At 71.7% G+C, this 57,003-nt stretch carries 49 protein-coding genes (2 of these 49 cut by a window edge); 24 read left to right on the top strand and 25 right to left on the bottom strand.

Annotated features, from left to right (window positions below):
- Positions 1-244 carry the 5' portion of a hypothetical protein gene (locus tag ACGFIB_RS26975; RefSeq protein WP_393375893.1) on the bottom strand. It extends 149 nt beyond the left edge of the window, so only the first 244 of its 393 coding nucleotides appear in the window; its start codon is at positions 242-244; its stop codon lies beyond the left edge, outside the window.
- Positions 245-279: 35 nt separating this feature from the next.
- Between ACGFIB_RS26975 and ACGFIB_RS26980 the strand changes: the two genes are divergently transcribed.
- The 3 genes from ACGFIB_RS26980 (at position 280) to ACGFIB_RS26990 (ending at position 5,898) form a co-directional block, all read left to right on the top strand.
- The gene (locus tag ACGFIB_RS26980) at positions 280-1,218 is read left to right on the top strand and encodes an HpcH/HpaI aldolase/citrate lyase family protein (protein WP_142571343.1); all 939 of its coding nucleotides are present in this window, start codon (positions 280-282) and stop codon (positions 1,216-1,218) included.
- 28 nt (positions 1,219-1,246) lie between these two features.
- On the top strand, positions 1,247-2,362 hold the full coding sequence (locus ACGFIB_RS26985; RefSeq protein WP_393375896.1) for a CPBP family intramembrane glutamic endopeptidase: 1,116 nt from the start codon (positions 1,247-1,249) through the stop codon (positions 2,360-2,362).
- Between the two features lie 134 nt (positions 2,363-2,496).
- Positions 2,497-5,898, top strand: a complete 3,402-nt coding sequence (locus ACGFIB_RS26990) for a hypothetical protein (RefSeq protein ID WP_393375898.1) — start codon at positions 2,497-2,499, stop codon at positions 5,896-5,898.
- Here the strand turns inward: ACGFIB_RS26990 and ACGFIB_RS26995 are convergent.
- Positions 5,885-6,292 (bottom strand): NUDIX hydrolase, encoded by a 408-nt coding sequence (locus tag ACGFIB_RS26995; protein WP_393375901.1) that lies wholly within the window; start codon positions 6,290-6,292, stop codon positions 5,885-5,887. The genes ACGFIB_RS26990 and ACGFIB_RS26995 overlap by 14 nt on opposite strands.
- Positions 6,293-6,364: 72 nt before the next feature.
- Here ACGFIB_RS26995 and ACGFIB_RS27000 point away from each other — a divergent pair, with 72 nt between their 5' ends.
- Genes ACGFIB_RS27000 through ACGFIB_RS27010 form a run of 3 tightly spaced genes read left to right on the top strand, consistent with a single transcriptional unit; the run spans position 6,365 to position 8,747 of the window.
- Positions 6,365-7,009, top strand: a complete 645-nt coding sequence (locus tag ACGFIB_RS27000) for a DUF6758 family protein (protein WP_142571347.1) — start codon at positions 6,365-6,367, stop codon at positions 7,007-7,009.
- Positions 7,010-7,051: 42 nt separating this feature from the next.
- Positions 7,052-7,762, top strand: coding sequence for an MBL fold metallo-hydrolase (locus ACGFIB_RS27005; RefSeq protein WP_142571348.1), 711 nt, complete (start codon positions 7,052-7,054; stop codon positions 7,760-7,762).
- Positions 7,763-7,766: 4 nt separating this feature from the next.
- Positions 7,767-8,747 carry a RecB family exonuclease gene (locus ACGFIB_RS27010; protein WP_393375904.1) on the top strand — a complete coding sequence of 327 codons (981 nt, stop codon included), beginning with the start codon at positions 7,767-7,769 and terminating at the stop codon, positions 8,745-8,747.
- On the opposite strand, the gene ACGFIB_RS27015 is transcribed toward ACGFIB_RS27010, so the two are convergent.
- The 3 genes from ACGFIB_RS27015 to ACGFIB_RS27025 all read right to left on the bottom strand — a co-directional run bounded on the left by ACGFIB_RS27015 (position 8,698) and on the right by ACGFIB_RS27025 (position 12,797).
- Positions 8,698-9,609, bottom strand: coding sequence for an oxygenase MpaB family protein (locus ACGFIB_RS27015; RefSeq protein ID WP_393375907.1), 912 nt, complete (start codon positions 9,607-9,609; stop codon positions 8,698-8,700). The genes ACGFIB_RS27010 and ACGFIB_RS27015 overlap by 50 nt on opposite strands.
- Positions 9,610-9,619: 10 nt before the next feature.
- Positions 9,620-10,504 (bottom strand): alpha/beta fold hydrolase, encoded by an 885-nt coding sequence (locus tag ACGFIB_RS27020; protein WP_142571351.1) that lies wholly within the window; start codon positions 10,502-10,504, stop codon positions 9,620-9,622.
- 304 nt (positions 10,505-10,808) lie between these two features.
- Complete coding sequence (locus ACGFIB_RS27025; RefSeq protein WP_393375911.1) at positions 10,809-12,797, bottom strand: DEAD/DEAH box helicase; 1,989 nt, start codon at positions 12,795-12,797, stop codon at positions 10,809-10,811.
- A 441-nt stretch (positions 12,798-13,238) separates the two neighbouring features.
- On the opposite strand from ACGFIB_RS27025, the gene ACGFIB_RS27030 reads away from it, so the two are divergent.
- On the top strand, positions 13,239-13,898 hold the full coding sequence (locus ACGFIB_RS27030; protein WP_357250117.1) for a ferritin-like fold-containing protein: 660 nt from the start codon (positions 13,239-13,241) through the stop codon (positions 13,896-13,898).
- 434 nt (positions 13,899-14,332) lie between these two features.
- On the opposite strand, the gene ACGFIB_RS27035 is transcribed toward ACGFIB_RS27030, so the two are convergent.
- The 4 genes from ACGFIB_RS27035 to ligD form a co-directional block, all read right to left on the bottom strand.
- Positions 14,333-14,563, bottom strand: a complete 231-nt coding sequence (locus tag ACGFIB_RS27035) for a DUF3107 domain-containing protein (protein ID WP_142571354.1) — start codon at positions 14,561-14,563, stop codon at positions 14,333-14,335.
- 94 nt (positions 14,564-14,657) lie between these two features.
- The gene (locus ACGFIB_RS27040; protein WP_142571355.1) at positions 14,658-15,278 is read right to left on the bottom strand and encodes a TetR/AcrR family transcriptional regulator; all 621 of its coding nucleotides are present in this window, start codon (positions 15,276-15,278) and stop codon (positions 14,658-14,660) included.
- 72 nt (positions 15,279-15,350) lie between these two features.
- Positions 15,351-15,596, bottom strand: a complete 246-nt coding sequence (locus tag ACGFIB_RS27045; protein WP_229689748.1) for a hypothetical protein — start codon at positions 15,594-15,596, stop codon at positions 15,351-15,353.
- 35 nt (positions 15,597-15,631) lie between these two features.
- Entirely contained in the window at positions 15,632-16,513 is an 882-nt protein-coding gene (gene ligD, locus ACGFIB_RS27050) for a non-homologous end-joining DNA ligase (RefSeq protein WP_393375914.1), read from the bottom strand.
- A 373-nt stretch (positions 16,514-16,886) separates the two neighbouring features.
- On the opposite strand from ligD, the gene ku reads away from it, so the two are divergent.
- Entirely contained in the window at positions 16,887-17,804 is a 918-nt protein-coding gene (ku, locus tag ACGFIB_RS27055) for a non-homologous end joining protein Ku (protein WP_393375916.1), read from the top strand.
- A gap of 225 nt (positions 17,805-18,029) precedes the next feature.
- On the opposite strand, the gene ACGFIB_RS27060 is transcribed toward ku, so the two are convergent.
- The 6 genes from ACGFIB_RS27060 to ACGFIB_RS27085 all read right to left on the bottom strand — a co-directional run bounded on the left by ACGFIB_RS27060 (position 18,030) and on the right by ACGFIB_RS27085 (position 24,538).
- Positions 18,030-18,332: a hypothetical protein gene (locus ACGFIB_RS27060; protein WP_142571358.1), complete on the bottom strand. Its 303-nt coding sequence runs from the start codon at positions 18,330-18,332 to the stop codon at positions 18,030-18,032.
- Between the two features lie 599 nt (positions 18,333-18,931).
- Complete coding sequence (locus tag ACGFIB_RS27065; RefSeq protein WP_357023485.1) at positions 18,932-19,483, bottom strand: hypothetical protein; 552 nt, start codon at positions 19,481-19,483, stop codon at positions 18,932-18,934.
- Between the two features lie 746 nt (positions 19,484-20,229).
- On the bottom strand, positions 20,230-20,766 hold the full coding sequence (locus ACGFIB_RS27070) for a hypothetical protein (protein WP_393375919.1): 537 nt from the start codon (positions 20,764-20,766) through the stop codon (positions 20,230-20,232).
- A 776-nt stretch (positions 20,767-21,542) separates the two neighbouring features.
- Complete coding sequence (locus ACGFIB_RS27075; RefSeq protein WP_357250107.1) at positions 21,543-22,004, bottom strand: hypothetical protein; 462 nt, start codon at positions 22,002-22,004, stop codon at positions 21,543-21,545.
- Positions 22,005-22,899: 895 nt separating this feature from the next.
- Positions 22,900-23,511, bottom strand: a complete 612-nt coding sequence (locus ACGFIB_RS27080; protein WP_142571362.1) for a hypothetical protein — start codon at positions 23,509-23,511, stop codon at positions 22,900-22,902.
- A gap of 427 nt (positions 23,512-23,938) precedes the next feature.
- Positions 23,939-24,538, bottom strand: a complete 600-nt coding sequence (locus ACGFIB_RS27085) for a hypothetical protein (RefSeq protein ID WP_357250101.1) — start codon at positions 24,536-24,538, stop codon at positions 23,939-23,941.
- A 393-nt stretch (positions 24,539-24,931) separates the two neighbouring features.
- Here ACGFIB_RS27085 and ACGFIB_RS27090 point away from each other — a divergent pair, with 393 nt between their 5' ends.
- Together ACGFIB_RS27090 and moeZ are read left to right on the top strand one after the other, a co-directional pair.
- Entirely contained in the window at positions 24,932-25,846 is a 915-nt protein-coding gene (locus ACGFIB_RS27090; RefSeq protein ID WP_357250099.1) for an alpha/beta fold hydrolase, read from the top strand.
- A 129-nt stretch (positions 25,847-25,975) separates the two neighbouring features.
- Positions 25,976-27,154, top strand: a complete 1,179-nt coding sequence (gene moeZ / locus ACGFIB_RS27095) for an adenylyltransferase/sulfurtransferase MoeZ (protein ID WP_142571365.1) — start codon at positions 25,976-25,978, stop codon at positions 27,152-27,154.
- Here moeZ and ACGFIB_RS27100 read toward each other — a convergent pair.
- A complete protein-coding gene (locus ACGFIB_RS27100) occupies positions 27,148-27,561 on the bottom strand; it encodes a winged helix-turn-helix domain-containing protein (protein ID WP_393375924.1) in 414 nt (137 codons plus the stop codon). The genes moeZ and ACGFIB_RS27100 overlap by 7 nt on opposite strands.
- The gene (locus ACGFIB_RS27105; protein ID WP_393375927.1) at positions 27,561-28,028 is read right to left on the bottom strand and encodes a hypothetical protein; all 468 of its coding nucleotides are present in this window, start codon (positions 28,026-28,028) and stop codon (positions 27,561-27,563) included. Before ACGFIB_RS27105 ends, ACGFIB_RS27100 begins: the two co-directional genes overlap by 1 nt.
- 151 nt (positions 28,029-28,179) lie before the next feature.
- Here ACGFIB_RS27105 and ACGFIB_RS27110 point away from each other — a divergent pair, with 151 nt between their 5' ends.
- The 8 genes from ACGFIB_RS27110 (at position 28,180) to ACGFIB_RS27145 (ending at position 36,799) form a co-directional block, all read left to right on the top strand.
- A complete protein-coding gene (locus ACGFIB_RS27110) occupies positions 28,180-28,899 on the top strand; it encodes a hypothetical protein (protein ID WP_142571368.1) in 720 nt (239 codons plus the stop codon).
- Positions 28,893-30,158, top strand: a complete 1,266-nt coding sequence (locus ACGFIB_RS27115) for a S8 family peptidase (RefSeq protein WP_357264757.1) — start codon at positions 28,893-28,895, stop codon at positions 30,156-30,158. Before ACGFIB_RS27110 ends, ACGFIB_RS27115 begins: the two co-directional genes overlap by 7 nt.
- Before the next feature lie 9 nt (positions 30,159-30,167).
- Positions 30,168-31,073: a hypothetical protein gene (locus tag ACGFIB_RS27120; protein ID WP_223853175.1), complete on the top strand. Its 906-nt coding sequence runs from the start codon at positions 30,168-30,170 to the stop codon at positions 31,071-31,073.
- Entirely contained in the window at positions 31,067-32,266 is a 1,200-nt protein-coding gene (locus ACGFIB_RS27125; RefSeq protein WP_393375932.1) for a S8 family serine peptidase, read from the top strand. Before ACGFIB_RS27120 ends, ACGFIB_RS27125 begins: the two co-directional genes overlap by 7 nt.
- Positions 32,267-32,401: 135 nt before the next feature.
- The gene (locus tag ACGFIB_RS27130; protein ID WP_142571370.1) at positions 32,402-32,770 is read left to right on the top strand and encodes a hypothetical protein; all 369 of its coding nucleotides are present in this window, start codon (positions 32,402-32,404) and stop codon (positions 32,768-32,770) included.
- A complete protein-coding gene (locus tag ACGFIB_RS27135) occupies positions 32,767-33,090 on the top strand; it encodes an MGMT family protein (protein ID WP_223853176.1) in 324 nt (107 codons plus the stop codon). The genes ACGFIB_RS27130 and ACGFIB_RS27135 overlap by 4 nt, the downstream gene beginning before the upstream one ends.
- A 226-nt stretch (positions 33,091-33,316) precedes the next feature.
- Entirely contained in the window at positions 33,317-36,214 is a 2,898-nt protein-coding gene (locus tag ACGFIB_RS27140; protein WP_393375935.1) for a CDP-glycerol glycerophosphotransferase family protein, read from the top strand.
- Positions 36,215-36,256: 42 nt separating this feature from the next.
- On the top strand, positions 36,257-36,799 hold the full coding sequence (locus tag ACGFIB_RS27145; RefSeq protein WP_393375938.1) for an RDD family protein: 543 nt from the start codon (positions 36,257-36,259) through the stop codon (positions 36,797-36,799).
- A 19-nt stretch (positions 36,800-36,818) separates the two neighbouring features.
- On the opposite strand, the gene ACGFIB_RS27150 is transcribed toward ACGFIB_RS27145, so the two are convergent.
- Positions 36,819-37,580, bottom strand: coding sequence for an SDR family oxidoreductase (locus ACGFIB_RS27150; RefSeq protein ID WP_393375941.1), 762 nt, complete (start codon positions 37,578-37,580; stop codon positions 36,819-36,821).
- A gap of 109 nt (positions 37,581-37,689) precedes the next feature.
- On the opposite strand from ACGFIB_RS27150, the gene ACGFIB_RS27155 reads away from it, so the two are divergent.
- The 3 genes from ACGFIB_RS27155 to ACGFIB_RS27165 all read left to right on the top strand — a co-directional run bounded on the left by ACGFIB_RS27155 (position 37,690) and on the right by ACGFIB_RS27165 (position 45,146).
- The gene (locus ACGFIB_RS27155; protein WP_393375944.1) at positions 37,690-38,526 is read left to right on the top strand and encodes a helix-turn-helix transcriptional regulator; all 837 of its coding nucleotides are present in this window, start codon (positions 37,690-37,692) and stop codon (positions 38,524-38,526) included.
- Between the two features lie 93 nt (positions 38,527-38,619).
- Positions 38,620-41,895, top strand: coding sequence for an ATP-dependent helicase (locus ACGFIB_RS27160; RefSeq protein WP_357264773.1), 3,276 nt, complete (start codon positions 38,620-38,622; stop codon positions 41,893-41,895).
- Positions 41,889-45,146 (top strand): ATP-dependent helicase, encoded by a 3,258-nt coding sequence (locus ACGFIB_RS27165; RefSeq protein ID WP_393375948.1) that lies wholly within the window; start codon positions 41,889-41,891, stop codon positions 45,144-45,146. The genes ACGFIB_RS27160 and ACGFIB_RS27165 overlap by 7 nt, the downstream gene beginning before the upstream one ends.
- Here the strand turns inward: ACGFIB_RS27165 and ACGFIB_RS27170 are convergent.
- Positions 45,121-45,858 (bottom strand): Uma2 family endonuclease, encoded by a 738-nt coding sequence (locus ACGFIB_RS27170; RefSeq protein ID WP_393375951.1) that lies wholly within the window; start codon positions 45,856-45,858, stop codon positions 45,121-45,123. The genes ACGFIB_RS27165 and ACGFIB_RS27170 overlap by 26 nt on opposite strands.
- A gap of 268 nt (positions 45,859-46,126) precedes the next feature.
- Between ACGFIB_RS27170 and ACGFIB_RS27175 the strand changes: the two genes are divergently transcribed.
- The gene (locus ACGFIB_RS27175; RefSeq protein WP_393375954.1) at positions 46,127-47,041 is read left to right on the top strand and encodes a hypothetical protein; all 915 of its coding nucleotides are present in this window, start codon (positions 46,127-46,129) and stop codon (positions 47,039-47,041) included.
- A 4-nt stretch (positions 47,042-47,045) separates the two neighbouring features.
- Here ACGFIB_RS27175 and ACGFIB_RS27180 read toward each other — a convergent pair whose 3' ends face one another.
- Genes ACGFIB_RS27180 through ACGFIB_RS27195 form a run of 4 tightly spaced genes read right to left on the bottom strand, consistent with a single transcriptional unit; the run spans position 47,046 to position 52,557 of the window.
- A complete protein-coding gene (locus ACGFIB_RS27180; protein WP_393375957.1) occupies positions 47,046-48,140 on the bottom strand; it encodes a type III PLP-dependent enzyme domain-containing protein in 1,095 nt (364 codons plus the stop codon).
- Complete coding sequence (locus ACGFIB_RS27185) at positions 48,137-49,759, bottom strand: IucA/IucC family protein (RefSeq protein WP_393375959.1); 1,623 nt, start codon at positions 49,757-49,759, stop codon at positions 48,137-48,139. The genes ACGFIB_RS27180 and ACGFIB_RS27185 overlap by 4 nt, the downstream gene beginning before the upstream one ends.
- 3 nt (positions 49,760-49,762) lie before the next feature.
- Positions 49,763-51,394, bottom strand: a complete 1,632-nt coding sequence (locus tag ACGFIB_RS27190) for an IucA/IucC family protein (protein ID WP_357250051.1) — start codon at positions 51,392-51,394, stop codon at positions 49,763-49,765.
- Positions 51,379-52,557, bottom strand: coding sequence for an ATP-grasp domain-containing protein (locus tag ACGFIB_RS27195; protein ID WP_393375962.1), 1,179 nt, complete (start codon positions 52,555-52,557; stop codon positions 51,379-51,381). The genes ACGFIB_RS27190 and ACGFIB_RS27195 overlap by 16 nt, the downstream gene beginning before the upstream one ends.
- Positions 52,558-52,680: 123 nt before the next feature.
- Here ACGFIB_RS27195 and nudC point away from each other — a divergent pair, with 123 nt between their 5' ends.
- Positions 52,681-53,601: an NAD(+) diphosphatase gene (gene nudC / locus ACGFIB_RS27200; RefSeq protein ID WP_393375964.1), complete on the top strand. Its 921-nt coding sequence runs from the start codon at positions 52,681-52,683 to the stop codon at positions 53,599-53,601.
- A 1-nt stretch (position 53,602) separates the two neighbouring features.
- Here the strand turns inward: nudC and ACGFIB_RS27205 are convergent, their stop codons facing one another.
- Positions 53,603-53,842 carry a mycoredoxin gene (locus tag ACGFIB_RS27205; protein WP_142571384.1) on the bottom strand — a complete coding sequence of 80 codons (240 nt, stop codon included), beginning with the start codon at positions 53,840-53,842 and terminating at the stop codon, positions 53,603-53,605.
- 76 nt (positions 53,843-53,918) lie between these two features.
- Complete coding sequence (locus ACGFIB_RS27210) at positions 53,919-54,908, bottom strand: alpha/beta hydrolase (protein WP_393375967.1); 990 nt, start codon at positions 54,906-54,908, stop codon at positions 53,919-53,921.
- A gap of 105 nt (positions 54,909-55,013) precedes the next feature.
- Here ACGFIB_RS27210 and ACGFIB_RS27215 point away from each other — a divergent pair, with 105 nt between their 5' ends.
- Positions 55,014-57,003, top strand: the 5' portion of a protein-coding gene (locus ACGFIB_RS27215; protein WP_357023577.1) for an ATP-dependent DNA helicase UvrD2. 107 nt of this gene lie beyond the right edge of the window; the window shows 1,990 of its 2,097 coding nt (coding positions 1-1,990); its start codon is at positions 55,014-55,016; its stop codon lies off the right edge, out of view.

A 57,003-nucleotide genomic window follows, 5' to 3' on the forward strand; every position in this document is an offset into this window, starting at 1 on the left:
CCTCGGCGACGGCCGGGAAACGGACGAGTTCGGCGCCGTTGTCCTTGCTGCGGAGCACGACCTCGATCTCGCTCCGCCCGGCCGCGAGCTCGGCCAGCCCGGGCAGCGACTGCTCCCCTCCGCCGGCCACCAGGTAGAGCGCGCCGTCGTGCCACACGTGCCAGGCCAGCCGGACCCCGGAGGGCAGGCCGAGCCACAACACGCCGGACTTCTTCGCGCCCTCTTCGATCACCGGGAGGTTCATGCCTCCCAGCCTATTGACCACGCTACGGTGTGCCCATGCGCGCTCGACGTTCGTGCCTGGCGGTGCCGGGCAGCAACCCGCGTTTCCTGGAAAAGGCCCAGGGTCTCGCCGCCGACGAGGTCTTCCTGGACCTGGAGGACTCCGTCGCGCCCGGCGCGAAGGACGAGGCGCGCCGCAACGTCGTCGCCGCGCTCAGGGAGGGCGACTGGACGGGGAAGACGGTCGTCGTGCGGGTCAACGACCTCACCACCCGATGGACCTACCGGGACGTCATCGAGGTCGTCGAAGGCGCCGGCGACCGGCTCGACTGCCTCATGCTGCCGAAGGCCGCGGACGCCTCCCACGTCGCCTGGCTCGACACCCTTCTCGGCCAGATAGAGCGGGCCACCGGCCTGCCCGAGGGTGGCATCGGCATCGAGGCACAGATCGAGGACGCCCGGGGCCTCGTCAACGTGGACGACATCGCCGCCTCCTCGCCCCGGCTGGAGACGCTGGTCTTCGGCCCGGCCGACTTCATGGCCTCGATCGGCATGCGGACGCTCGTGGTGGGCGAGCAACCCCCCGGATACGGCGAGGGCGACGCCTACCACTACATCCTCATGCGCATCCTGATGGCCGCCCGTGCGCACGGACTCCAGGCGGTCGACGGGCCATACCTGCAGATCCGCGACCTGGAGGGCTTCCGCCGGGTCGCCATGCGGTCGGCCGCCCTTGGGTTCGACGGCAAGTGGGTGCTCCACCCGTCGCAGGTGGAGGCGGCCAACGAGGTGTTCTCGCCGTCGCAGGAGGACTACGACCACGCCGAGCTCATCCTCGACGCGTACGAGTACTACACGACGGTCGAGAAGCGGGGCGCGGTCATGCTGGGCAACGAGATGATCGACGAGGCGTCGCGGAAGATGGCACTGGTGGTGGCGGCCAAGGGCCGCGCCGCCGGCCTTACCCGGTCCGGCTCCTTCACCCCGCCCAGCTGATCACCCGCGGCACGCGAAGAATGGACATATGAACGAACCACAGCCGGGCCCGGAACAGGCCGCCGGCCCGAACCAGCTGCCCGGTCCCTACCTGGCACCCGGGCCGTACGCGGGCGGGACCGCCTGGCCGGCCGGTCCGCCGCAGCCGCCGCCACCCGCCGCGGCCCAGCCACAGTGGTCGTCTACAGGCCCGTACGGGGGCCCGTACGCGGGACCTTATCCGTGGGGGCCGCCCCCGCGGGCCCGCTGGGTCGTCCCGCCCCCGACCGGCACCCGTTACGACCGCCTGGCCCGTACGGCGTCGCACCGCTGGTGGCGGCCGATCCTCGGCACGGCGGCGATCATCGCGGTCTTCCTGGTGCTCTCGATCTTCGTCGGCCTGGTGGCCTTCGTGATCTCGCTCGTCACCGGAGTGCCCATGGTGCGGACGGGGACCCGGCTGTTCGCCGATCCCGTCCTCGACCTCGGGTTCCAGCTGGGGGTCATCGCTCTGCTGCTGCCGCTGGTGCTCGGCGCGGCGTGGCTGCTCCAGCGAAGACCGCCGGGGTCGCTGTCGTCGGTGGCCCTGCGGCTGCGGTGGCGGTGGCTGGGGGCCTGCCTGCTGGTCGCGCTGGTGGCGGTCGTGCTCGGCCAGGTGGTCGAGGCGATGACTCTGCTGTCCGCCGGGGTGGATCCCGGATTCCGCTGGGCGGGCTGGGGGGAGTTCCTCCCGGCCATCATCGTGGTCCTGCTGCTGGTGCCGTTCCAGTCGGCGGCCGAGGAGTATGCCTACCGCGGGTGGATCATCCAGGGGTTCGGGGCATACCTGCGCAATCCGTGGCCGGCGATCCTGGTGGGCGCGGCGGCCTTCGCCGCCTCGCACGGCTACACGGGCTGGGGAATCGTCTACGTCTTCGCGTTCGGCATGCTCATGGGGTGGCTGGCGGTCCGCACCGGCGGGCTGGAGGCGCCGATCGCCCTGCACGCGACCAACAACATTGTGGCGTTCGGAGTCGTCGCGGCTTCGGGGGACATGGGAAGCGCGATGGAACAGGGCGAGGTGCCCTGGGAGTCGCTGATCGGATCGGCCGTCCAGTTCGCGGTTTTCGGCATCGGCGTGCTGATAATCGCCCGAAAGTGGGCAATTCAGACGGTCTCCCGATAAATCTCACTAGAGAGGTATGGCCCGCACGCTCTTCCCGTGTTGCTCTGGATTCGTGATGGGGTATCACTGTGATCGCTTTGCCGTACGACAGGTGGAACGGTCCGGATTGACCTCTCCGGGAGGAGGTACTGAGCGTGGTCTCAGGCCCCCACGACCGTGACCGCCGGCGCGACGCCGGCGAACCCTCCTCCGTGCCCCCGCCGGAGCTGCACCACCGGCCGCCAGGCCCGTCCCCGTGGGCGATGCCTCCGTTCGCGGCCCCGATTCCCGAGGACGCGGCACCGGACGACACGGCACCGGACGACACGGGGCCGGACGACACAGCGCCGGGGGACGACGAGGACACCCGGCCGCACCGCACGATCGGCGACGCGGACTTATCCGGCCGGGACTTATCCGGCCGGGACTTACGCGGCGACATCTGGGCCCCGCGTCCCGGAACGGACGCGGGCGACGGGCCGGAATCGCAAGCACGGCGCGACCGCGGGCCCAGGATCGGCCGTAAGCCCTACGCGGCGCCGTACGCAGCGGGACCGTCCGGAACAGGGCCGTCCGGAACAGGGCCGTCCGGAACAGGGGAACCCCGTCACAGCCGCTCCGGCGGGCGAGATCCCGAGGATCCCGGCGAGCCCGGCGACGCCGGCGCGACCGGCCCGCCCGGCCCGCCCGGCCGGGCCGGCGCCCCCACGACCTGGCATGGCGAGGGTGCCAGGTCGTCGGGGGAGGCGGCGCAGGAGCCCACAGCCCCGGAGGAGGGCCGGCGCCGCCGGATCGTGAACCGGCCGGACAAGCTGGTCGCCTCGGGCCCGCCACGGCGGCGGCGTGCCCAGATCCCCCGTGAGAACCCGGACGGGCCCGGCGCCCCCGAGATCGTCACCCCCGCATCGGGACCGTTGCGTGAGCACAACCCCGATCAGCACGACCCCGGCGAGCGGGGGGAGAACGCGTGGGCGCACATGCCGCCCGAGCCCGCCTCCCGTCACGGGCTGGAAGAGCTCTCCGGCATCCGCATGAGCCCCGAGATCCCGGTCGAGCCCGAGCACGACGACCCGCCGGTCGAGCCGGTCGAGCCGGTCGAGCGCATCGGGCGTCCGCCGGGGGGCCGCCCGGCCCGTCCCGACGCGCTCGTGGCCGTCGGCCCGCCCCGGGGGAGCGGCGGACGCCGCCACAGGCGGGTGCTGCCGGTCCGCCGGTTCCATCCGCGCCTGCCCCGGATGGTCGCCCCGGCGGTGATCGCCGTGGTCCTCGTCGCGGCCGCCGTGCTGGGCGTGGCCGTCGTCAGGTGGGCCGGCGGCCCGTCGACGACCGGGCTGCGCCTCGCCGCCGGAGACGGCCAGTCGGGCGACGCGGCGTTCTCGGCGCCCGGGCTGCCGGGCAACGGCTCCAGCCAGGTGCTCACCGCGTTCGCCGCGGCGGGCGCGACGGTGGTGGCGGCGGGCAGCGACACGACGAGCCCGCTCGCCCGGCCGCTGTTCCTCGTGTCCGCCGACGGCGGTGCGCACTGGCAGACGGGCCGGGTCGCCGACGCCCCCGGGTACGAGTCCGCGCCCGGGGCGGTCGGCAGGGTCGCGGGCGGCGACGGCCGCTGGCTCGCCGTCGGCACCGACGCGCCTGGCTCCGCGGGCCCGGCCGCCCGTGGCATGTGGGTCTCCTCCGACGGCCGGTCCTGGACCGCGGTGGACCCCGCCCGGCTGACCGCGTTCTGGAGCCAGGACAGGATCACCGACGTGGCGCGGACCGCGACCGGCTTCCTCGCCGTGGGCGCCACGACCCTGCGGGACGGCACGGCGGGCCCGGTCGCCTGGGTGTCGCCCGACGGCGTCGGCTGGACGAGGGTGGACACCGACCAGATCGGCACCCCCGACAAGGTCAGGGCGATGCGGGCGGTGGCCGCCAGGGGCGACCGGGTGGTGGCGCTCGCCGATCCGGGGTCGGGCGAGTCCATCTCGGTCGTCCTGCGCTCCGACGACGGCGGCCGCACCTGGCTGCGCACGGCCGCGGCCCTGGCGGACGTGCGGGCGGAGCCCGGCGCGCTGGCCGTGACGAAGAAGGGCTTCGTGCTGGTGCCCACCCGGCAGAAGTCGGACGGCGGCGAGGTCCGGGTCTACTGCTCGCCGGAGGGCGCCGACTGGACGCAGTGCGGCACGATAGGGCCGCTCGGCGCGGAGGGGACGGGCGTGCGCGGCCTGGCCGCCTCTGCGGCGGGCGTCGCGGCGGTGGCCGAGTCGGAGTGGGAACGGTACGCCGTCTACACCAGCCAGGACGGGCGCGAGTGGACCAGGAGCGCCGACCTCGGCGCGATCCCGGGGACGCTGCGCGGGCTGGCCGTCACCGACGCCGGCGTCCTCGTGGCGGGCGGCGACAAGCGCGGGCCCGGCGACGTGGAGAACCTTCCTGTGCTGATCACGGCCGGGAAGGGCGAGGCGGCGCACACCGTGCCGCTCAAGGACATCGCCGGGCTCAACCGGCTGGCCAGGGACACCGCCGACGTCGCCGCCTCCGGTGGCACGTTCGTGGCCGTGGGCGCGGCCAACGGCGACGCCGCGATCTGGACGAGCGGCAACAACGGGGCCAACTGGGAGGACGCGGCGTTCCCCGACCTGCTGGGCGGACCGGGACGCCAGGCGCTCAGCGGCGTGGTGCACGGCCCCAGGGGATGGCTCGCCGTCGGCAGCACGACGACCGACCCGGCGGTGACCCGCCCGCTGCTGGTCACCTCGGCCGACGGGAAGAGCTGGCGGCCCGGTCCCGCGATCGAGGTGCCCGCGGGCCACTTCCTGCTCGCGCCCGCGGTGGTGGCCGCCGGGCCGAAGGGCTACGTCCTGGCGGGGGAGGACAGGTCCGCCACGGGGACGCTGCCCGCCCTGTGGTTCAGCCCCGGCCTCAAGCGGTTCACCCGTTCCGCCCCGGGCAGCATGCCGGCCGGAGGGGCGGGGGTGCGCATCCACGACGTCACGGCGACGTCCGAGGGGTTCGTGGCGGTCGGCGGGTCGGGCACCGCGGATCGGGAGACGGGGGTGGTCTGGGTCTCCACCGACGGGCTCAACTGGAACGCACGCGGCCGGGTCCTGCCGCCGGACACCACCTCGGCCGGGCTGCGCCACGTGGTCGCGACCGAGGCGGGCGTGGTGGTCGCCGGCACCGCGATGACCGAGGACGGTCCCCGCCCGTTCTCCGCGGTGTCCACCGACGACGGCGCGAGCTGGGAGTACGGCACGCTGCCCGCCGATGCCGCCGCCTCGGTCCTCGACCTGACCGCGACCGGGCGGGGACTGGTCGCCGTCGGGTCGCACCGGTCGCCCGCGGAGGGCGGCGAGGCCGACAGCGCCGCCTGGGTGTCCGAGGACGGGGTGGAGTGGTCGCGCCAGACGCTCACCCAGGACGGCCTCGGCGGCCAGGGGACGCAGTGGCTCGGGGCGGTGGCGGTCTCCGGCGACCGGGTCGTGGCCATCGGCAGGTCGACCGGCTCCGACGCCGGATACGCCGCCACTGACGATCATTTGACGATTTGGCGCAGCACCGTCACGGAGCGATGATCCCGGAGACGACCCCCCATTCGGCGAGGACGTCGGCGAGGCCGTCGGTCAGCGGGAGCCGCAGGAGGTCGGACGGCGCGCACCAGCGGGCGTCGGCCGCGTCGTCGCCGGCGACCGGTACGCCCGAGGCGGTCGCCACGTAGTCGTGGATCTCGAAGGTCGCGCCGCCGGGGGCGGGCCGCAGCACGGTCCCGGCGAGCCGCACGACGGTGACGTCGAGGCCGGTCTCCTCGCGCAGTTCGCGGCGCAGCGCCTGCTCGTCGGTCTCGCCGGGCTCGACTCTGCCGCCGGGCAGCGACCACAGCCCCTCGCCGGGAGGGCGGCCCCGCCGCACGAGCAGCAGACGCCCCTCGGCGTCGGTGATGATCGCGCCCACACATCGGATGCACCGCACATCACCAAGATTACGACTAGATAACGGGCAGGCTCTTGACGTACGGACGTCACGGAAGCACCGTGAATATTTGTGAGAACCGCGCCAACATGTCCGCGGTGCTTCGGGTCGCTACACGAACCGAACGTCTGGTCGAGTTCCTGGCGATGCGCCGCCCACGGGGATGTCCTGCCCTTCCAGCCTCCCCGGCGGCCCTCTCTGGCCGCTCTGGAGGCTCTGTGCGAGGCGGCCAGGGTGCCTGTCTGGCTCCCGTGGCCGCTGCCCTCCGGATGGCTGGTGACGGGCTTCGGCGAGGTGGGTGACGAGCGCAGCGGCACGAGGGCGAGCGTCGTCGCCCTCGCCGGCCCGTCGGTCACCCACGGTCCCGCCGACATGCTGCTCATCGCAGAGGAGCCCGGCATCGGTCTCGGCGCCGCGTACGCCGGGCTGCCGGGCCCGGACCCGGGGGCGGGCTTCGACGCCGGGCCGCCGCACGCCAAGATCGACGCACGCGGCCATCCGACGGCGCTGTGGTGCGCGGGGCGGGCGGTGCCGGGAGACCGGGCCGTCTACGTGGGCGAGGCTCTCGGCAACTGGTTGTGGACGGTCGCCTGGCCGGTCGAGGCCGGGTGCTTCATCGCGCTGGCCCACCTGTCGCTGCGTGACCTGCGCGACCAGGACCAGGCGCTCGACCTGCCCTTCGGGGCCTTCTCGCCGCGCCTCGACGGGGATGTCTAGTACGGCGGGTCCGAAGCGCGAGGGATAGTAAGGTTCTGAGCCGTGACAGCGCGCATCGAACGAGTGGTGAGCTCGGGCCTGGTGGACATCGAAGGCGACGAGCACAAGGTCGAGAACAACACCTGGATCGTGGGTGACGACGACGAGGTGATCGTCATCGACCCGGCGCGGGACGCCGACAAGATCCTGGAGAAGGTCGGCGAGCGCGAGGTCCTCGCCGTCATCTGCACCCACGGCCTGCCCGACCACGTGGGCGCCGCGATCGAGGTGGCGGCCAGGGACGAGGCCGCGATCGCGGTCCACGTCAAGGACAAGCGCCTGTGGCGGCAGACCTGGGAGGAGACCTGGCCCGACATCGACATGGAGGACGAGGGGCTGTTCTCCGTGGCCGACGTCGAGCTGGAGGTGCTCTCCACGCCGGGTGTCACGCCGGGCGGCGTCTCGCTCTACTGCGAGGGCCTCGGCGCGGTCTTCACCGGCAAGACCCTGCTCATGGACGGCCCCGGCAAGCTCGGCGGGGAGTATCCCGCGCTCGCCGACCAGCTCACCTCGATCGGCGAGAGGCTGTTCACGCTGCCGCACGAGACGAGGGTGCTGCCCGCGCACGGCGAGGAGGGCAGGATCGGCGACCTGGAGCCGGAGTTCGACCGCTGGCTGTCGGGGTCGCTGACCGGCGCCCAGGAGGCCGAGTCGGAGCCGCCCCTCGTGGACGGCACCGGGGCGTCCGGCATCAAGCTGAACCTCGACGAGTAGCGCCGTGGAGCAGCTCGGCCTCGACGGCATGCCGAGGCGGCTCTACACGTGCACTCCGTCGCGCCTGAACAGCTGGCTCGACTGCCGGCGTCGCTACCGCTTCACCTATCTCGACCGGCCCGCTCCGCAGAAGGGGCCCCCGTGGGCGCACAGCAGCGTGGGGGCCTCCGTCCACAACGCGCTGGCCGCGTGGTGGCGGGAGCCGTACGACCGGCGTACGCCGGTCATGGCGGCCGTGCTGCTCACCAACGGCTGGATCCGCGAGGGGTTCAAGGACGAGGAGCAGTCGGCCGCGTGGCGGGACCGGGCCCGCGAGATGGTCTCCGCCTACGTCGCCACGCTCGATCCCGGTGACGAGCCGGTGGGCGTCGAGCGCACGGTCGCCACGCGTACGTCGGTCATCGCCGTCTCGGGCCGGGTGGACCGGCTCGACCGGCGCGGTGACGAGCTGGTCGTGGTCGACTACAAGACCGGCCGCCGCCCGCCGGGCTCCGACGACGCCCGTTCGTCGATCGCGCTGGCCGTCTACGCGATCGCCTCGTCCCGCATGATGCGCAGGGCCTGCCACCGGGTGGAGCTGCACCACCTGCCCACCGGGACGGTCGCGGAGTGGGAGCACACCGACGAGTCGCTCGCCCGGCACCTGAGCCGGGCCGAGGACATCGCGACGGAGGCGGCCGGCGCCGACGACTCCTACCGCGAATGGGCCGGGACCGCGGGGGCGGGCCGTGCCAAGGGCGCCGTTCCGGCGCCGAGACGGGAAGCCGGCGCGGGGGCGCCCGAGGTGCCGCCCGAGATCGACCGGCTGTTCCCGCCGGAACCGGGCCCCATCTGCTCCTGGTGCGACTTCCGCCGCCACTGCCCCGAGGGACGGGCGGTCTCGCCCGACCGGCTCCCGTGGGACGGCCTGGCCGAGACGCCCGGCTCTTCCGGCCTCAGCCCGGCGCAGGGCCGGGACGGCGGCGAGGATCGACCAGCGCCCTGAGGCCCTTGCCGACGTCGTATCCAGCGGAGCCCAGGCGTTCGCGCGAGGCCTGCAGCATCGCTCTGGTGCCCTCGTCAAGCACCTGCTGGTGCATGAAGTCGGGAATCGTGTTCATGGTCAGGCGGAAGGCCCGCAGCGCCGCCGTAACCGCGATCTGGGGCACCTCGGGAAGCGTGCCGTACAGGCGGCGGGCCCAGTCCGGCAGCGTGTAGTAGCACAGCGCGCCGAACGGGAAGTAGACCGGCTTGGCCGGGGACAGCACGCGCATGGTCTCCGGCAGGCGCGGCCAGAGCAGGAACCGCACGGCGGCGGCCGACTCGGGGATGACCCGCAGGGCCGGCCGCATCCGGGCGAAGTAGTCGTTCATCTCGCCGACCGAGCCGGGCACGTCGTCGGGGTGGAGCCCGACGTACGTGGCGCTGCGCCGCTGCTCCGCGAGGTACTGGTCGGCCTGCCGGTCGCTGATCGGGACGCCCGCGCGGCGGACGACCTCCAGGTAGGACATCACCTCCGCGCAGTGGACCCACAGCAGCAGCTCGGGTTCGTCCACCCGGTGGGTCCGGCCCGTGTCGGGGTCGCGGATGCGCAGGGCCCGGTGGATCGCGCGCACCCGCCTGCCGATCTCCTCGGCCTCCGCGGGGCTGCCGTACGTCACCCGGCCCACGAAGTCCGCCGTGCGGCGGAGCCGGCCGAAGGGGTCCTCCCGGAAGTTGGAGTTCTGCCACACGCCCCGCATCGCCAGCGGATGCAGGGCCTGCAGCATCAGGCCGCGTACGCCGCCCACCCACATGGTCCGGTCGACGTGGACCAGCCACGTCATGGACTCCGGAGGCTGGGCGGTCAGGCCGCCTGTCGTGGGCATGGCGACCCGGTCACCCGTGCTGGTGCTGGAGCAGCCGGCTCTCCGCCGCGTTCCAGAACCGGGTCAGGGCCGCCGCGGTGGTCTCGGGGGCCTCGACGGCCGGCGAGTGGAGCGCCCCGGGCACCACGACGCACTCCGCGTCGAGCCTGCGGGCCATCTCGGCCTGCAGCAGCGGCGGCCAGCCGTCGTCGTGCTCGCCGTACAGGACCAGGAGGTCGAGCCCGCACCCGGCCAGCTCCGCGCAGCGGTCGGGAGCGCCCAGGACCTCGTGTGCCATCGACACGAGACCGGTGGGGTGGTTGGCGAGCAGCCGCTTGCGCAGGAACGCGACGATGTCGTCGGGGACGCCCGCCGCCAGCGCGTCGGGCTCCATCCGGTTCGACCACATGTAGTCGAGGCCGTATTCCGGAAGCTCGGCCAGCATGACCCGGCCCATCCGCTCCCGCGGCCCGACGATGCCCGCGGGCCCCGAGCTCATGAGCGTGAGCGAGGCGAGCTTGGAGGCGCCGTTCAGCGCCGTCTCCCGGGCGACCAGGCCGCCGAACGAGTGTCCCAGCAGGTGGACGGGCTCACCCTGGCCGACCGCCGCGGCGATCGCGCCGATGTCCGCGCCGAGGGCCGCGCACGAGTACGCCGACGGATCGTCCGGGCCCGGCGTCTCGAACTGCCCGCGCATGTCGACCGCGATCACCCTGCGGCCGGCCTGGGCGAGCGTCTGCAGCACGGCGATGAAGTCCTCCTTCGACCCCGTGAAACCGGGGACGAGAAGGGCGGGCCAGCGCTCGGGGACACCGCTGACCGGAAGCGCTTCGAGGGCCGCGAACGAGCCCAGCGGCGTCTCGATCTGCTCACTACTGACACCCGGAGGAAGGGTCAGGAACCGTGGCGTGCTCACGAGGCCTCCTCCACCTCACCCCGGATCCGGGGGACCGATGGGTCGGACCGGCCCCACGTCCTGGACCGTCTGCTGAAGGCTCGCTCACTCACGTGGCATCACGATACCCAGGAAAGATCCCGGCGACACTGCCGAAGGGACTACGAGGGTTGCGGATGGTCATTGCGCATGCCTCCTGTCCAGGTCATACCCACTGCGGGGCGAAGCGGCCCTCAAAGAACGGGGGCAGGGAGAGCGCCGGTTGCCCGGTGCCCCTCCCTGCCCCTGCGTGGTGCTCATCGCCGAGCGGGCCTGTGCCGGCCCGTCACCCCATACGGCGTGGACGCGGCCGGGTCGGACGGCGCCGCTGCTGGGCACGCTCGCTCGCGGCGGACGGCGCGAGATCGTCGTCGTCGGTCGCGAGGTCGGGAGACCTGAAGACGATCATGAACGGACTGGACGGGACGATCCGGTCCGGCTCCGGCTGCGGGGCCGGCCACTCGGTGGGCTCGTCGGCGACCTCGCTCACGGGCGCTTCCACGGCCTGCTCCTCCACCGGTAGTGCCTGGTCGACCGCGTCGACCGCGTCGGCGGCGCGGGTCCTGCGGCGCCGGGCCGGGCGCTCCTCCACCTGTGCCTCGACCGCGGGCGCCGGGTCGGCGGCACGGGTCCTGCGGCGGGTGGTCCTGCGGGTCGCCGCCGTCTCCGGCTCCGGCCCGTCACCCGCCTCGGCGTGCTTGTCCGCGTCGTCAGCCGGGCCGTGAACCGGGCCGTCCGTCGGGCCGTCCTTGCCGGGCCGTACGGGCCCTCCGGCATCGGCCAGCGCGCCGGTCAGGGCCGCCGCGTTCGCGCCCCTGCGCCCACGGCGCCCGGGTACGGTCTCCACGGCGGTCTCCACAGCGGTCTCCACGGTGACATCCACAGCGACCTCGGCAGGAGTCTCGACGGGAGCCTTCACAGGGGCCTCCACGGGAGCCTCCACGGAGGCCTCCGGCGGAGCCGGCGCCTCGGTCTGCTCCGAGGGCGCCTCGGCGTCCAAGCGGCCCCCACGGGTCCGCCGCCGCTCGCGGGTGCGGGCGGGGCGCTCACGGCGCTCCTCCCGGCGCTCCTCCCGATCGCCGCGACCGGACTTGCCGCGGGTGCGGGTGCGCCCGGTCTCCCCGAGGTCCTCGATCTCCTCGGCCTCCAGGCCCGCCCGGGAGCGCTGGGCGCGCGGCAGCACACCCTTGGTCCCCTCGGGGATGTCGAGGTCGGCGTACAGGTGCGGGGAGCTCGAATAGGTCTCGACGGGCTCGGAGAAGTCCAGCGAGAGGGCGTTGTTGATGACCTTCCAGCGGGCCAGCTCGGTCCACTCGACGAAGGTCACGGCGACGCCCGTACGGCCCGCCCGGCCCGTGCGGCCGATCCGGTGGACGTAGGTCTTCTCGTCCTGCGGGCAGTCGTAGTTGACGACGTGGGTGACGTCGTCGATGTCGATGCCGCGCGCCGCGACGTCGGTCGCCACCAGCACGCTGATCTTGCCGTTGCGGAACGCCCGCAGCGCCTGTTCGCGCTGGCCCTGGCCGAGATCGCCGTGGACGGCCGCCACCGCGAAGCCCTTGTCCTTGAGCTGCTCGGCGACCATGTCGCAGGCACGCTTGGTCTCGCAGAAGACCATCGTGAGCCCGGCGCCCTTGCTCTGCATGAGGCGGGCCACGATCTCGATCTTGTCCATGCGGTGCGTGCGGTAGACGTGCTGCGTCGTCAGCGCGGTCGTCTCGGCGTCGGCCGTGCCGCTCTCCGCCCGGACCCGGGTCGGCCGGGTGAGGTAGCGGCGGGACAGGTTCACGATCTCACCGGGCATGGTGGCGGAGAACAGCATGGTCTGCCGTTCCTCGGGCACCAGCTTGATGATCCGCTCGATGTCCGGGAGGAAGCCGAGATCGAGCATGCGGTCGGCCTCGTCGAGGACGAGCATGGTGATCTGGCCGAGGTCGAGGTGCTTCTGCTTGACCAGGTCGAGCAGTCGTCCCGGCGTTCCGACGATCACGTCGACGCCGTTCTTGAGCGCCTCGATCTGCGGCTCGTACGCGCGCCCGCCGTACACGGTGAGGATGCGCGAACCCAGCTTCCCGGCGGCGAGGACCAGATCCTCGGTCACCTGGAGGGCCAGCTCGCGGGTCGGCACGAGGACCAGACCGCGGGGCTTCTTGCGGTTCTTCCTCGGTTTGCCGACGAGCTGGAGCATGGCGACGCCGAAGGCATAGGTCTTGCCGGTGCCCGTGCGCGCCTGTCCGATGACGTCCTGGCCGGCCAGCGCCAGCGGGAGCGCCATCTCCTGAATCGGGAATGGTGAAGTGATGCCCTCGGTCTCGAGCGCATCGGCGATCTCCGGGATGACTCCCAGGTCTCGGAACGTCGTTGTCAGCGTGGCCTGCCTCAATCAGTGCGAAGGCGGCCCTCCGGGACATCCGACCGGCAGAGCCTTCCCGGTTCGGGTCCTCGCGGAACGTCGCGCCCTCGTCGTGAATCAGCGACCGCTGCATCCAGTGGTTCCTGGGGGTCCGGGGCTGGCCCCGGATCGACACAGGGATCGATGTGGTGATCGACACAGTGCGGTCGCACTTCCACGAAGCAGTCTACTCGATACCACAACACGGAACCGATTTCTGCGTCTTCTCGCTAAAAGCTCTTGCTGTGTCGGAGGGGAAACCGCCGGGAACCGGGTGGCGCGCGCGGCATCGGCGGGGCGGCGCGGGAGCCGTACGCTGCACCCATGAGTGATTCCTCTCCCGGCACTGTGGACCTGCTCGGTGTCCTCGCGTACGCCGAGCTCACCGCCTTCCTCCGGCTGGCCGAGGACGCCGCCCTGCTGGCTCCGACGCTGAACGACAGGGCCGCCCTCGGGGACGTGGCCGCCGCCGAATACGGGCACTTCCGGGTGCTGCGGGACCGGCTGGCCTCGCTCGGCGTCGATCCGGAGGAGGCGATGGCCCCCTTCGTGGAGGCGATCGACGCCTGGCACGCCCAGACCAGGCCGAAGGACTGGTACGAGGCGCTCATCAAGGCCTATGTCGGCGTGGGGATCGCGGGCGACTTCTACCGCGAGGCGGCGCGCAACACCACTGCCTCGATCAGCGCCCTGGTGGACGAGGTGCTGGCCGGCGAGAGCCGTGCGGAGTTCGCGGTGGAGCGGGTGCGCGCCGCGCTGGACGCCGACCCGCGGCTGTGCGGCCGTCTCGCCCTGTGGGCGCGCCGCATGGTCGGCGAGGCGCTGAGCCAGGGGCAGCGGCTCGCCGCCGTCCGGCCGCAGCTCGCCGCCCTGCTGGTGGGCGAGGAGGGCGAGAACCTGGCGGAGATCGGGCGGATGTTCGCCCGGCTGACCGAGGAGCACGGCAAGCGGATGGCCGCCCTCGGCCTCACGCCCGGCCCGTGATCTTCACGGCTTGGGGCGGGGTCGTCGATGCGGCGCCTCGCGCCCGCGATCCCCGCTGACCTGGCCGAATCCCGAAGCGGCGGTGATCGGGCGGGCCGGGAGCCCGCCCCGGGCGCCGGCCGGTGCGGCGTTCATGGGTCGCGCACGTGCCAAACGGATGTACGGTGCGAGCATGAGGGCCTCGCGCCGCTACGGCAGTTCCTTGACGAGATGCAGGCCGAACACCTGGACTCCGCGTGCGGTATTGCGGAGAGGAAGCGCGGGCTGTCCGACGATCAGCGGGAGGCGGGATCCCCATCACGCGGATCTGACCCGCCGCCCCCGCGGATGCGGGTACGGACGCACCTGACCCCGCGCCGATCACGGTCAGCCGCCGGGGCGGCGCGCGTGGTGGGCGCGCGCCGCCGGCAAGCCGGCGCGGTCGCGGAGGCGCGCTAGAGCGTGCCGCCGAAACCTACGGGGCGCGACTCGTCCTCGCCGATCTCGACGAAGCCGAGCGAGTCCACGGGGACGACCACTCGGCGGCCCTTGGTGTCGGTGAGTGAGAAGACGCCCTTGGTGGAGGCGAGCGCCTTGCGGAGTTCCTCCTCGATCTGCTCGGCCGACAGGTCGGTCTCCACGACAAGCTCACGGTGCACCGACTGCACGCCGATCTTTATTTCCATCGGGCTCCCCTTTCAGGAGGGCTGTTCCCTGTCCATCGTCGTCGCCTCGGGGCGCGGTCAGCACGGTGATCGCGTGAAGCGAACACGATTCCGGTCAGCCGGTGCGCGGGAAACCGCTGATGCCGCGCCAGGCCAGACGCGCCATCAGCTGGGTCGCCGCCTCCTTGGGGATCGAGCCGTGGCTGCTCAGCCAGTAGCGCGCGCTCACCTCGGCCATGCCGACCAGGCCCACGCCGAGCAGGTGTGCCTCGTCGCTGGAGCAGCCGGTGTCCTCCTGGATCACCCGGCTGATCGCCTCGGCGCTCTCGTGCAGCGAACGCTCCATCCGCTGCCGTACGGGCGCGACGTTGCGCAGGTCGGACTCGAAGACGAGCCGGAACGCCTCGCCCTGGCTGGAGACGAAGTCGAAGAAGGCGCCGATGGCGGCCTGCACCCGCTGCTTGTTGTCGGTCGTGGACTCCAGCGCCTGGCGGCACCGGGTCACCATGTCGTCGACGTGCAGATCGAGCAGCGCGAGGTACAGCTCCAGCTTGCCCGGAAAGTGCTGGTAGAGCACCGGCTTGCTCACGCCGGCACGCTCGGCGATCTCGTCCATCGCCGCCGCGTGGTAGCCGTTCTCCACGAACACTTCCTGTGCCGCGCTCAGCAACTGGCGGCGGCGGGCCATCCGGGGTAGCCGGGTGCCCCGGGGCCTGGCGTCCGGGGTAGCGGTCACGGCAGTCTCCTTGCAAGATGCGCATCGGGGGCTCCCGCCCCGGGGCCTCATCCTACGTGTCGGTAATCCGGATCAGCGATAGTCGTCGTCGTCGAGGTCGACCGTGCGCTCCTGCTCGGCCACGTCGGCCGGATCGGCCTCGAACGGAACGTGCTCGGGCCAGCGCCTGTCGTCGGTGACCTGGAGGAGCTGGTGCTGCTCGACCGCGTCGGCCTCCGGCGCCTCGATCGAGATCTCCTCGACCACGTCGTCGAGGGGGTCCATCTCGGGCATCTGCTTGTCCTTCCGTTCGAAGGTCGGCTGCGACAGGTCCAACACTACGGCCAGGGTGGCGGCGGAACTAAGCAGCCGGGCTAAGCGGTGAGGGGCAGGAACAGGTCGCCGTGTTCCGCCACGCGCCGCAGCACGTCAGGTGCGGTGAACACCAGATGGCCGGGGCTGCCGCACGCCTCGACCTCTTCCCACAGCAGGGGAGTGGACACGTTCGGCCGTCCGGCGGCGCGTAGCGAATAGGGCGCGACCGTCGTCTTGGCCGGGTTGTTCTGGCTCCAGTCGATGAAAACCTTGCCCGGCCGCTCCTTCTTCGCCATCACGCTCGTCACGAACGGATGCTCGGCCTGCATCCGCCGGGCGAGCGCCTTCGCGTAGCCGGAGGTGTCCGGGCCGCGATCCCAGGGCACGTAGAGCTGCATGCCCTTCTGGCCGCTGGTCTTGGGGCGGCTGTCCAGGCCGTCGTCGGCCAGGGCCCGCCGGAGGAGGACGGCGACCCGGCAGCAGTCGACGATCGTGGCGGGGGCGCCGGGATCGAGGTCGAAGACGAGGGTGTCGGGCGGTTGCGGCTCGCCGTCCTTGGCCACCCGCCACATGGGCACGTGGATCTCCAGGGCGGCCAGGTTGGCGTAGTAGACCAGGGTCGGCAGGTCGTCCACGACCGCGAAGTCGATCTCTTCGCGGTTCTTGGTGCTGCCCGGCGCGGGGAGGGTCACTGTACGGACCCAGTCGGGTGTGTGCCCGGGGACGTTCTTCTCGAAGAAGAACTGGCCGTCGACGCCGTCGGGATAACGCTTGACCGTGAGCGGGCGCCCCTTCAGATGGGGCAGCAGGACCGGTGCGATCCGGGTGTAGTAGTCGATCACTTCGGCCTTGGTGAAGGCGGCGTCGGGATAAAGGCCCTTGTCCAGGTTGGTCAGGACAAGCAGGCGGCCCTCCACCTTCACCCGCACCTTATCCGTCATCGTCGCTCCTCCCGCCGCGCCTCCGCGGGGATCTCACCGGCGCGCACGAGCCGCCGCACGGGGGGGGGGGGGGCGCGGCCGCCCGTCGCGGGTGCACATCGTGACCGCGCATCTCGCCGGGCGTTCCGGGAGTTCTCCCTCGCGAGCCCGTCAGACAAGGGGCTCTGCCCGATCTCGGGCGGCTCAATCAGGCGGAGGACGTCGCCGAGCGGCGCGCCGGTGAACCCGGCGGGGGAGGCGCGGCGTGCATGCCGCGGGACGGCGAGCATCGGCTCGATCGGATACGGCACCGCCATAGTGGGTACCTGCCCATGAGGTAACTCCCTTGAATCCCACCATAGCGTTGTTCGAACAAAGAGACGAGAATGTGGCTATGCGCAGCATCTGGAAAGGCGCGATCTCGTTCGGTCTTGTCACCATCCCGGTGAAGCTCTATTCGGCGACCGAGCAGAAGGACGTCACGTTCCACCAGGTGCACCGGGAGGACGGCGGAAGGATCAAATACAAGAGGGTCTGCTCCGTCGACGGCGAAGAGGTCCCCTACTCCGACATCGCCAAGGGGTACGAGCTCGCGACCGGCGAGATGGTCGTGCTGACCGACGAGGACTTCGCCGACCTGCCGCTGACCTCCTCCCGCAGGATCGACGTGCTGCAGTTCACCCCCGCGGACCAGATCGACCCCATCTACTTCGCCAAGTCGTACTACCTGGAGCCGGACGGGCAGGGCGCCAAGCCGTACGTGCTGTTGCGGGACGCTCTGGAGCGATCGGGACAGGTGGCGGTCGTGAAGGTCGCCCTGCGCCAGCGCGAGTCGCTGGCCGCGCTCCGGGTCCGCGACGGCGTCTTCGTGCTGGAGACCATGCTCTGGCCGGACGAGATCCGCGAGGCCGACTTCGGGTTCCTGGAGGAGGACGTCGACGTACGGCCCCAGGAACTGAAGATGGCCGAGTCCCTCATCGACACGATGGTGGCGGACTTCGATCCCACGGAGTACAAGGACGCCTACCGGGAGGCGCTGCAGGAGGTCATCGAGGCCAAGGTGGCGGGCAAGGAGGTCGTCGCCCCCGAGGCCCCCGCCGAGGCCGGGCCGGCCGTCGACCTCATGGCCGCGCTGCGGGCCAGTGTCGAGGCGGCCAAGCGCGAGCGTCAGGGTCCCGCCGCGGCCAAGTCGCCCGGCAGAGCCGCCAAGACCAAGGCCGCCTCCGGTGCCGCTGCCGGAAAGGCCGGGCCGGACGGCGCGGGCGAGGAGGAGAAGGCGCCGAAGAAGCGGAAGACCCGCCGCTCCGCCTGATCCCGCCGGGCCTGTTCAGGTCTCTTCAAGGAGCCCCGGCGGGCATTGCCGCCGGGGCTTTCTTCATGGTGTGGAAGTAGGCGATCCGTACAGGGCCGTAAGCTCTCGGCCGCCCGGTCACCGCCGCCCGATCGCCACGAAGGTGGCGGAGGCATGATCAGGGCGGGCCCGGACACCGCGGCGTCGCGCCGACGGCCCCGTACGACTGGATGTCACCCGTCAGTGTCAGTCGTCGTCGTCGCCGTCGATCTCGATGACGGCGTCACCGGACGCGAAGGCCGTGTTCTTCCGGTTGACCTTCTTCTCCTTCTCGAACTTGAAGAAGCGGAAGTCGTTGCGGTTGACAGCCGTGTTACGGCAGCCGCGTCCGCGACGTCCGCAGTGGCCCGAGCCGTGGCCCCAGTTGCTGCTGATGGTCGGGGTGCCAGGGGTGGCTGCGTGGGCCGTGGTGGCGCCCAGTGCGAGCGCGCCGCCGGTCATTACCGTGCTGATCGCCAGGCCGGTGATGACGTTCCGGAATTTGGGCATTGAGGTCCTCCTCGAAGGATGGAGTGCCCGAGTGCGACATTCCCAGTAACTGTCGGAAATGTCCGTGCGATGTCCTGTATGTCCGGTCATCGCCCGTGGCGTCTTCATTACCGATGCGGCCTGCCGGCAAACTGGGCCGGAGGGAATTTGGGCTCGTGTTGTGGTGCGGTAGCCGGCGTTGGACGACCGCTGACCTGATCGACGTTCATGCCTGATGTGTCCGTGCGGGATCCGGGGTAGGGCAGGCGTCGCTTCCCCTTCGCGGTGTTCGTCAACCCCCTGTTCTCCTTCGCTTCGGCCTATGGGAACCGGCTCGCTCAGGACGGTGTGCGAGGCGGTCGCGGGGCCGGATCGGGCGCCGAAAAGGTCAGGGCTCCGGCGAGGATCTCGCCGGAGCCCTTGTCTCATGCCGTCCGGTGGAAGGCGCTTCCAGGCATCCCGTCGCTCTGCGCGCGGATGCGCTGGAAACGCCTGGCTGCACTCACCGGCGCCGTCGTTCCGGCCGGTGGCGAAGAGGAACCGGTGGATGGTCCCGCCCACCGACTCCCGTCCACCTGACCGGACGGCGCTGTGTCCCGCGAGGCGTCACGCCCCGCGGATCACACGTCGTTGTTGCGGTTGTTGTTGCCGTTGTTGACGTGCTCGCGGTCGTTGCGGTTCCACCAGTCGTTGTTGTTGTGGTCCCACCAGTTCTGGTCCGCCCACCAGTTGTTGTTGAGCCAGTTGAAGGAACGGTCGTCCTTCTCCTGGAAGCCGAAGGCGACATCCTTGGCGACCAGGCCGAAGGCGTCGTGGCCGGCCTTGTCATCCTTGTAGAGGTTCTGACCCCACCAGTTGTTGGTGTCCCACATGTTGTTCTGGTTGCGGTCGTTGATGTTGTGGTCGCGGTCGTTGCGCTCACGGTCGTTGTTGTTGTTCGGGAACGACGCGCCCGGGAAGAAGTCCTCTCCCTTCCTGTTGTCCTGGGCGATGCCGCCCGTGCTGTCGTCGACGCCGTTGGCCGCGCCGTCCTTGGCGATGGGGCGGTCAACGTTCTTCTTGAAGAAGGGGTTGTCGTCGGCGCTGGCGGCCGTGGCGCCCATGGCGACGGCCCCGCCGACGACGGCGGTGCTGAGCGCGAGCCCTGCGAAGATCTTCTTGAGGTTGGGCATTATGGTTCCTCCCTGACAGGATTCAATTTCGAATTGCCCTGTGTCTGTCGGCATTTCCCGGCCGCATACAGCGGACAGGAATTCCTTCCTGGCTCTTATTGAGCCTTGCTTCCGACGCTAGGGTGATTTCCTGCCGGGCGGTCCGACAAACTGATGTCTGCTGCTTTTGATTAATGATTAGCTGCGTATAGGCTTGATTCGATGGATAATGCGCCTTATGTAGTGATAGGTACGATTTGTACCCCTGATGCGGCCGCGTACCGACAGTCGGCGAGCGGGGGTGCCGGGGTGCCCGTATTTGCAATGCGGTGGGGCGGGTGCGGGGAGCGGGCCGTCGCCCGTACTTCATCCGTCTCGCGCCGCACGAGATCGGGGAGCGGCCGCGGCCGTGAACCGGGGCGGGGGCGGGGAAAGGTCGCGGAAGGGAAGGTCGCGGAAGGAAGGCCGAGGAGGAAGGGCCGCGGGGGAAGCAGGCGGCGGCGATGACCGCGGCAGGGGAAAAGAGCAGGGCTCCGGCGGAACCTTCCCGCCGGAGCCCTTGGTTGTCACTGTAGAAGGATTGACGGCCGTTCCCGTTTCGGTGGCCGTCGCTCGTGAGCGAGCGGCCGGTCGATCGGGGAACGTGTCTCTGCACTCAACGGCGCCGGTTCGTGTGCCGGGGTCGAAGGCCTCATGGGAGGTTCTCCGGATCCGTCACCTTCTCAGAACGGCGCGATCGTCTCGCAGGAGCCGCTGGACCTGCCTTCTCAGTTCACGCGGTCGTTGTTGTTGTGGTTCCACCAGTTGTCGTCGTTGTTGTTGTTCCAGTTGTTGTTGTTCCACCAGTTGTTGTTGAACCAGGTGTTGTCCTTGTTCGTCTTGTCCTGGAAGCCGATCGCGACGTCCTTGGCGACGAGGCCGAAGCCAGAGAAGTCGTCGCGCCGGTCGGCGAACGCCCCCTGGTTCCAGAAGCTCTGGTTGTTCCACCAGTTGTTGTCGTTGTTCTGGTTGAGGTTCTGGTTGCGGTCGTTCCGTTCGAAGTTGTTGTTGTTGTTGTTGTTCGGGTTGAAGAAGACGGGGAAGACGTTCTCCCGATCACCGCGCTCGCCGATACCCCTGTTGCCCTGGGCGATGCCGCCCGTGCTGTCGTCGACGCCGTTGGCCAGGCCGTCCCGGGCGATGGGACGGTCGACATCGCTGGTCCCCGACGCGGCGCCGGCGGCGCCGGCGCCCAGGGCGAGCGCACCGCCGATGGCGGCGGTGCTGAGTGCGACACCGGCGATGATCTGGTGGAGCTTGGACATGCGTGTCCCCCTTGACAGGATTCAGTATCCCTGAATTTGTTTAGGAATTTCTGAGAGAAATGTCCTTCGGGCCCTTAATTGAGCCCTAACTTCCTGTGCTGTCATGATTTCCAGCGCGACGGCCTGACAAACGGCGATCTAAGCCTTTTGATCACTAGTTAGAGTCTTATGAGCTGACTTAGAGGTATTGAGAGAGAAATGTCCCTATTGACCGATTCCGGCGAGGGCGTTCACGCGTCGACGCTCGGCCGTGGGACGGAAATGAAGGCGGCAAGTCTGAGCGCCTACGGCCTTGCGGGCGCCGTCGGGCGCCGTCGGCCGCTGTCACTGCCGCTGTCGCAGTGCCTCTGTAACTGTCGCTGCCTCTGCCGCATCGCCTCTGCCGCATCGCCTCTGCCGCATCGCCACTGCCGTGTGGCCGCGGCCGCTTGGGCGGGCCGGGAGCGGGTGTGTCCCAGGGGCTTCCGTGCCGTCCGGAACCCGCAGGCGAATCCGTCGCCTCGGGCTCCACCGCCTGAGCGGGCCGTACGGGGAAAAAGTCAGGGCTCCGGCGAGAGTCTCGCCGGAGCCCTTGTCTCTGCTGGATCGAACGGCCGTTCCCGGAGCGTGGAGTGCTCACGGAGCGTGCGACGCCGCGGGAACGTGACTGCGCCTCAGGGCGCCGTTCTCCTGTCGAGGCGGTGGAGGACGGTGTGGCCGGCCGTTTCCGTCATCCCTTCAGTGCCGGGATCCGGAGCGGCGCGATCGTCTCACGGGCCGTTGCAGGCCCCGCCTTCTCAGTTGCAGAAGTTGTTGTTGTTGTTGTTCCAGTTGTTGCAGTTGTTGTTGTTCCACCAGCTGTTGTTGTTGAACTGGCCGTTGCTGAACCAGTTGCTGTCGCGGTTGGTCTTGTCGCTGAAGGCGATCGTGGCGCAGGGGCCGACGATGGCGAAGTTGGAGTCGCTGTCCAGGTTGTCGGAGAAGGCGCTCTGGTTCCAGAAGTTCTGGTTGTTCCAGAAGCTGTTGTTCTGGTTGTTGTTGCACCAGTTGTTGTTGTTGCAGTTGTTGAAGTTGTTGTCGCAGTTGTTGTTGTTCAGACCGATGGGAACGAAGGTGTTGTTGTTGCAGGGCATGCCACCCATACCGAAGAATCCGTCTCCACCGCTGGCGCTCGCTGCTGTGGCGCTCATGGCGATCGCGCCCCCTGCGATCGCGGTGCCGAGTGCGAGGCCGGCGAGAACGTTCTTGAACTTGGGCATTGCTGTCCCCCTTGAAAGGATTGGAATTCCCCGCATCCTTCGATATTTCTCACTGGAGATTCGAGAGAAATATCTCTATGGCCCCCGTGGGCCGGGTTCCTGCGATACGTTGATGTCCGACCGGAGAGCCCGACAAACGCCGCCTTGTCGCTTTTGATCAGCAATTAGGACTTTATGGCGATACTTAGAGTCATAAAGGGTGACTTGTCCCATAATGTCCGATTTGAATGTGAGAGCTCTCGCGGGCTGAAGGCGCCGCAGAGCGTCAGCGGCGGTCGTGCCGTCGGGTGGAGGTGACGGCGCGGGCACAAGCCCGTCCGGCCGGGGCGCACAGCAGAGGCCGAGCAGAGGCCGGGAATACAGCGGAGGCCGGGGAACGCAGAGAGCGGCCGGCGGACACCGCGGAGCGGCCGGAGGACACAGCGGAGTGGCCGGGTCTCGCGCGGCGCGTTCGAGGGGACGTGGAGTGGGGCTCCGGAAGGGGCTGCGGAGGGCGAGCCGGCCTGGGCGGTGGTGGCCTGCGGGAATCCCGGAGAACGCGACTGAGGGCTTCGCCCGCGCGGGCCGGGGTCGGGGTCACACCCGGAGGCGGCGGCCGGGGAGCCGGGACCTCGATGATGAACCCGGGTGTGCGCGGCGAACAGTGACCGCAGCGACCGAGGTGACCGAGGTGACCGAGGCGACCGCGGCGGCCGAGGCGGCCGAGGTGGCCGAGGCGGCCGAGGTGGGGGGAGACGACGAGTGCCCGTGCTCGCGAGGGGCGTATCTCTACGCCCCGGCGAGCACGGGCACATTCATCCGGCACCCGGGCCTGGCGGCCCGAGGCTCAGCGTGGCCGGTCAGTGTGACCGGTCAGCGCGGCCGGTCAGCGCGGCCGCGCTGCGGACGCTGCGAATCAGGGAATGGCGTCGTACGACGGCCGGGGGTAGTTACCCCTCCGGTGCTTTCCGTCGTTCTTCTCGATGTCGGCGTCGACGTCGAGGTCGACATCCTTGGTCTTGGCCTCCGGGTTGACCTGGGTGGCCGTGTTCGTGCGCGGGTCGGCCTGCGCGGACTGGTCCTGCCACGGCCGGTTGTGCAGCTGGTTGTAGTCGCTCGTGCTGGTGTACGGAAGCGTGGAGTTCTGCGACCACTGCGAGTTGTACGGAACCGCGGCGGAGCCGTTCGACGACTTCTGGAACGGCGTGAGAACGAGCGTGAAGTCACGCAGCAGGAACTGGCTCTGGTTCTCCGACTGACGAGCGTGCTGCCACTCGTGGTTCTTGTTCTTGTTCTTGTTCTTGTTCTTGTTACGGCCCTTCTGCCCCTGGGCCTGCCGGTTGGTGTTGTAGTTGCGGTTGTAGCTCGGCCGGACGTAGCGGACACCGCCGGACGGAGCGGGAATGTACCCGCCCATGACGGTTGCTGCGCTGGCCGTGCCGGCGGTGGCGCCACCGAGCACGATGGCCGCGCCGCTCAGCGCGGTGCCGAGGGCGAGGGCCCCGGCGATGTTCTTCAACACGGACATCTGGGTGTTTCTCCTCTGAATATCGCAACCCCGGCCCGGTCCCGTGAGGGACCAGGGCGGGTGGTAGTGGGTTCGGCGCCGTCGTGTGTGACGCGGCGCGATGCGTTCGCCCGGCACCGGTGGTCCTCTCCTCGAAAACGCCGCCGGTGCCCTGCTCTCTCGACTGCTCTCTCGACTGCTCGTTCGCCCGCGGAAGGAGCGGCGGACGCGGGCGGCTCCGGAGCCGTGTCTCACGGCCATCCGATCGCCGTCCGTTCCGCCGTGCGGAGTGCCCGCCGCTCCGCGCCCGCGCGTGTCTCCCGTCGCTCGCGGTTCCGGCGCAGCTAAGGCCGCCGGTCACGAGTACGGGTGGCCGTCGGCTGCCGCGTCACCCGCAGTGGCCGGGACGTTCACCGAGGCCGCTCATGGGCCGCTCGTGCGGATCCCGTCAGGGCACGATCACGGGCTCTTCGCCGCGGTCGTAGCCGCCGTAGTAGCGCCTGTTCTTCTCCTTCTCCACGTCCACGTCGATGTCCGCGTCGATGTCCTTCTTCTTCACGCGCGGGTTGACCTCGGTGGCCGTGTTCGTCTTCGGCTGGGCCAGGGAGTCCTGGTCCTGACGCGGGTTGTTGAACTGGTCGCTGTAGCTGTTCGTACGGGTGTACGGGTACGACTGCGTGTTTCCGTACTGCCAGTTGTACGGAAGCGCCCGCGCGTCGGTGTCCGTCTTCTGGAACGGCGTGAGGACGAGCGTGAAGTCACGCAGCAGGAACTGGTTCTGGCCCTGGTTCTGCCGCTCGTGCTGCCACTGCTTCGTCTTGTTCTTGTTCTTGTTCTTGTTGGCGTTCGCACCCTTGTTCTTCTGGTGCTGCGCATTGCGGTTGCGGTTGTAGTTCGCGTAGGGGTAGCCACCGCCACCCACGTAGCCGCCCATGACGGTCGCGGCGCTCGCGCTGGTGGCGGCGACAGTGGTACCCAGGGCCACGGCACCACCGGTGAGCGCGGCGCTGATCGCGAGGATCCCGACCAGGTTGTTGAACTTGGGCATTTCATGTCCTCCTTGAAGGATTGTTGCCCCGACACTCCGGCCTTTTCCAAGTCGTTCGGAAAATGCCCTTACTGATGACCCTTGGTGGATCATCCCTGCATTGTCTTGTTTTCCTCACCGTACGAGTGACAAACGGCGGTCGGCGGCTTTTGCCATTCACTTATCGCTTTATTGGCATCGTTAACACCGATAGGATCGCTTTGGTCCGAAATGTGATTCGTATCCGCATTTCGAAATGTCCGAATGAGGGCGATATTGCCCCTATGTCGCTCTCGCTGATCGGGGCGAACCCGGATGATCGATCCCGCGTCCCCCGGGTAGTGGGAGTGCCCCCCGGGGTGACCTACAGGCAGGGTTATGGTCGACAAGCACGAGGCGAACAGGGGAGGACGCGTGGGTGTCGAGCCGATTCCACCGTGGCCCGGCCGGCTCATCGACATGGGTGACGCGCGCATCCATGTGCGGACGACCCCGAAGGGCCCGCCCGAGACCGCTGTATACGTGCACGGCCTGGCGGGCTCGGCGACCAACTGGACCGACCTGATGGGCGAGCTCTCCGACGAGGTGCGGGGGGTCGCCGTCGACCTGCCGGGGGCGGGGCACTCCCCGGAGCCCGCGGACGGCGACTACTCGGTTCCGGCCCACGCCAGGGCGCTGGTCCGGGTCGTCGAGGCCCTGGGGGAGGGGCCGGTCCACCTCTTCGGCAATTCCATGGGCGGCGCGGTCTCGGTGCGGGTCGCGGCTACGCGGCCCGACCTCGTCAGGTCGCTGACGCTGGTCTCGCCGGCGCTGCCCGACCTGCTGCCGAGGTACGGCCCCGCCAGGATCGCCATGTCGGCCACCCCGCGCCTGGGCGAGCTGGCCGTCCGCTGGCTCGGCGCGCTGCCGCCGGAGCGGCGCGCCCAGGCGACGTTCAGCATGTGTTACGCCGACTCCGGGCGGGTCCACCCGGAGCGGTTGCACGAGGCGATAGAGGAGCTGCGCCACCGCGACGCCCTGCCGCACGCGGGGGCGGCCATGGTCGGCTGCGCCCGTGCGATCGTGCGCGAGTACTTCCGCGTTGGCCCGGACAACCTCTGGCGGCAGGCCGAGCGGGTCCGCGCGCCCACCCTCGTCGTGTACGGCCTGCGCGACCGGCTGGTCCACGCCCGCATGGCACACCGGGCCGGACGGGTCTTCCGCGACGTGCGCCTGGTCACCCTTCCGCACGCCGGTCACGTGGCACAGATGGAATACCCCGAGCTCGTGGCCCGGGAGGCGCGCCGCCTGCTCGCCTACACGAGGACGCCCCTGCGCCGAACGGCGTGAGTGGGGAATGCCTTGATTGGGGAATGCGGGGCCACCCCGGTTAAGTTGTGAGAAGAGCTTGTGTTGGGCCCATGGAGCCGAGCGCGACCATTGGCACGAAAACGGGACACGGAGAGCAGGAGTGGGACTGTGTCGTTGCCACCGCTGGTAGAGCCGGCAGCAGAGCTGACGGTTGACGAGGTGCGCCGCTACTCGCGCCATCTGATCATCCCCGACGTCGGCATGGCGGGTCAGAAACGCCTCAAGAACGCCAAGGTGCTGTGCGTGGGCGCGGGCGGTCTGGGCTCCCCCGCGCTGCTGTACCTGGCCGCGGCCGGGGTCGGGACGCTCGGCATCGTCGACTTCGACGTCGTGGACGAGTCGAACCTGCAGCGCCAGGTGATCCACGGGCAGTCGGACGTGGGCCGCCTCAAGGCCGAGTCGGCCGCCGCGAGCGTGCGCGAGATCAACCCGCTGGTCAACGTCATCATCCACAACGTCGCTCTCACGACCGACAACGTGATGGACATCTTCTCCGGCTACGACCTCATCGTGGACGGCACGGACAACTTCGCCACCCGTTACATGGTCAACGACGCGGCCGTGCTGCTCGGCAAGCCGTACGTGTGGGGGTCCATCTACCGGTTCGACGGCCAGGCGAGCGTCTTCTGGGCCGAGCACGGCCCCTGCTACCGCTGCCTCTACCCCGAGCCCCCGCCGCCGGGCATGGTCCCGAGCTGCGCCGAGGGCGGTGTGCTCGGCGTGCTGTGCGCGTCCATCGGCTCCATCCAGGTGAACGAGGCCATCAAGGTCATCACCGGCATCGGCGAGCCGCTCGTCGGCCGCCTGATGATCTACGACGCGCTCGAGATGAAGTACCGCGACGTCAAGGTCCGCAAGGACCCCGAGTGCCCGCTGTGCGGCAAGAACCCCTCGATCACCGAGCTGATCGACTACGAGGCGTTCTGCGGCACGCTCTCCGACGAGGCGCAGCAGGCCGCCGCGGGCAGCACGATCACCGCGGCCGAGCTTGAGGCGATGCGCGAGCGGGGCGAGGACATCATGATCATCGATGTCCGCGAGCCGAACGAGTACGAGATCGTCAACATCCCGGGCGCGGTGCTGATCCCCAAGGGCGAGTTCCTCAACGGCTCGGCCCTGGAGACGCTGCCGCAGGACAAGAAGATCGTGCTGCACTGCAAGTCGGGCGCCCGCTCGGCCGAGGTGCTCGCGGTCCTCAAGAACGCCGGCTTCTCCGACGCCGTCCACGTGGGTGGCGGCGTGCTGAGCTGGATCAAGACGGTCGACCCCAGCCTGCCGACCTACTGACGCGGAACCGACGACGGCCGCCGCCTCACGACGAGGCGGCGGCCGTCGTCGTCGTCGTCAACACGCCGGTCGTCCACACGCTGGTCGTCCACACGCTGAACGCGTTCGTCCGGCACCACGCTGAGGCCGCTGGGCGCGACGATGCGCTGCAGGTTCTCGACGTACGCGGTGAACGCCGCGCGCCCCTTGCCGGTGAGCTTGAACCACGTCTTGGGCCGCTTGCCCACGTAGCCCTTGCGTACGGCGACGTATCCGGCGGCCTCCAGCGCGCTGCCGTGCTTTGACAGGACGGAGTCGCTGACGCCGACGGTGTCGCGGACGAACCCGAACTCCGCCTCGTCGGCCGCCGCGAGCAGCGAGACGATCTGCAGCCGGGCCGGCGCGTGGATGACCGGATCGAGCTCCATCACCGGGCCTCTTCGAACCGGCGGGCCACCCGGCGGGCGATGCGGCGGGAGATCGCCCGGCTGCCGAGGGCGAAGTACGCGGTCATGGCGACGCCGCCGCAGGCCATCCCGTACGGCACGTCCGCGGCCTGGAGGCCGAACGACACCACCCAGCACAGCACGAGGCCGCCGAAGAGCCAGGGCAGGTAGACGGCCGAGAAGGCCCGTCTGGCCGCGGGCTCGTTGACGGTCATCGGCCGCGTCCTGACGAAGACCGCGATCAGGGCGCCCAGCGCCGCGCAGAGCAGGATCCCGCCGCCCACGGCCATCGGGATCGGCGTGCCGGGCTCGCTGACGCAGAGGATTCCGGTCACGAGCAGGCCGATGCCCGCGATGAACCACGTGGGCAGCCAGGGTAGGGATCTCATCGCCTTCGCCTGCGTCTGCCGGATCGTCGCCAGGCTCCGCGCCGCTTCCTCGGGGTTCATAGGGGCTCCTCCCAATGCTCTTTCCACTTCGGAAAGTACTTTCCACTTTCCATAGCGTCAAGTACTTTCCGGTGGCATTTGTGGGGATGGCGGGCGGTAGGTCGCGTTAAGGTCACTGAAGGAGGGAGGCCGCGGCGGGAACGGAGGCGCAGTGGGCGAGACGCGGACCTGGCCGGCCGTGGCCGTGGCCTCCGCGATCACCCTCGTCTGCGCGATCGTCGGCGGGATCGCGGCCAGCGCCGCCGTCGCCGAGTTGACGAGAGGCCCGAGCGCGGCGGAGCTGCGTGAGGCGCAGGCGGCCGAGACGGCGCTGCGGTGGGAGCGCTGGCCGACCGGCCGGATCTTCCCCGCCACCCTGGTCTACACGAGCGAGCAGGGCGGGCGTGAACTGGCGCGGCGGGTGGGCATCTCCTCGCGCACCGACTGCCGCGGCGCCGTCGACACGGCCATCGCCGGCCAGATGACGGCGGCCGGCTGCCGGGCGGTCCTGCGGGCCACCTATCTCGACGCCCTGCAGGGCGTCGTGGTGACGATCGGCGTGGCGGCCTTCCCCGACGCGCTCAGGGCGCGCTCGGCCATCCCCATCTTCCCCGGCGGCGGGTCGGCCGCCCCCGGGCTGCGCGCCCTCGCGTTTCCCGGCACCGTGACCGACCGCTTCACCGCGAGCGGGCGCCAGTCGCTGACGCTGCGTACGGCGGGGCCGTACCTCGTGATGGCGACGGCGGGCCAGGTCGACGGCCGCCCGGCCCGTGCGCTCGGGGAGCAGCGGGAGACCATGTTCTCGTTCACCGAGGACCTGGCGGAGGAGGTCGGCGCGACCCTCACCGCTCCGGCGTCCCCGGACTGCACCGCCAAGGAGTGGCGGTGCTGACCGCGCTGCGCCGCGGGGTTCTCGCGGCGTCCGCCGCCGCGCTCGTCCTGTCGGGCGGCGCGTTCCTCGTCCCCGGCCCGGCCAGGGCCGACGACGTGCGGCTCAGCCAGCAGGACGTGCTGCGCACGCTCGACGTCGACAACGCCTGGCGGCTCACGAAAGGGAGGGGCGTGACCGTCGCGGTCCTCGACTCGGGTGTCGATCCCGATCACCACGACCTCGCGGGATCGGTCGTCACCGGGAGGGACTTCACGGCCGGGGCCAACCCGCGCGGGGTGCAGCCGGTGCGCCTGCACGGCACGTACATGGCCTCGCTCATCGCCGGGCACGGACACGGTCCCGGCGGCGCGGACGGCATCATCGGCATCGCGCCGCAGGCCAGGGTGCTGTCCGTGCGGGTGATCCTGGAGGACGAGGAGCCAGGGTTCCGCACGTTCAACTCCGACGCGCGGTACGAGGCCGTGGTCGCCAAGGGCATCCGGTACGCCGTGGACCACGGCGCCGAGGTCATCAACCTGTCGCTGTCGAAGGACATGCCGACGAAGGACGAGCGCACGGCCATCAGATACGCGATCTCCAAGGGCGTCGTCCTCGTCGCCGCGGCGGGCAACGAGGGCGCGGGCAAGCGGACCGCGCCGTACTCCTACCCGGCGGCGATCCCCGGCGTGATCTCGGTCGCGGCCGTCACGTCCACACTGAGGCGGGCCTCGTTCTCCAACCGGAACTCCTCGGTGATGGTGGCCGCGCCGGGCGTCGACGTCCTGGGGGCCGGTCCCGGCGACGAGTACTGGGTCGGCCGGGGGACCTCGCAGGCGACCGCGCTCGTCTCCGGTGTCGCCGCGCTGATCAAGTCGCGGTATCCCCGCATGTCGCCCGCCCTCGTCGCGCAGGCGCTCACGTCGTCGCCGGCCACGAAGGGGCCGTACAACACCGGCACCGGGTTCGGCGTGGTCAACGCCTACCGGGCGCTGAGCGTCGCGGCCACCCTCGCCCGCCACCGCGCCACGGCGTCGGGGGCGGGCGTGCAGAGCCCCTCGCGTGCCGTCCGCCCGGCCGCGGGCGACCAGGACCCGATCGTGGTCGTACGGCGCGACACGGGGGCGATCCTCCTCGACGGAGCCATCGCGCTCGGCGCCTTCGCCGGGTCCGGCGCGGGCGTGGCCGTCCTGCTGCTCCTCACCCGGCGGGCACGCAGACGGCAGCGGGAGGAAGACGACGCGCTGCCGCCTGCTCCTTGGCCGACAGGCCTGCCGACGTAGCATCGAGGTATGCCGCCCGAGCAGCCCCGCATCCCGCAGACGGCGCGGACGCCGTCCGGCCTCCGGCGGGTGGATCCGCGGGCGCTGCCGCTCGGCGCGTCCGCCCGCCGCGCCCGCGCGCGTCCCTGGACGGCGTCGAGGGGACGGGCCGCCGCCGCCCGGGCGGCCAGGGAGCGGGCCGAACTCGAGCGCGGCATCCGCTTCCGCTCGCTCTATCTGACGATCATGGGCGTCGTTCTCGCCGTCGCCGCGGTGAACGTGCTGCTGGGGTCGGTCGGGCTGATCCAGGAGAACAGGTCCAGGCCGCTCACCGAGGCCGAGCGCGCCCGCTACGTGGCCGAGGACGTGGCCCGGCGGTGGCGTGCGTGGCCCGCCGGCATGGTCTTCCCCGAGGAGCTTCCGTACACGGCGCTCGGCCGCGCCCAGCAGTACGCGCGCAGGGTGGGCATCGCCCCCGAGGCCGCGTGCGCCGAGGCGGCCGACGCGCCGGTGGCGTCGGTGCTGCGGGGGCACGGCTGCCAGGCCGTGCTGCGCGCCACCTACGTCGACCAGACCTCGACGTTCGCCGTCACCGTGGGCGTCGCCGTGCTGCCGAGCGAGCAGGCCCGCGCCGACGCGGCGGGCGAACTGCCCGTGGACGACCGGGTGGGCGTACGGCCCGTGGCCTTCCCCGGCACGGTCACCGACACCTTCGGCGCGGCCCAGCGCCAGCGCACGGGATGGGTGGGCGCCGGGCCGTACATCGTCTTCTCCGCTGTGGGGTACACCGACGGAAGGACTCGTGAGTCCGTCCCACTGGAGGAACAGGTGAACAGCGAGATGTGGCCCGTGGCCGAGACCGTGGCCGGGCGCATCGCGCGCGCCCTCGGAGAGCCCCCCGACGTGCCTCGCTGCACCCAGGGGAACGTGTGCTGAGGCCGGCCCTCCTCTGTGCGGCGCTCACGGCCGTCCTCCTGGGGACCGGACCCGCGGTCGCGGCGGCGCCGGCACCCGGCGGCGAGGACTCGCGGTGGGCGCTCGACGCCGTCAACGCCGCCGCCGCCTGGAAGGTCAGCAGGGGCGCGGGCGTGACCGTCGCCCTGCTCGGGAGCGGGCGGCCCGACGACGCCGTGCCCGAGTTGAGCGGCCGGGTCGAGCGCGGGCCGGACCTGACGGGCGCGATGTTCGGCGACGACACGATGCGGCCGGGCGACGACGTGACCGCGCTGGCCTCGGCGATCGCCGGGAGCGGGCGCGGCGGAGGGACGTCCGGGATCGCGCCGGAGGCCCGGGTGCTGTCCCTCACCGTGGTCCGGAGCGGTTCCGGCGGTTCCGGCGGTTCCGGCGAACCCGGCGAACCTGGGGGCCCGGCGGGACAGACACCCGCGGAGACGCAGGACAGCCCGCTCGCGCGCGGCATCCGTTACGCGACCGGCCGGGGCGCCAAGGTCATCTGCCTGCCCGTTCCCGCGTACGCCGTGGACCGCGTGGAGCGGGACGCCATCTCCTTCGCGCTGGCGAGGGGGGTGGTGGTCGTCGCGGCCGTGGGGGACGCCGGCCGGTCGCCGTACGCCCGCGAGAACGGCACCTCCTACTGGGCGTTCCCCGCGGGCTACCCCGGGGTGGTGGGCGTCGCCGCCGTCGACCGCAAGGGCGCGAAGACGCCGGGCAGCAGCGACAACCTCTCGGTCCTGGTCGCCGCGCCGGGGGACCGCGTGCCCGTCACCCTTGCCGGGGGCCGCCGGGGAGCCGTGTCGGGGACCGGTGTGGCCAGCGCGCTCGTCGCGGGCGCTATCGCACTAATAAAGGCTAAATATCCGGATTTGTCGCCGGAATTGGTGTCGCGTGCTTTGACGGCGACCTCCCGCCCTCATCCGTCCGCGGGTTATGACGACAAAGTCGGATTCGGTGTCGTAGACGCGGCGGCCGCCCTGCGAAAGGCCGCGGAGCTGACCGGATATGGTCACGCGTCCTCGATGCGGGACGACGCGCATTTCGGCAAGGGCCCGGGGTCGCAGGGGCCCGCACGCCCTGGGCCGGATCCGGTTAGGCTCTGGATCTACGGCATCGCCGTCGCCCTCGGATTCGGCGGTTTCTGCGCCGCGGCCGTGGCGCTGCGTCGCCGATGACCGGATGCTGCCGATGACCCGGCGCCGCCGGTGATCACATGTTGGCCGCCGTTCTGCAGCATTTCGGACGCGGTCTTCCCGATGTTCGTGTTTCCGGTGACAAAGCCAGGTCAAATTTCGCTAGGGTCCCGGCTCATGGGGTACGAGCTGCGCGTAGAGCGGGATGCACCGCTCGCCTACGCCGAACTCGCGAGCGTCTCGGCGACGGCCGGATTCGAGCTGCGCGGGTCGCACGAGGCGGGCGAGATCGTCGCACGCCACGGCGACTCCGTGCACCAGATCGCGATCTGGTCGGGACGGCTCTTCGGCCAGCCCGGGTCCGACTGGCAGGTCGCCCAGCTGGCACTTCTCACCGATCTCATGGGGGCCCGGCTCGTGGGTGAGGACGGCGAGGCGTACGGACTCAGGAACGGCGTCGTGGAGCAGATCAACGGATCGTCCACCTACGAGTTCGGCAAGCTCGAAGAGATCATCGCGGCCGGGCCGACCGAGTGGAGCGCTTGAGGGACGGCCGCGGTCAGCCGCCGCCCTACGCGGAGCGGGTGCTCGACCTGGTCGAGCGGATCCCTCCCGGCATGGTGATGTCGTACGGAGACGTCGCCGAGTATCTCGGCGAGGGCGGCCCGCGGCAGGTCGGCCGCGTGATGTCGCTGTGGGGCGGCGCCGTGCCGTGGTGGCGGGTGATCCGCGCCGACGGCACCCCCGCGCCCGGTCTGGAAGCCGAATGCCTGGCCCGGTGGCGCGAGGAGGGCACCCCGTTCCGCGGCGTGCGGGCGGACATGCGTGCGGCCCGCTGGGACGGCCGGAACCGGCCGTCGCCATGATCGTCGTTGTCCGTTCCCGGTCTGACTCGGGGGCTGACACGCCGCGCCCCGGGCGGTCCGATCGGCGTTCTTCCGCCCGGCGTAGTGCCTCTCGTCACCCGGTGCCACAGGGGTGTCACCCGCTGATTCACAGGAAATCCACAGGCTTTCGCGAGTCAGGTCTGGCAGTGTTCTGAGGGCATTACCATTTTCTGAACACAGGTCTGCGAAGGGTGGTGCCTCCCGAATGACACCCGCACCCACGAGCGACGCCGTCGCCGAACGACTGCGGGCTGTCCAGGAGCTTTACGACCGAGGCGAGCCGATCGACGCGCTGGTCGCGCTCGTGCGCGCGGAGGGGCTCAGCCCCACGCAGCGCCGGGAGGTCGACCGTGAGGCGATCGTCGGTCCCCTGGGTCTGCGCCTCGACGCCGCAGCCAAGCGCGGGCCCGCCCGCCGCCGCCAGACCATCGACGCGCTCCGGCCCTACCTCGCGGAGGTCGATCCGAAGGTCAAGCGGGAGCTGCCGGTCGGGCGCCGGGTCGCCTGTCACCTGATCGAGACGCAGGACCAGGGCGAGCTCGCCGAGGGCGACGCGCTGGCCAAGCTCGCCGCCGCCGCGGCCGAGCCCTCCCGCCGGGTGCGGCGCGGCCTGCGGTGGTACGCCGACCTGCCGGTGGAGGTCGGCGACCCCTCGCTGCTGCGCCTGCGGGCGGCCGACCTCGTGCCGGTCACGCAGATCGACGACATCACCTGGGTGGGCAACCGCCTGAAAGTGACCGGGCACGCCTACATCGCGGGCCTGTCGGTCCGCAGCGGGCGGTTCAACCGCGCCACCGTCGTGCTGCGCGGCCCCCGCTGGCTGCCCCCGGTCACGATGAAGACCCGCAGGACCTACCGCCCCGAGGCCACCCACGCGGCCCGCGAGCCCGGATGCAACTACGACTGGGCGGGCTTCACGGCCGAGCTGCATCCGTTCGCCCTGCGCTGGCGCTCCGGAGTGCGGGCCCTGGTGCGCGGCACCAAGCGGGTGCTGCGCCGCCGCCACGTCGTCCAGGACACCACCACCTGGCGGGCCGAGATCGTGATCTGGAGCCGTGCCGCCCGCGCCAAGGGCGTGCTGCGCGGTCCGGTGGTCGGCCGCACCGAGCGCCCGGCCGGCCTGCAGGTGCGCCCGCGCTGGTGGGTGCGGCCCGTGTGGACCTCCGACAAGGCGCTGCAGGTGGTCTTCCAGCCGACCCGCGCCCAGCTCACCGGTGTCCGGCTGAACGGCGACAACATCGAGCTCACCGGCTTCCTGCCGGGCCGGGCCGTGACCAAGGGCAAGGCCCGCGTCGGCGGTCACCGCATGTCGGCCGACTTCGCCCCGGTCGAGGGCGGCAGCCGCTTCTCGCTGTCGCTCGGGGTCGGCACGCTGCTCAACGCGGAGTCCCGGCGGCTGTGGGTCGAGCCCAAGGGAGACCCGGCCGCGGCCGTCATGCTGGAGGGCGCGGAGGAGACCCGCCTCCTGCTCGGCGAGCGCGAGGTCACGGTGCAGGGCGACCGGCGCGACCGGGTCGTCATCTCCGGTCACAAGATCCTGCCCGTGATCACCTCGGCCGAGTGGCACGACGAGTCGATCACGCTCATCGGCCGCTACCCCGACCCCGACCAGGGCCCGCGCGACCTCGTGCTGCGGCACCGGGGCGGGCTCAGCATCCGCGTGCCGCTGGAGCGCGACGGCGAGCGCTTCACCGTGCGGCTGTCGCCCGGCGCGATGTCGCGCCTGGGGTCGGCCGTGCCGCTGGCCGAGGGCACCTGGAACGTCTCGGTGGCCCCGCCCGGCAGGTACGGCCCCGCCATGGTGCCCGTCCGGTTCGACCACGCCGGCCTCGACGCGCTGGACGAGAGCCCCCGGCTCATCGGCGGCCGGGTCTACCGGTTCGTCGCCACCCGTTACGACGTGCCGGTGCTGGTGGCGGCCGAGGACCGGCCCGGCGACGAGCGGAGCGCGGCCGGCGTGTGGGCGCTCAGCCGCACCTTCTACCCGGCCGAGCGCGCCCGCCCGCTGCGCGAGGCCACCGTCTACGTCTCCTTCGACGGCCGCGCCTACTCCGACAACCCGCGTGCCGTCTACGAGGAGCGGGTGCGGCGCGGCGACGAGGGCGAGCACATCTGGGTCGTCAGGGACGGCGCGTTCGTCCCGCCGGGCTCGCGCGAGCTGGGCCTCGGCGACGGCGTGGCGCCCACGGTCGTCCGCGAGGGCAGCCGGGAGCACTACGAGGCGCTGGCCCGCGCCCGCTACATCGTGTCCAACGGCTTCATGCCCCAGTGGTTCCGCACCCGTGAGGACCAGGTGTGCGTGCAGACCTGGCACGGCACGCCGGTCAAGCACATCGGCCGCGACCAGGCCCACATGAAGCGCGAGCCCCGGCCTCCGGTGTGGCACCGCCAGGCCGTGGAGGTCCGCGGCTGGGACCTGCTGCTGTCGCAGAGTCCGTGGGCGTCGTCCGTCCTGCGCAAGGCCTTCGGTTACGAGGGCGAGATCCTGGAGTCGGGCTACCCGCGCAACGACGTCCTCGTCTCCGGGGACCGCGACGCGCTGGCGCAGGAGATCCGGCGCCGGATCGGCATCCCCGAGGGCAAGCGGGTCGTCCTGTACGCGCCGACCTACCGCGACTACGACCGAAGGAACGCCACGGTCAAGCTCGACCTCGCGGATGCGAAGCGGGCACTCGGCGCCGACCACGTGGTGCTGGTCCGCGGTCACATGATGCAGGCCTTCCCCCACGTCAACGCGCAGGACGGCTTCGCGATCGACGTGACGACCTACCCCGACACGGCCGATCTGCTGCTGATCGCCGACGTGCTCGTCACCGACTACTCGTCGGTCATGTTCGACTTCGTGGCGACCGGGCGGCCGGTCGTGCTGTTCACGCCGGACCTGGCCAAGTATCGCTCGTCCCGCGGGCTGTACCTCGACCTGGAGTCCCAGCGCCCGGGGCCGCGCCTGGAGACCTCACCGGAGGTCGTCGAGGCCCTGCGGAACATCGACGCCGTGACCGCCAAGCTGTCGGACCGCTACGCGGCCTTCACGCGGACCTACGCGCCGCATGACAACGGCAAGGCCACCGCGCGGGTCATCGACCACGTCTTCACGTCCTGATCCTGGCCGAGAGCGTGCTGTCGTGCCGGGATCGAGGACGCCATGCCGACTACATCATCGATCAACGGGGGGAACCGCGCACCGGCTTGGCATCGCATCGCGGCCTGGCTGATCGACTGGTTGCGGATCCTCGTCCTTCCGCTGCTCCTGGTCCCGGTCGGCGTGGCCCTCTACTCGGCGGGACTGCGACTGCCGGTCGGCCTGTGGAACCTCATCTCGTTCCTCTTCCTGATCGCGCCGGTGACCCTGTGGTGTGCCTGGCGCGAGTCCGGCCGCTTCCAGGCCACCCCTGGTAAAAGGGCCAGGGGCCTGATCGTCGTCGACGCCCACTCCGGGCGGCCGGTCGGTTTCGGGCGGGCGCTGCTGCGTAACACCGCCAAGATCGCTCTACCGTGGGAGCTGGGGCACACCGTCGCGTACGGCTTCGCCACCACGGCCCGGAACCCGTCCGCGTCTCTGATGGTGCTGACGATCATCGTCTACGTCATCATGTTCGCCTGGTTGGGCGCCCTCTTCCTGCCCTCGACCAGGACGCCTTACGACCTGCTCGGCGGAACCCGGGTCGTCTCGGGATCTCGCGAGTGACGCCTCCGCTGCCGACCGCTCAGGCCTGGTTCGTCGGCAGCACGACGACCTGACGGAGGTTGACGTGCCTGGCCCGGCTGACCGCGTACGCGATCAGGTCGGCGATCTCCTCGGCGGTCATGGGCGTGATGACCTCGAACATTCCGGCCAGTTGCGCGCCGATCTCCGGGCTGTCGACGTGGTCGCCCAGCTCTGTCGCCGTCAGGCCCGGCTCGATGTTGGTCACCCGTACGCCGCGCGGGCCGAACTCCGTGCGCAGGTTCGCGGACAGGTGGGTGAGGGCGGCCTTGGTGGCCCCGTAGACGGCATAGCCGGGGAAGAGGAGGTGGGAGCCGATCGACGAGATGTTGACGAGGTCGGCCGTCCGGCCCTCCGCCGCCGCCGCGAGCAGGTCGGCCGTGAAGGCCCGTGTGATCCGCAGGGCGCCCGCGACGTTCGTGTCGAGCATCCGCGTCCACTCGTCGATGCGGCCGTCGTCGATGGCGTTGGGCAGCATCACGCCCGCGGCGTTGACCACCAGGTCCACAGGCCCGAGCGCGGCGTGGATCCGGTCCACGGCGGCGGCCACGCTGTCGTCCCGGGTAACGTCGGCGGTCACGGCCACCGCGGTGCCGCCGTCCGCGGCGATCTTCCGGACCAGGTCCTCCAGCCGGTCGGCGCGCCGGGCGAGCAGCGCGACCTTCGCGCCCGAGGCGGCCAGCAGCCGCGCCGTCGCCTCTCCCATGCCGCTGGCGGCCCCGGTGACGACGGCGACGCGTCCGCCCAGGTTCTCGTAGCTCATCGTGACTCCTTCGAGTTCGCGGGTTCGACGAGAGCCACTGTGGCGGGGTCGGCCGGGTTTACCCAGCTCACGCCTGGTACTGGTAACGGCGGTACTAGGCTTGTGCTCCATGAACGGTGATCTGGGACGGTTTCTGCGCTCTCGCCGGGCCCGGATCAGACCCGAGGACGCGGGGCTCCCGGCACACGGGCGCCGGCGGGTCAGCGGGCTGCGGCGCGAGGAGGTCGCGCTGCTCGCGGGCATGAGCGCGGAGTACTACATCCGCCTGGAGCAGGAGCGCGTCGGCAACGTCTCCGACGAGGTGCTCGACGCGGTCGCCCGGGTGCTGCGCCTGGACGGCACCGAGCGGGCGCACCTGCGCCGCCTCCTCCGGCCGCCGGACGATCGGCGGGCTCCCCTCGCGCACGTCCGGCCCGGGGTGCGGATGCTCCTGGACGCGGCCGACTCCGTCCCGGCGTGCGTCATGGGGCCACGGATGGACGTGCTCGCCTGGAACGCCCTCGCCGAACGGATCAACGGGTTCTCGGCCGTGCCGCCGGGTGAGCGCAATCTGGCCCGTCTGACGTTCCTGACGCCGGCGGCGCGCTCGCTCTACCGCGACTGGGCGGCCGTGGCCGCCGAGGCCATCTCCTACCTGCGCCTGTACGCCGGGAGGCATCCAGACGATCCGCTGCTGGGCCCACTCGTCGCCGACCTGTCCGCCGACCCTGATTTCGCCCGGCTGTGGGAGGAGCACCAGGTCGCCGAGAAGACCTTCGGCGTCAAGCTGCTGCACCACCCGGAGCTCGGCGATCTGGACTTCGCGTACGAGACCCTGGCCCTGCCCGGGGACCCCGAACTGCTGGTCGTCATGTACACCGCCGATCCGGCCTCCCCGACCGGCCGCGTACTGGCCCGGCTTCGCGAGGCCCGCGAACCCGGCGTACAGGAGGCGGCGGCCGGCTGATCCGCCCTACTAGGCCGGCTGATCCGCCCTACTAGGACACGGAGTGGGCATTCGGGCACGATCTGCCTCGGTGATCTGGTGGAATGCTGTGTTGTGAGTGGTCAGAACTACCGGCTGGTGCGTCGCGGGGGCGTGGGGCATCGCGCGGCTCCCGTGCTGGACGAACATCAGCGTGCCGTCGTCGAGCACGAGAGCGGGCCCCTGCTCGTGCTCGCCGGGCCGGGCACGGGCAAGACGACCACGATCGTGGAGACCGTCGTCGACCGGGTCGAGCGCCGCGGCGTTGACCCCGAGCGGGTGCTCGTCCTCACCTTCAGCCGCAAGGCGGCCGGTGAGCTGCGCGAGCGGATCACCGCCCGGATGCGCAGGACCACCAGGACTCCGCTGGCGCTCACCTTCCACAGCTACGCGTACGCGCTGCTGCGCCGTGAGGCGGTGCTGGCCGGTGAGCCGCCGCCGCGCCTGCTCACCGGTCCCGAGCAGCTGCTGGAGGTCCGGCGGCTGTTGCACGGCGAGCTGGAGGACGGCGCGCGGCACTGGCCTCCGGACATGCGCGAGCTGCTCAAGACCCGGGGGTTCGCTGAAGAGCTGCGCGACTTCCTGTCGCGTGCGGCCGAGCGCGGCCTGTACGGCGACGCGCTGGTGCAGCTGGGCCGCGAGCACGGCAGGCCCGACTGGGAGGCCGCAGGGCTGTTCTCCTACCGCTACCAGGACCGGTTCGACCTCGATCCGGTGCCCGCGCTGGACTACTCGGAGCTGATCCGCGAGGCGGCCGGCCTGCTGGCCGACGGCGAGGTGCGGCGGCGTGAGCGGGACGCCTACGACCTGGTGCTCGTCGACGAATACCAGGACACCGACCCGGCGCAGGAGTTCCTGCTCCGGCAGCTCGCCGGAGACGGCCGCGACCTGATCGCCGTCGGCGACCCCGACCAGTCCATCTACGGCTTCCGCGGCGCCGACGTGCAGGGCATCCTGCGGTTCCCCGAGCGGTTCCCGACCCGGGACGGGCGGGACGCCCCGGTGGTCGCGCTGCGGGTGTGCCGCCGCAGCGGGCCGGCCCTGCTGGAGGCCTCCCGGCGCGTCGCCTACCGCCTGCCGGCCGTGCCGGGCCCGGTAAGCAGGCACGAGTACAGGCACGACAACAGGCACGACAACAGGACCGGCGGCCACCGCGACCTGATCCCGGTCGGGGAGGCCGATCCCGGCGAGGTGAAGGTCCTGCTGGCCGACAGCGCCACCCAGGAGGCCGCGGTGGTGGCCGACACGCTGCGCCGGGCGCACCTGCTCGACGGGGTGCCGTGGTCGCGCATGGCGGTGCTGGTGCGCAGCGCCGTCCGGCACGTGCCGCTGCTGCGGCGGGCGCTGGTCACCGCGGGGGTCCCCGTCGTGGTCGCGGGCGACGAGCTCCCGCTGGTGCAGGAGCCCGGCGTCCGGCCGCTGATCACGCTGCTGCGGATCGCGGCCACGGCCGCCACGCTCGACGTGGCGACCGCCGAGGAGCTGCTGACCGGGCCGCTCGGCGGCACCGACATGATCGGCGTGCGCCGGCTGCGCCGCGCCCTGCGGATCGCCGAGCACGAGGCGGTCGCCGCTGAGGCCGCCGCCGCGGAGGAGGCCGGCCGGCCGGCGCTGCCCTTCACCCCGCGCTCGTCGGACGAGCTGCTGGTCGCGGCGCTGCGCGACGCCCGGGAGCTGGGCGGCGTCGAGCCGCATGTCGCGGCGTCGGCCGAACGCCTCGCGCGGCTCATCGCGACCGCCAGCGAGGCCGTACGGCACGGCCAGGGCGCCGAGGAGACGCTGTGGGAGATCTGGCAGGCCAGCGGGCTCGCGGAGCGCTGGACGGAGGCCAGCCTCGCGGGCGGGGCCCGGGGTGCCCAGGCCGACCGCGACCTCGACGCCGTCGTCGCCCTGTTCGACCACGTGGCCCGCTTCACCGATCGGCTGCCCAAGGCCGGGGTCGCGGTGTTCCTCGACGACCTGACCTCCCAGGAGATCGCCGGCGACTCGCTGGCCGAGTCCGCCCCCGAGGGCGACGCCGTACGGATCCTGACCGCGCACCGGTCCAAGGGCCTGGAATGGGACGTGGTGGTGGTCGCCGGCGTTCAGGAGGGCCTGTGGCCCGACCTGCGCCTGCGCGGCTCGCTCCTCGGCACCGAGGCGCTGGTGGACCTGGCGGGCGGAGTGGAGTTCGCGGGCGGCTCGGCGCTGGACACCACGCAGGCCGCGACGGCCGCGCTGGCGTCCAAGCTCCTCGCCGAGGAGCGGCGGTTGTTCTACGTCGCGGCCACCCGCGCCCGCAGGAAGCTCGTCGTCACCGCCGTCGGCGGCGAGGACACCGACGAGCGGCCCTCCCGGTTCCTCACCGAGCTGCTGCCCGGCGGCGTGGGGGCGGCGACCGTGGACGACCGGGCGCGGTGGCTCAGCATGTCCGCGCTGGTCGCGGACCTGCGCGCGGCCGTGTGCGACACGAGCAGGCCCGAGGCGCTGCGCCGCGAGGCCGCCGCGCACCTCGCCAGGCTGGCCCGGGCCGGGGTGCCCGGCGCCAACCCCGGAGAGTGGTACGCGCTGACCCCGATCTCCGACGACCGGCCGCTCGGCTGGCCCGACGACATCGTGCAGATCTCGCCGTCGTCGGTGGAGAGTTTCACCAAATGCGGGCTGCGCTGGATGCTGGAGAACGCGGTCGGGGCCGGGACGTCGAACGTCACCCAGAGCCTCGGCACGGTCGTCCACGCGATCGCCGCGATGGCGACCGAGGACGGCACCGACTACGTCGAGCGGCTCGACGACATCTGGGACCAGTTCGACTTCGGCGGCCTGTGGTTCAACCGCAAGCAGCGCCGCGTCGCCGAGCAGATGGTCGACAAGTTCGTCCGCTGGCAGAAGGACAAACCGCGTGACCTGGTCGCGGTGGAGGAGGCGTTCACCGTACGGGTGCCGGGGCACGACATCCAGATCACCGGCCGGGTGGACCGGGTCGAGCGGGACGAGGCGGGCCGGGCCGTGATCATCGACATCAAGACCGGCAGCGGCAGGCCCAAGGACACCGAGATCGACCGGCATCCACAGCTCGGGGTGTACCAGCTCGCCACGACGCTCGGGGCGTTCGAGCGGCACGGCCTCATCCAACCGGGCGGTGCGTCCCTGCTGCACCTGGGTAAGGCGGCGGGCCAGTCGGCCGACGCCAGGGAGCAGGCGCAGCGGGCGCTCGGCGACGATTCCGAGCCCGACTGGGCGGAGGATCTGGTCAAGACGGTGGCGACCGGCATGTCCGCGGGCGTGTTCGTCGCCACGGTCAACGACGGCTGCCGCACCTGTGCCGCCAAGATCGCCTGCCCGGTGAACGACAACGGAGGACAGGTGTGCTGACGCCGGATGAGCTGGCGGGCCGGCTCGGGATCCTTCCGCCCACCCCCGAGCAGGCGGCCGTCATCGAGGCGCCGCTGGAGCCGATGGTGGTGGTGGCGGGGGCCGGATCCGGCAAGAGCGAGACGATGGCCGGGCGGGTGGTCTGGCTGGTCGCCAACGGCCTGGCCAGGCCCGAGCAGATCCTCGGCCTCACCTTCACCCGCAAGGCCGCCGCCGAGCTGGCCGAGCGGGTGCGCCGCCGGCTGGCCGGGTTGGCGGAGGCCGGGCTGGTCGAGCCGGAGCTGCTCGACTCGGAGCCGACGGTCTCCACCTATCACGCCTACGCCGCGCGGCTGGTGACCGACCACGCGCTGCGCGAGGGGCTGGAGCCCACCATGCGGCTGGTCACGCCCGCCGTCGCCTGGCAGATGGCGGCCCGGGTGGTCGGCCAGTACGACGGGCCGATGGACCGGGTGGACCTGTCCCCGCCCAGCGTCACCGCCGCCGTGCTGGACCTGGCCGGGGAGCTGGCCGAGCACCTGCGCGAGCCGGCGGACGTCCGCGAGGTCGGCGACTGGCTGCGCGAGCGCCTGGCCTCGCTCACCGGGCGCATCGTCAAGGACCAACGAAAGCCGGTGGAGACCCAGGCCATCCGTGAGCAACTGCTGCCGATGGTCGAGGCGTACGAACGGCTCAAGCGCGGCCGGGAGGTCATCGACTACGGCGACCAGATGGCGCTGGCCGCGCGGATCGCCTCGCGGCATCCGGAGGTCGGCGCGTCCGAGCGGGCCCGGTTCTCGGTCGTGCTGCTCGACGAGTATCAGGACACCAGCCACGCCCAGCTCGTGCTGCTGCGTTCGCTGTACGGCGGGGGCCACCCGGTCACCGCGGTCGGCGACCCCTGCCAGTCGATCTACGGCTGGCGCGGCGCGTCGGCGGGCAACCTGTCCCGGTTCCCGGGCGACTTCCCGGCGGCGTCCGCAGACCCCGCGCAGGTGCGGCGGCTGTCGGTCAGCTTCCGCAACGGCGAGCACGTGCTCGCCGTCGCGGCCCGGATCCAGGTGCCCCTGCGCCGGGAGGCCCGTGAGGTGCCGGTGCTGGTGCCGGGTGGCAACCGGGCGGGCCGGGGGCGGGTGCTGTGCGCCTTCCACGAGACGGCCGAGGACGAGGCGGAGTGGATCGCCGAGGGCCTGGCCGGAATGCTGCACGGCGAGGACGCCCCGGACGGCCTGCCCTGGGGCGAGGGCGAGCGGACCAAGCGCGGCCCCGCCCTGCAGCCGCAGGACGTCGCGATCCTCGCCCGCAAGCGGTCGCAGTTCCCGGCCCTGCGCCGGGCCCTGGAGGCCCGGGGGGTCCCCGTGGAGGTCGTGGGCCTCGGCGGGCTGCTCACCGTGCCCGAGGTGGCCGACATCGTGGCGACCCTGCGGGCCCTGTACGACCCGACCGCGGGGGACGCGCTGGTCCGGCTGCTCGCCGGGCCGCGCCGGCGGATCGGCCCCGCCGACCTGAAGGTGCTCGGCGACCTGGCCCGGGAGCTCAACAAGGAGATCAGGGCGGCCAGGGGAGGTTCGCGCCCGGAGGACCCGCTCGACCAGGTCGTCGCCGATCTCGCCGAGGAGCGCGGCAGCCTGATCGACGCGCTCGACGAGCTACCCGACCGGCCCGACTGGCTGGAGCGGTTCTCCCCGCTCGCGCGGCTGCGGCTGCCCGCCGCCGCCCGCGAGCTGCGCCAGCTGCGCGCCCACGCCGGGCAGCCGCTGCCCGACCTGATCAGCGAGATCGAACGCCGGCTCGGCCTCGACGTGGAGGTCGCCGCCAGGGGAGGCAGCCCGCTGGCCGCCCGAGCCGACCTCGACGCCTTCCTCGACGCCGCCTCCCGGTTCGCCGGAGACTCGGAGGATCCGACGCTCGGCGCGTTCCTGGCGTACCTGAAGGCGGCGGAGAGCGAGGAGTTCGGGCTGGAGGCCGGGCGGGTCGGCGACAGCAACACCGTCAAGCTGATGACCGTCCACGCGTCCAAGGGACTGGAGTGGCCGGTCGTGGTGGTGCCGGGCCTGTCGCAGCTCACCTCCCAGAAGGGCGGGCTGATCATAGGCAGCATGTTCCCCGCGACTCCGGTCACCAACTCGCGGTGGACGGAGAACCCGCGCAAGCTGCCGTACCCGCTGCGGGGGGACAGCGCGGACCTGCCCGAGCTGGCCGGGCTGGACCGGGAGGCGCTGGGCGCCTTCGACGAGCGCTGCCGCGACCGCGACCTGACGGAGGAGCGGCGGCTGGCGTACGTCGCCGTCACGAGGGCGCACTACCTGCTGATCGCCTCCGGCTACCGCTGGGGCACCTCGTCCCGGCCGCTGGAGCCGTCGGAATTCCTGCGGGAGATCCGCGAGGCGGGCGCCCGGGTCGTGCGGTGGGCCGAGGATCCGGACAGCTCGGACAATCCGCTGCTCGCCGAGCCGCCGGTGGCCGACTGGCCGTCCGTCACGGTGAACGACGCGATCCTCGACGGCGCCCGCCTCGTCGAGGAGGCGATGATGGGCGACGCCCCGCCCGCGGCGGCCGGCGACCACGCGCTTGTCCGGGACTGGGAGCTGGAGCGGATGCGGGCCTGGGCGCGCGACACGGACCTGCTGCTGCGCGAGCGGGAGACGAACCGCCGGCGGGCCGGGGCGGTCGTGGAGCTGCCGTCGCGGCTGTCGGTGTCGTCACTGGTCACGCTGGCACAGGACCCCGCGGCGTTCGCTCGGCAGGTGCGCCGGCCGGTGCCGCGCAGGCCCGCGCCGCTGGCCCGAAGGGGCACCACCTTCCACCGCTGGCTGGAGTCGCGCTGGGGCCAGCAGCGCCTGATCGACGACCTGGAGCTGCCCGGCGCCGCCGACGAGCTGTCGGAGACGGAGGTCCAGCTCGCCGAGTTGCAGGAGCGGTTCGAGGAGAGCGAGTGGGCCGGGCGTGAGCCGGTCGACCTGGAGATCCCGTTCGAGACCATGATCGGCGACCGCCTGCTGCGCGGCCGGATGGACGCGGTCTTCCGCGAGGGCGACGGCTACGTGGTGATCGACTGGAAGACCGGTGAACGGCCGCAGGGCAGGGCCGCCGAGACCGCGTCGGTGCAGCTCGCGGCCTACCGGGTGGCCTGGGCCGCACTGGCCGGGGTGCCGCTGGAGAGGGTCGGCGCGGCCTTCCACTACGTTCGCTCGAACGAGACCGTCCGCCCCGTGGACCTCCTCGACGCGGATGGCCTCACCGCGTTCATTCAGCGGGTTCCGGAGGACTGACCACCTGGTCGAAGAGCACGCTCGTCTCGATCTTGATCCCGAATGGTTCGGGTAGTTCCAGGAACTCGCCCTCTTCGGCGGTGACGATCTGCCGGTACGCCTGCCGGTGGTAGTCGAAGGGCTCCAGGTCGGCGAGGGGATCGCTCATCAGCGTCACTCTGCGCGGAGACGCCACGGGGTCCACGATCAGATAGAGCGGTACGCCCGCCCGCGCGTAGTCGAGCGGCTTCTCCCGCCAGTCGACCTTGTACGTCCCGGGCGAGCACACCTCAACCACGAGCAGGGCGCAGCGCCCGCGCATGCGCATGTCGTCGAACTGCTCGACCTCGTCGGGGGCGACCAGGAGATCGGGCAGTCGAAGATCCTGATACGGCGGGATGTGCACCCCCCAGGTCTGGTGGAACCGCCAGCCGTTCGCCAGTTTCAGCGGGATCAGCAGATTGGAGAGCCTGTCGACGATGTATGTGCTCTCCCTTCCCGCGGGCGGCGTCACGACGACCTGCCCGAGACGAATTTCCGCCCGATAACCGGAGGCGTTGAGTTGCACGCACAGGTGCAGCACCTCGTCAGAAAGCTCCTGGGGCTCTTCGGGCTTTCCCGCCTCTGGGGGCTCGTGCTCGTCGGAGACGAGATCGCCGGGGACGGGGTCGTCCTGCGTGCGCTGGACAGGGCGATCGTGCCTGCCGCGTTTGGTCGGCTTCGTGAGGGCCATGGCGCCATCCTCTCCTGCTCCTCCATGTGATGGTACGGAAGGTTTCCGGGTCGCCACGGAAAGTAACAGGGGAGTGAGGGGAGGGAAATTCGTCGAAAGAGAGAACGAGGTGAAGGAAAGCCCTACCAGGTGAAGGAAAACCGGCTCCATAAATCAGTCATGGGCGACGTACCCGCCGCAAATGTCCTGCTGTGGTATCTGACTTTTCCCGAGAGGGCGATTGTTTCTTTCGCCGACGCGCCGGTCCATGATCGGCTATTAATGGCCTATGTCGGTTGTGCGAATGACGATGGCGGCGTTCTGCGTCGCGGCGGTGACGGGGTGTTCGGCGTCGGCGGCGGTGAATCCCCCGGAACCGCCGGATCTCACGCTCCCTCTCGACGCCTACAGTCTCGGGGTGAAGGATCGCGCCCAGGTGATACGCGCCCGGTTCATGCTGATGGAGGAATGCATGCGCCATGTGGGGCTCGATTTCCGGTTTCCCGCCGTCGAACCGGTGACCGACCTGCGTAATGTCGATCTCCTCGGATGGCTCGACCCCGGCCAAGCCGCCGAATCCGGATATCTGGGGAAGGGGCGGAACCCGGATGAGATGACCGGCATTCCGTCGTACTCCGTCACCGACGACGAGTTCTATGTGCTGTACGGGAAGGTCCGGCGGTACCACGGGCGTACGGTGCCGCCCGGAGGCTGTATGGCCAAGGCGGACGCCCTGCTGAACCGGGGAGCGGGGGGCGTGACCCCGGCCGATGCCGGCAAGAGGTTCGACGACGACGAGGTCCCGCGTTACGTCGACAGCGCGGCCGACCTCGCCGTGAAGGACCCGCGGATCGCGGCGGCCGAGCGCGAGTGGAGCGACTGCATGCGGTCGGAGGGCTTCGACTACCGGAGCACCGTCCACGCCGTCGGCGACCGGCGCTGGGCGGCGACCGTCAACGACGACTCGATCGGCCACACCCCCAAGCCGCGCGGCACGCGGGCCGAGATCGACACCGCGGTCGCGGACGCGGGATGCCGGGAGGAGACCGGCTACTCCGACGTACGTCGCAAGGTGTACGTCGAGGCCGAGAACCGGATCATCGGCCAGAACCGGGCCCGGCTCGACGTCATCAGGTCGCTTAACCAGGCCCGCCTCGCCAACTCCGCCAAGGTCCTCGACGGCAGACTCACGCTGTCCTGGTAGCCCGTCACCCCAGGTAGTGGAACGCGGGCTTCGGGTGCATGAGGAAGTCGTGGTGCGAGATGTTCCAGGCGTACGCGCCGGCCATGGCGAAGGCAACGACGTCGCCGACGGCGAGTGAGGCGGTGACGCGGCGGGCGAAGACGTCCTTGGGCGTGCAGAGCCGCCCCACCAGGGTCACCGGCCCGTCCTCTCCCTCCCCGCGCCCCGGCAGCACGGCGAACGGCTGGTCGTGTCCCTTCGTCACCGGGGTCCGCAGGTGGTGGGTGCCGCCGGACAGGACGGCGAAGCGCTCCCCGTGGACGCGCTTCACGTCGAGCACGGTGGTGAGATACCACCCGCAGTAGGCCGTCAGGGCGCGTCCCGGCTCCACGCGCAGCGTCTCGCCCGGCCGGGCCAGCGCCCGCAGGCCCGCGCCGTACGCCGCCCAGTCGAACCGTTCGTCCGGGCGGGTGTAGGAGACGGCCATGCCGCCGCCCAGGTTGAACTCGCGCAGCCCGAGGCTCCTGCCGTAGGCAAGGACGGCCTCGGCGAGCGTGAGCAGATCGGGGGCGGCCAGGCCGCTCGCGAGGTGCGCGTGGACGCCGCGCAGCCGCACCGGTGAGGACCCGAGCAGGGCCAGGCACTGGGCGACCCCGCCGGGGTCCATGCCGAACGGCGTGGCGCCGCCGCCCATCGCGAGGGCCGCGCCGGTGACGTTCACGTCGAGGTTGACCCGCAGCAGCACGTCCGCGGCTTCGCGCATCCGCCGCAACTCGGCCGGGCTCTCGACATGCCAGCGGTGTGCCGAGGGGGCGAGGGCCAGCTCCGCCTCGGTCTTCCCCGGCCCGCCGAAGCTCAGCGCGACCTCCGGCAGCACCGCCCTGACGTGGGCGAACTCGCCGCCGGAGGAGACCTCGAAGCCGTCCACGTGCGGCGCGAGCGCCCGCAGCACCTCCGGGTCGGGGTTGGCCTTGACGGCATAGCAGATCTCCGTCCCCGCCAGGGCGGCCCGTACGGCGGCCGCGTGGCGGTCGAGCCCGGCGAGGTCGTAGACGTAGGCGGGGACGTCGTCCAGAGACTCGGCGACCTTCCGGACACCCGCCGGGACCTCGATGCTCATCGGTGCTCTCCTTCCGCGAACCCGAGCGGGTTCGGGACGGGGACGTATCCGGCGGCCCGGTCGGCGGCCTTCGCCCAGCGCACGCCCAGGTTGGCCTTGGCCGGCAGCGGCGCCCCGGCCAGCAGCCGCGTCAGTGGCTCGGCGGTGCCGACGGTGTGGTCCGCGACGTAGCGCTCCAGGGACTCCCGGGCGACCGCCCACAACGCGCGCAGGACGCCCCCGGCTGGGCCGGCCACGGTCGCGGCCACCTCCGCCAGATGGTTGACGAACAGGCAGTAGGCGACCCGGTTCCAGCCCCGCGCGGCGTCGTACGAAAGAGGGGCCGCCACCTCGACCGGCACGCCGGCCAGGTCGTGCCGGCCGGAGACCAGCTTGGTGCCCTCCAGGTCGCGGAAGACCGCCTCGACCGGCCACCCGGCGGCGTCGAACCCGACGAGCACGTTCTGCACGTGCGCTTCGAGCACGACCCCGTGCCGGAAGAAGGCGTCGAGCACTGGGAACGCCACGCGCTCGACGTACGCCCCCCACCACGCCACGGGGTCGGCCGCCCGGCGGGCCAGGACGGCCTCGGGAACCCCCTGCGAGCCGGCGGCGAGGGCGCCGGCGAGAACCGGCGTGGTCCCCGGTCCGCACACCGCCCACGGGCCGGTACGGACGATCACCCCGAGCCCTTCCAGCAGCCGGGTGCCGAGCGCGGCCGAGCGGTAGCCGGGCTCCGGCAGCCACCGCGTGCCGGGGAAGCGGCGGGCCAGCAGCTCGAAGACGGGAGCGAGCCGCCGGGTCAGCTCGACCGCGCCGGACAGCTCGTACCACGCGTTCTTGCGCACGCAGTTGGTGATCCGCACGTTCAGGCTGAACTTCAGGCACATGCCGGTGCCGGGGTCGTAGACGGTCCGGACCGAGGACGTGGGCACGACCGCGCGAGGGCCGGTCCCGAGGTCGGCCAGCCGCCCGTCCGCGAGCGGCCCGCGCAGGTCGGCGGCCAGTAGGTCGAGCTGCCAGGGATGGGCGGGCAGCGGGACGTATCCCGGAGGCGCGTCCCCGAACGCGTCGAGCGCCGTCGTGTCGCCCTCCTGGGCCACCAGGTCGGCGCGCACCCCGAGCAGGCGCGGCGCGAACCGCGCGTGCGCCTCCGGCGCGTAGTCCAGCCAGCCGTCGCCCGAGCGTGCCTTGGGAGCGGGGTGGAACGGGTGCCCGGCCACGAGGGCCTGCTCGGAGGCGAGCCATGGATCGGCGGGTGGTACGGCTCGCGCGCGGGCGGCCAGGATCGCCGCGACCGCCTCCTGCCCGGCCCGCACCTGGGCGGCGAACTCCTCGTTGCCGCCGTCCAGCTCCCGCTCCACCAGTGCGACGAGCGAAGGCAGTCCGAGGGTCCGCCACCGCCCGTCCATCAGATGCTCGGGCGGGCCGTCGAAGCGCAGCGCGATGCCGCCGCTGACGCGGACGCGCACCGGCGTCCCGGCCACGCGGAGCGTCAGGTGCGGCCCGGCGGCGTGCACGTGCCCACGGGGACCGCCGACCTCGCGCAGCCAGCAGCGCAACAGCGCTCCGAGCGCCGCCTCCTCGGCCGGGGCCGCGTGCCGGTCAGGGGCGTGCGAGTCGAGGAGCAGACGGTCCATGGCTCAGGCACCCCTCAGGTAGTTGGGGCCGGTCGTGCCGTAGAATTTGTTGACGTCCCGGGCCCCGGTGCGGTCCTTGGCCACGAGCGTCCCGGCCACGACCATCGACTTGCCGGTGAGACGGGCGGCCTCCAGCGTGCGGGCCCGCAGCAGCCGGGCCATCGGGTCGTCCCCGTACGGTTCGAGCGCGGCCGTCAGAGCCCGTCCGACGAGCGTGGCGGCGGTGCCGGGCAGCGCGCCGTGGGCCACGGCCATGGCGGCCAGATGCAGGGTGATCGTCACGAAGACGTCGGCGAGCGCGTAGGGGTCGTCGGTCAGCATGCGCTCGTCGCCGAAGCCGGGCGTCTCGATCCCCGCCGCGTGCAGCCGCCGGGGCGAGGCCAGCAGCCCGTCGTTGTCCTTGACCAGCAGCCGCATTGGCCCGTCGCCGAACACCAGCGCGAGGTTCTGCTGGTGGGCCTCCAGCGCGACGCCGTACCGGACGAACAGCGTGACGTTCCACGCGAGCAGCGCCGAGAGGTAGTCGCGCAGCAACGCCTCCGCGTCGCCGCCGTGGTGGCGGTCGGCCACCTCGTGCAGGACGAGCCGTCCGCCGGAGCCCCCCTCCGGCGGCGGGGCGAGCGGCGCGAGCAGGGCGGCGACCGGCACGATCTCCCCTTCGGGCAGGTCGCGGACGAGCCAGCCCAGGTACTCGTGCTCCGCGTGCCCGAAGGTCTGCTCGTCGGCGAGGCGGACGCGCAGGCCGGGCTCGCGCGCCAGGATCTCGCGCAGCAGCGACTCGGCCAGCGCTCCGTCCCGCAACGTGCCCGGTTTGATCGACCGGCGGTTGCGCAGGCCCAGTGTGCTGACCGGGAGCGGCACCTTGAGATGGACGCGTTCGCGGACCTCCACCGTCCGGGTCGACAGGGTCGGCCGCACGGTCGCGTACGGCTGCGGACCCGCGACCAGCCCGGGCAGCCCGGCCACCTGCGGCTCCGTGAGCGGGTGGACGGGGAAGAGCACGTGGGTGCGGGCGAGACCGGGCGGCAGCCCGACGTCGCCGGGCGCGGGCCACCACCCCGGGAGATCAGGACGGGAGAGCGTCACCCGCTCGCGCGGCGCCGCGGCCCACCGCATGCGGAACTCGGGGGCGAACTCCGGGGCGTAGGCCGCCAGATCGGCGGGGGAGACCCCGAGGCGGCACCTGGCCGTCGGATAGAGCGGATGGTCCACCGCGGCCGCCAGCGACTCGTAGCGGATCAGGCCGTGGCGCCCGCGGAGCCGCCGCGCCACCTCGCCGCGCATCCGGTGGTGGGCCTCCAGGGCCGCGAGCGTCTCGTGGCACTCCCGCTCGAAGGCGGCGACCCCCTCGGCGTCGGCGGGGTGGGCGACGGCCTCCAGCGTCTCCAGCACCTCCGCCAGGCGCGGACGCTCGTGCGGGGCCGTGGCGAAGTCCTGGAACGGGTGGCCCGCGGCGAGCCCGACCCGCCGCCCCGAGGCGAGGACGATCGCGACCCCGTCCTTGTCGTGGGTGACCCTGGCGGAGATCCCGGCGTAGTCCTCCCGCAGCAGGGCGTTCAGCACCCGCGCGGCCAGGTAGTGCTCCCCGCCCGTCGCCCCCCGGTGGTCGCGCGCAGGGATCATGCGAGCACCCAAGGGTGCTCCTTCCTGAAGGTGTCGACCGCGGCGTCGACGACGGCGGCGTCCGGGCCGACGGCGCGGAGCAGGCCGAGATAGTCGCGGTTGGTGCCCGTCACCTCGACATGATCTCCGATCCGGCGCAGTGCCCGGTGCCACAGCCGCACGCCGCCCGCCGGCTCCGCGGGGGACGGGTCCGGTGGGGACAGGTCCGGCGGCGCGGCGGTGACCGTGCCGGACCGCTCGGCGACGAGGCTCACCACGGATCCGTACGCCGCGCGAAGGCCGCCCAGGTCGAACACCGGCACCGGCTCGCCCGCGTGGACGCGCAGGATCCACTGGTGCAGGGGCACACCGAGCAGGTCCGCCAGCAGGAAGTCGCAGTTGTCGCCGATCAGCCGATAGTTGATCTCGATGACGCGGGGACCGTCCGGGGTGACGGCATACTCGGTGTGGCACACCCCGAAGCCGACCCCTGCCGCGTCGAGCGCGGCGCCCAGGTGGGCCAGGTGGTCCGGGTCCGGAGGCCGCCAGTCCAGGCGCTCCTCCACGAAGCGCGGCAGCGGGCCGAGCGTGGTGGCGAACCCGCCGGCGACTTCCCGGGTGGTGCCGTCGCCGAGCGTCTCCAGCGTGCGGACCGGCCCGTCGAGGAACTCCTCCGCGACCAAGACCTCCTCGGGCCGCCGCTCCCTGATCGCCGCGACGGCGGCGGCCAGCGCGTCCTGCCCGTCCACCAGCACGACGTCCTCGCTGGCCACACCCAGCGCGGGCTTGACCACGACCGGGTACGGCAGGCCCTGCGGCACCCCTCCGCCGGGCGGCAGCCGTACGGACCTGACGGGTTCGACGGCGGCGAGGGCGCGGCGGGTGAGCGCCTTGTTCTTGGCGGTGACACAGGCCCGCCAGTCCTTGCCCGGCAGGCCGAAGTACCCGGCGGCGAGCGCGGTGGCGGCCTGGAGGTGGTCGGAGTTGGAGAAGATCACATCGGGCCGGTGGTGGGCGGCCACCGCGTCGATCACCGCCCTGGGGTCATGGACGTCCGCCGCCACGACGTCGTACCCCGGATACCGATCAGGCTGGTCGGTGAGTATCGTCACGTCCCAGCCCAGCGCGGCCGCGGCGGGGAGGAACCCGCCGGTCACCGAGTCGGTCGGGTTGAGCGTGGAGAGGTACAGCCGCACCGGCCCTCCATAGGTAAGGCTAACCTAAGTGAATGCATCCTAGCCGGGGACGTCGACCTTTTGACCAGGACACGGACAAGGGCGGGAAGATTGCCGGGGCGGCGGCAGTGGAAGGATGACGGCGTGGAAATCCCCGAAGGACTGCTCGGCCCCCTGCTCCTGTCGAGGAGCGCCATCGACAGATCGGCGGCCCTGCGCGGCGACGAGGAATGGCTGCGGAAGGCGTGGGAGGCGGAGAAGACGAGAGTCTTCCTCATCCACGACGGCCGCACGCTGGTGCGCCGCTTCACCGACGGCGCGGCCCTGGTGCTCACGTCGCCGGCCGAGGCGCCGGAGGGCACGCGTTACCTGCTGGGCGTGGACGAGGACGGCGTGCCTTACTTCGCGGTCAACGCCCCGCTGCCCGAGCCCCTCCAGGGCGCCGGGGACGCGGTGGGCCTGCGGGAGGCCGCGGTGCTGCTGGACGACCGCGACGCCGGGCTCCTCGTCTACGCGGTGGCCCTGGAGGCGTGGCACGCGAGTCACGCGTACTGCCCGAGGTGCGGCGGCCCCACGGATGTCACCGCGTCGGGGCACACGCGGGTGTGCCCCCGCGACGGCAGTCAGCACTTCCCGCGGGTCGACCCCGCGGTGATCATGCTGGTGCACGACGACGAGGGCCGGATCCTGCTCGCGCGCGGCCCGGAGTGGCCGCCGGGCCGTATGTCGGTGCTCGCCGGGTTCGTCGAGCCGGGGGAGTCGCTGGAGCACGCGGTGGTCCGCGAGGTCCTGGAGGAGGTGGGCGTCGCCGTCGCCGCGCCGCGGTATCTCGGCAGCCAGCCGTGGCCGTTCCCGCGCAGCCTGATGCTCGGCTTCTTCGCCCGCGCCGTCACCACCGACCTGCGTCCCGACCTGGAGGAGATCGCCGAGGCGCGCTGGCTGTCCCGGGAGGAGCTGGAGGCCCAGGTGCGCTCGGGTGACCTGGTGCTGCCCGGCCAGGTCTCGATCGCCCGGCGGCTGATCGAGACCTGGTACGGAGCGCCGATCCCCGACACCGGCTGGTGAGTCAGCAGGCGCCTTCGAGGTGCCGCCTCACCTCGGCGACCGAGGGGTTGGTCATGGTGTGGCAGTCGGCGACCACGGTGGGGACTACCTGGTTGCCGTTGTTCACGCTCGCGACGAAATCCGCGGCGTCCGGGTGGCGCTCGATGTCGACCTCGCTGAAGACGATGCCCTCCCGGGTGAGCTGGCTCTTCAGCCGCTTGCAGGGGCCGCACCAACTCGTGGTGTAAACCGTCAGCGCCATCTGTCGTCCCTTCCGTGCGCATCACTGTTGCCGAGAGCAGTCATGGCAACATCGCGAACGCCCCGCGTGTTCCCGGCTATTCGGCGACGCGCCCCAGCCGGGCGGTGATCCAGGCCTGGACGGTCTCGGTGACTCCCGGCTCCCGGTACAGCGAGGAGCTGTGCTGGGTGCCGGCCATCGTCCTGACGGTCATCCGGACCCCGACGCTCGCCAGCGACTCCGCGAGCATCTCGCTCTGGTACGGCGGGACGAACTCCTCGGAGGAGTGGAGGGCGAGCATCGGCGGATCGCCGGCCGAGGCGTGGAACGGCACCTCCATGCTCGACCAGATGCGCGGGCACTTGGCGGGCGTGCAGCCGCCGGCCAGCTTGATGGCCGCCTTGCGCAGTTTCTGCTGTTCCTTGCTGCCGAACGCGCTGCCGTCCGCGAACGCCGACAGCGGCGAGACGGGCGGGGAGATCCCGACGACGCCGCGCAGCCCCGGCCGGCCGTCGCCGTAGGCGCCGACGGCGGCGGCGAGATGGCCGCCGGCGGAGAACCCGACCAGGACGTAGCGGTTGGGGTCGGTGTGGAAGAACGCCGCGTGCCTGCGCAGGGCGCTGACGGCGGACAGCACGTCGGTGCGCTGCGCCGGCCAGGCCGCATCGCCCGTCAGCCGGTAGTCGAGGTTCACGACGGTGTAGCCGAGCTGGAAGTAGCCGCGGCTGATCGACGTCATGTCCTTCTTGTCGCCCGCCGACCACCAGCCGCCGTGGATGACGAAGACGGCCGGGCGCCGCGGTCCGGCGGTGTGCCACCACACGTCCATGGTCTGGCGCGCGTGCGAGCCGTACGCGTAGGTGCGGATCCGCGCGTCGGACGGCGTGAGGGACGGCGAGGGCGAGGCCGGAGACGACGGCGGGGGCGACGTCCTCGCGGAGGCCGGGGACGAGGCCGAGGGCGCGGCCGAGGGGGCCGCGGACGGCGCAGGAGAAGCGGAGGGGCGGTGGACGGGGGCGCCCGCCGAGACGGCCGCCTGGGCGTCCGGCGGGGCGATCATGAGGGCGGTGAGGGCGGCGGCGCCCATGCCTAAAGCAGTTCGGACCGCGGTGGCCACGGCGTGTTCCTCCCCGATGTCGCGTCGTGCGCCGACCGGTCGCCGGGACACGCCCGGTCGGCTGCTGGAAGGATGATGCCAGTAACAACGTCCGCAACGCATGTTGGGAGCCGTTCCTTGGACGTCCTCGACGGTCTGGATCCCGAGCAGCGCGAGGTCGCCCAGGCGGTGCGCGGACCGGTGTGCGTGCTCGCCGGGGCGGGGACCGGCAAGACCCGCGCCATCACGCACCGCATCGCGTACGCTGTGCAGACCGGGGTGGTCGAGCCGCAGGGTGTGCTCGCCGTGACCTTCACGACCCGCGCGGCGGCCGAGCTGAAGCAGCGGCTGCGCGGTCTCGGGGCGCCCGGCGTGCAGGCCCGCACGTTCCACGCGGCGGCCCTGCGCCAGCTCAGCTACTTCTGGCCGCGAGTGATCGGCGGCGACCCGCCGCAGGTGGTCGAGTCGAAGCTGCCGCTGCTCGTGGAGGCGGCCAGGCGCCTGCGCAGGAACCCCGACCGCGGTGAGCTGCGCGACGTCGCGAGCGAGATCGAGTGGGCGAAGGTCACCCAGATCGGCCCGGAGGACTACCCCGCCGCGGCGGTCAAGGCCCGCCGCACCCCGCCGATCGCGCCCGAGGAGGTGGCGCGGCTGTACGAGGGGTACGAGAGCCTGCGCCGCCAGCGCAACCTGATCGACTTCGAGACGATCCTGGAGCTCACGGCGGCCGTGATGACCGAGCACCAGGAGGTCGCGGGGCAGATCCGCCAGCAGTACCGCTACTTCGTGGTCGACGAGTTCCAGGACGTCAACCCGCTGCAGAAGCTGCTGCTCGACACCTGGCTGGGCGGGCGCGACGACGTGTGCGTGGTGGGCGACCCCAACCAGACCATCTACTCCTTCACCGGCGCGACGCCCCACTACCTGACCAACTTCGCCGTCGAGCATCCCTCGGCGGCCGTGATCCGGCTGGTGCGCGACTACCGCTCGACCCCGCAGGTGGTCACGCTGGCCAACCGCGTCATGGCGCGCTCGCCCCACCGGCTGGAACTGACCGCCCAGCGACCCGACGGACCCGAGCCGGTCTTCACCGAGTACGACGACGAGCAGGCCGAGGCGCTCGGCGTCGCGCTCACGGTCAAGAAGCTCATGGCGGACGGCGTGCCCACCCGCGAGATCGCGGTGCTGTTCCGCATCAACGCCCAGTCGGAGGCGTACGAGCAGGCGTTCACCGACGCCGGCGTGCCCTACCTGCTGCGCGGGGCGGAGCGGTTCTTCGAGCGCCCCGAGGTGCGCCAGGCCGTGGTGCTGCTGCGCGGCGCGGCCCGCTCGTCGGCCGACGAGCCGCTCGCGCCCGCCGTGCACGCGATCCTCTCGGGCATCGGGCTCACCGCCGAGCCGCCCGGAGGCGGCAAGGCCAGGGAGAAGTGGGAGTCGCTCAAGGCGCTCGCCGATCTGGCCGAGGACATGGCGACCGAGGGCGCCGACCTGCCGAGGTTCGTCGGCGAGCTGGAGCGCAGGGCGATGGAGCAGCACGCGCCGCCGGTCGAGGGCGTGACGCTCGCCTCCCTGCACGCCGCCAAGGGCCTGGAATGGGACGCCGTCTTCCTCGTCGGCCTCACCGACGGCATGGTCCCGATCGTCTACGCGGAGACGCCGGACCAGGTCGAGGAGGAGCGGCGGCTGCTGTACGTCGGGATCACCCGGGCCCGCGAGCACCTGCACATGTCGTGGGCGCTCGCACGCTCGCCGGGAGGCCGCCGTGCCCGCAGGCCGTCGCGCTTCCTCGACGGGCTGTCTCCGCGTACGGCGAGCGCGGCCCGGGCCGAGCGGCCGGGAGGCGCGGGCGGGCGGGCGAAGCGGTCGGCGGTGCCGCTGCACTGCCGGATCTGCGGCAAGACGCTCTCGGCCGCGGCCGAGCAGAAGCTGGGCCGCTGCGCGACCTGCCCGGCGGACTACGACGAGGCCCTGCTCGAACGGCTCAAGGCGTGGCGCACGACGGCGGCGAAGGAGGCGAAGGTGCCGGCGTACGTCGTCTTCACGGACGTCACCCTCCAGGCCATCGCCGAGCGGGTGCCCACCTCCG

Source organism: Microbispora bryophytorum (assembly GCF_043197435.1).
Classification (GTDB): Bacteria; Actinomycetota; Actinomycetes; order Streptosporangiales; family Streptosporangiaceae; genus Microbispora; species Microbispora bryophytorum.

Excerpts from the sequence above, each read along its gene's own strand:
- ACGFIB_RS26980 (WP_142571343.1), top strand. The coding sequence starts at position 280 with ATGCGCGCTCGACGTTCGTGCCTGGCGGTGCCGGGCAGCAACCCGCGT.
- ACGFIB_RS26985 (WP_393375896.1), top strand. The coding sequence starts at position 1,247 with ATGAACGAACCACAGCCGGGCCCGGAACAGGCCGCCGGCCCGAACCAG.
- ACGFIB_RS27015 (WP_393375907.1), bottom strand. The coding sequence starts at position 9,609 with ATGCCCACGACAGGCGGCCTGACCGCCCAGCCTCCGGAGTCCATGACG.
- ACGFIB_RS27025 (WP_393375911.1), bottom strand. The coding sequence starts at position 12,797 with ATGGCGCTCCCGCTGGCGCTGGCCGGCCAGGACGTCATCGGACAGGCG.
- ACGFIB_RS27030 (WP_357250117.1), top strand. The coding sequence starts at position 13,239 with ATGAGTGATTCCTCTCCCGGCACTGTGGACCTGCTCGGTGTCCTCGCG.
- ACGFIB_RS27035 (WP_142571354.1), bottom strand. The coding sequence starts at position 14,563 with ATGGAAATAAAGATCGGCGTGCAGTCGGTGCACCGTGAGCTTGTCGTG.
- ligD (WP_393375914.1), bottom strand. The coding sequence starts at position 16,513 with ATGACGGATAAGGTGCGGGTGAAGGTGGAGGGCCGCCTGCTTGTCCTG.
- ku (WP_393375916.1), top strand. The coding sequence starts at position 16,887 with ATGCGCAGCATCTGGAAAGGCGCGATCTCGTTCGGTCTTGTCACCATC.
- ACGFIB_RS27060 (WP_142571358.1), bottom strand. The coding sequence starts at position 18,332 with ATGCCCAAATTCCGGAACGTCATCACCGGCCTGGCGATCAGCACGGTA.
- ACGFIB_RS27065 (WP_357023485.1), bottom strand. The coding sequence starts at position 19,483 with ATGCCCAACCTCAAGAAGATCTTCGCAGGGCTCGCGCTCAGCACCGCC.
- ACGFIB_RS27070 (WP_393375919.1), bottom strand. The coding sequence starts at position 20,766 with ATGTCCAAGCTCCACCAGATCATCGCCGGTGTCGCACTCAGCACCGCC.
- ACGFIB_RS27075 (WP_357250107.1), bottom strand. The coding sequence starts at position 22,004 with ATGCCCAAGTTCAAGAACGTTCTCGCCGGCCTCGCACTCGGCACCGCG.
- ACGFIB_RS27080 (WP_142571362.1), bottom strand. The coding sequence starts at position 23,511 with ATGTCCGTGTTGAAGAACATCGCCGGGGCCCTCGCCCTCGGCACCGCG.
- ACGFIB_RS27085 (WP_357250101.1), bottom strand. The coding sequence starts at position 24,538 with ATGCCCAAGTTCAACAACCTGGTCGGGATCCTCGCGATCAGCGCCGCG.
- ACGFIB_RS27100 (WP_393375924.1), bottom strand. The coding sequence starts at position 27,561 with ATGGAGCTCGATCCGGTCATCCACGCGCCGGCCCGGCTGCAGATCGTC.
- ACGFIB_RS27105 (WP_393375927.1), bottom strand. The coding sequence starts at position 28,028 with ATGAACCCCGAGGAAGCGGCGCGGAGCCTGGCGACGATCCGGCAGACG.
- ACGFIB_RS27120 (WP_223853175.1), top strand. The coding sequence starts at position 30,168 with ATGCCGCCCGAGCAGCCCCGCATCCCGCAGACGGCGCGGACGCCGTCC.
- ACGFIB_RS27130 (WP_142571370.1), top strand. The coding sequence starts at position 32,402 with ATGGGGTACGAGCTGCGCGTAGAGCGGGATGCACCGCTCGCCTACGCC.
- ACGFIB_RS27140 (WP_393375935.1), top strand. The coding sequence starts at position 33,317 with ATGACACCCGCACCCACGAGCGACGCCGTCGCCGAACGACTGCGGGCT.
- ACGFIB_RS27145 (WP_393375938.1), top strand. The coding sequence starts at position 36,257 with ATGCCGACTACATCATCGATCAACGGGGGGAACCGCGCACCGGCTTGG.
- ACGFIB_RS27150 (WP_393375941.1), bottom strand. The coding sequence starts at position 37,580 with ATGAGCTACGAGAACCTGGGCGGACGCGTCGCCGTCGTCACCGGGGCC.
- ACGFIB_RS27155 (WP_393375944.1), top strand. The coding sequence starts at position 37,690 with ATGAACGGTGATCTGGGACGGTTTCTGCGCTCTCGCCGGGCCCGGATC.
- ACGFIB_RS27170 (WP_393375951.1), bottom strand. The coding sequence starts at position 45,858 with ATGGCCCTCACGAAGCCGACCAAACGCGGCAGGCACGATCGCCCTGTC.
- ACGFIB_RS27175 (WP_393375954.1), top strand. The coding sequence starts at position 46,127 with ATGTCGGTTGTGCGAATGACGATGGCGGCGTTCTGCGTCGCGGCGGTG.
- ACGFIB_RS27180 (WP_393375957.1), bottom strand. The coding sequence starts at position 48,140 with ATGAGCATCGAGGTCCCGGCGGGTGTCCGGAAGGTCGCCGAGTCTCTG.
- ACGFIB_RS27185 (WP_393375959.1), bottom strand. The coding sequence starts at position 49,759 with ATGGACCGTCTGCTCCTCGACTCGCACGCCCCTGACCGGCACGCGGCC.
- ACGFIB_RS27205 (WP_142571384.1), bottom strand. The coding sequence starts at position 53,842 with ATGGCGCTGACGGTTTACACCACGAGTTGGTGCGGCCCCTGCAAGCGG.
- ACGFIB_RS27210 (WP_393375967.1), bottom strand. The coding sequence starts at position 54,908 with ATGGGCGCCGCCGCCCTCACCGCCCTCATGATCGCCCCGCCGGACGCC.